Source organism: Mesorhizobium sp. M4B.F.Ca.ET.214.01.1.1, assembly GCF_004791545.1.
GTDB lineage: Bacteria > Pseudomonadota > Alphaproteobacteria > Rhizobiales > Rhizobiaceae > Mesorhizobium > Mesorhizobium abyssinicae.
In genome coordinates, this window is record NZ_SRUX01000004.1 from 57672 (window position 1) to 115342 (window position 57671).

38 protein-coding genes (2 of these 38 cut by a window edge) are annotated in these 57671 nt (G+C 61.3%); 20 read left to right on the top strand and 18 right to left on the bottom strand.

Features of this window, described 5'->3' with window-relative positions; genetic code table 11:
* Positions 1 to 396: the 5' portion of a nuclear transport factor 2 family protein gene (locus EN857_RS09610; RefSeq protein ID WP_187331229.1), read on the bottom strand. 228 nt of this gene lie to the left of the window's left edge; 396 of the gene's 624 nt are visible here — the first part of the coding sequence; the start codon lies at positions 394 to 396; the stop codon falls past the left edge of the window.
* A 274-nt stretch (positions 397 to 670) separates the two neighbouring features.
* Here EN857_RS09610 and EN857_RS09615 point away from each other — a divergent pair, with 274 nt between their 5' ends.
* Entirely contained in the window at positions 671 to 1738 is a 1068-nt protein-coding gene (locus EN857_RS09615) for a M35 family metallo-endopeptidase (RefSeq protein ID WP_127392099.1), read from the top strand.
* A 138-nt stretch (positions 1739 to 1876) separates the two neighbouring features.
* On the opposite strand, the gene EN857_RS09620 is transcribed toward EN857_RS09615, so the two are convergent.
* Positions 1877 to 4255, bottom strand: coding sequence for a mechanosensitive ion channel family protein (locus EN857_RS09620; RefSeq protein ID WP_245478222.1), 2379 nt, complete (start codon positions 4253 to 4255; stop codon positions 1877 to 1879).
* A 294-nt stretch (positions 4256 to 4549) separates the two neighbouring features.
* Between EN857_RS09620 and EN857_RS09625 the strand changes: the two genes are divergently transcribed.
* The 3 genes from EN857_RS09625 to EN857_RS09635 are packed head-to-tail and all read left to right on the top strand — an operon-like array spanning position 4550 to position 8158.
* Entirely contained in the window at positions 4550 to 5764 is a 1215-nt protein-coding gene (locus EN857_RS09625; protein ID WP_127283545.1) for a glycosyltransferase family protein, read from the top strand.
* 1 nt (position 5765) lies between these two features.
* Complete coding sequence (locus EN857_RS09630) at positions 5766 to 7010, top strand: glycosyltransferase family 4 protein (protein WP_127309846.1); 1245 nt, start codon at positions 5766 to 5768, stop codon at positions 7008 to 7010.
* Positions 7007 to 8158 carry a glycosyltransferase family protein gene (locus tag EN857_RS09635; protein WP_127309845.1) on the top strand — a complete coding sequence of 384 codons (1152 nt, stop codon included), beginning with the start codon at positions 7007 to 7009 and terminating at the stop codon, positions 8156 to 8158. Before EN857_RS09630 ends, EN857_RS09635 begins: the two co-directional genes overlap by 4 nt.
* 37 nt (positions 8159 to 8195) lie before the next feature.
* On the opposite strand, the gene EN857_RS09640 is transcribed toward EN857_RS09635, so the two are convergent.
* Positions 8196 to 8867, bottom strand: a complete 672-nt coding sequence (locus EN857_RS09640) for a class I SAM-dependent methyltransferase (RefSeq protein ID WP_127309847.1) — start codon at positions 8865 to 8867, stop codon at positions 8196 to 8198.
* A 264-nt stretch (positions 8868 to 9131) separates the two neighbouring features.
* Here EN857_RS09640 and EN857_RS09645 point away from each other — a divergent pair, with 264 nt between their 5' ends.
* From EN857_RS09645 to EN857_RS09655, 3 genes are all read left to right on the top strand, one after another.
* Entirely contained in the window at positions 9132 to 11846 is a 2715-nt protein-coding gene (locus EN857_RS09645; protein WP_128346031.1) for an ABC transporter ATP-binding protein, read from the top strand.
* A 191-nt stretch (positions 11847 to 12037) separates the two neighbouring features.
* The gene (locus EN857_RS09650; protein ID WP_127284751.1) at positions 12038 to 12493 is read left to right on the top strand and encodes a cyclic nucleotide-binding domain-containing protein; all 456 of its coding nucleotides are present in this window, start codon (positions 12038 to 12040) and stop codon (positions 12491 to 12493) included.
* A gap of 128 nt (positions 12494 to 12621) precedes the next feature.
* On the top strand, positions 12622 to 13476 hold the full coding sequence (locus tag EN857_RS09655) for an MBL fold metallo-hydrolase (RefSeq protein WP_127284752.1): 855 nt from the start codon (positions 12622 to 12624) through the stop codon (positions 13474 to 13476).
* Position 13477: 1 nt separating this feature from the next.
* Here the strand turns inward: EN857_RS09655 and EN857_RS09660 are convergent, their stop codons facing one another.
* A complete protein-coding gene (locus tag EN857_RS09660) occupies positions 13478 to 14242 on the bottom strand; it encodes a polysaccharide deacetylase family protein (protein WP_127309466.1) in 765 nt (254 codons plus the stop codon).
* A complete protein-coding gene (locus tag EN857_RS09665; RefSeq protein WP_127309467.1) occupies positions 14239 to 15327 on the bottom strand; it encodes a glycosyltransferase family 4 protein in 1089 nt (362 codons plus the stop codon). Before EN857_RS09665 ends, EN857_RS09660 begins: the two co-directional genes overlap by 4 nt.
* Positions 15328 to 15420: 93 nt before the next feature.
* On the opposite strand from EN857_RS09665, the gene EN857_RS09670 reads away from it, so the two are divergent.
* The 8 genes from EN857_RS09670 to EN857_RS09705 all read left to right on the top strand — a co-directional run bounded on the left by EN857_RS09670 (position 15421) and on the right by EN857_RS09705 (position 26421).
* Positions 15421 to 16584: a DUF3095 domain-containing protein gene (locus EN857_RS09670; protein WP_127391584.1), complete on the top strand. Its 1164-nt coding sequence runs from the start codon at positions 15421 to 15423 to the stop codon at positions 16582 to 16584.
* A 105-nt stretch (positions 16585 to 16689) separates the two neighbouring features.
* Complete coding sequence (locus EN857_RS09675; protein WP_127391581.1) at positions 16690 to 18033, top strand: nucleotide sugar dehydrogenase; 1344 nt, start codon at positions 16690 to 16692, stop codon at positions 18031 to 18033.
* A 259-nt stretch (positions 18034 to 18292) separates the two neighbouring features.
* A complete protein-coding gene (locus EN857_RS09680) occupies positions 18293 to 19633 on the top strand; it encodes an adenylate/guanylate cyclase domain-containing protein (RefSeq protein ID WP_127310538.1) in 1341 nt (446 codons plus the stop codon).
* Positions 19634 to 19778: 145 nt separating this feature from the next.
* The gene (locus EN857_RS09685; RefSeq protein WP_127310537.1) at positions 19779 to 21674 is read left to right on the top strand and encodes an ABC transporter ATP-binding protein; all 1896 of its coding nucleotides are present in this window, start codon (positions 19779 to 19781) and stop codon (positions 21672 to 21674) included.
* A complete protein-coding gene (locus EN857_RS09690) occupies positions 21671 to 23569 on the top strand; it encodes an ABC transporter substrate-binding protein (RefSeq protein WP_127310536.1) in 1899 nt (632 codons plus the stop codon). Before EN857_RS09685 ends, EN857_RS09690 begins: the two co-directional genes overlap by 4 nt.
* Before the next feature lie 2 nt (positions 23570 to 23571).
* The gene (locus tag EN857_RS09695; RefSeq protein WP_127285079.1) at positions 23572 to 24570 is read left to right on the top strand and encodes an ABC transporter permease; all 999 of its coding nucleotides are present in this window, start codon (positions 23572 to 23574) and stop codon (positions 24568 to 24570) included.
* The gene (locus EN857_RS09700) at positions 24567 to 25748 is read left to right on the top strand and encodes an ABC transporter permease (protein ID WP_127285078.1); all 1182 of its coding nucleotides are present in this window, start codon (positions 24567 to 24569) and stop codon (positions 25746 to 25748) included. The genes EN857_RS09695 and EN857_RS09700 overlap by 4 nt, the downstream gene beginning before the upstream one ends.
* A gap of 193 nt (positions 25749 to 25941) precedes the next feature.
* Positions 25942 to 26421 carry a class I SAM-dependent methyltransferase gene (locus tag EN857_RS09705; protein ID WP_127310535.1) on the top strand — a complete coding sequence of 160 codons (480 nt, stop codon included), beginning with the start codon at positions 25942 to 25944 and terminating at the stop codon, positions 26419 to 26421.
* A 147-nt stretch (positions 26422 to 26568) separates the two neighbouring features.
* Here the strand turns inward: EN857_RS09705 and EN857_RS09710 are convergent, their stop codons facing one another.
* Complete coding sequence (locus EN857_RS09710) at positions 26569 to 27984, bottom strand: adenylate/guanylate cyclase domain-containing protein (protein ID WP_127310534.1); 1416 nt, start codon at positions 27982 to 27984, stop codon at positions 26569 to 26571.
* A 195-nt stretch (positions 27985 to 28179) separates the two neighbouring features.
* Between EN857_RS09710 and EN857_RS09715 the strand changes: the two genes are divergently transcribed.
* The 3 genes from EN857_RS09715 (at position 28180) to EN857_RS09725 (ending at position 31161) form a co-directional block, all read left to right on the top strand.
* Positions 28180 to 29004 carry a hypothetical protein gene (locus EN857_RS09715; RefSeq protein WP_135858488.1) on the top strand — a complete coding sequence of 275 codons (825 nt, stop codon included), beginning with the start codon at positions 28180 to 28182 and terminating at the stop codon, positions 29002 to 29004.
* Between the two features lie 177 nt (positions 29005 to 29181).
* A complete protein-coding gene (locus EN857_RS09720) occupies positions 29182 to 29706 on the top strand; it encodes a GNAT family N-acetyltransferase (protein ID WP_127309703.1) in 525 nt (174 codons plus the stop codon).
* A gap of 69 nt (positions 29707 to 29775) precedes the next feature.
* Complete coding sequence (locus EN857_RS09725; RefSeq protein ID WP_127309702.1) at positions 29776 to 31161, top strand: hypothetical protein; 1386 nt, start codon at positions 29776 to 29778, stop codon at positions 31159 to 31161.
* 80 nt (positions 31162 to 31241) lie between these two features.
* Here EN857_RS09725 and EN857_RS09730 read toward each other — a convergent pair whose 3' ends face one another.
* Positions 31242 to 34103: a glycosyltransferase gene (locus EN857_RS09730; RefSeq protein WP_135858490.1), complete on the bottom strand. Its 2862-nt coding sequence runs from the start codon at positions 34101 to 34103 to the stop codon at positions 31242 to 31244.
* Positions 34104 to 34322: 219 nt separating this feature from the next.
* The gene (locus EN857_RS09735) at positions 34323 to 36095 is read right to left on the bottom strand and encodes an adenylate/guanylate cyclase domain-containing protein (protein WP_127309700.1); all 1773 of its coding nucleotides are present in this window, start codon (positions 36093 to 36095) and stop codon (positions 34323 to 34325) included.
* A 239-nt stretch (positions 36096 to 36334) separates the two neighbouring features.
* Between EN857_RS09735 and EN857_RS09740 the strand changes: the two genes are divergently transcribed.
* Positions 36335 to 39634 (top strand): adenylate/guanylate cyclase domain-containing protein, encoded by a 3300-nt coding sequence (locus tag EN857_RS09740; RefSeq protein ID WP_127309699.1) that lies wholly within the window; start codon positions 36335 to 36337, stop codon positions 39632 to 39634.
* A gap of 18 nt (positions 39635 to 39652) precedes the next feature.
* Complete coding sequence (locus EN857_RS09745) at positions 39653 to 40333, top strand: redoxin domain-containing protein (RefSeq protein ID WP_127309698.1); 681 nt, start codon at positions 39653 to 39655, stop codon at positions 40331 to 40333.
* A 596-nt stretch (positions 40334 to 40929) separates the two neighbouring features.
* On the opposite strand, the gene EN857_RS09750 is transcribed toward EN857_RS09745, so the two are convergent.
* The 10 genes from EN857_RS09750 to EN857_RS09795 form a co-directional block, all read right to left on the bottom strand.
* Entirely contained in the window at positions 40930 to 43230 is a 2301-nt protein-coding gene (locus EN857_RS09750) for an AGE family epimerase/isomerase (RefSeq protein ID WP_127309697.1), read from the bottom strand.
* 400 nt (positions 43231 to 43630) lie between these two features.
* The gene (locus EN857_RS09755) at positions 43631 to 45058 is read right to left on the bottom strand and encodes an HlyD family type I secretion periplasmic adaptor subunit (protein ID WP_127285033.1); all 1428 of its coding nucleotides are present in this window, start codon (positions 45056 to 45058) and stop codon (positions 43631 to 43633) included.
* Positions 45045 to 47696, bottom strand: coding sequence for a type I secretion system permease/ATPase (locus tag EN857_RS09760; RefSeq protein ID WP_189340381.1), 2652 nt, complete (start codon positions 47694 to 47696; stop codon positions 45045 to 45047). The genes EN857_RS09755 and EN857_RS09760 overlap by 14 nt, the downstream gene beginning before the upstream one ends.
* A gap of 101 nt (positions 47697 to 47797) precedes the next feature.
* Positions 47798 to 50155 carry a glycoside hydrolase family 16 protein gene (locus EN857_RS09765; RefSeq protein WP_135858495.1) on the bottom strand — a complete coding sequence of 786 codons (2358 nt, stop codon included), beginning with the start codon at positions 50153 to 50155 and terminating at the stop codon, positions 47798 to 47800.
* Positions 50156 to 51133: 978 nt separating this feature from the next.
* The gene (locus EN857_RS09770; protein ID WP_127285298.1) at positions 51134 to 51841 is read right to left on the bottom strand and encodes an SIS domain-containing protein; all 708 of its coding nucleotides are present in this window, start codon (positions 51839 to 51841) and stop codon (positions 51134 to 51136) included.
* Positions 51838 to 52839, bottom strand: a complete 1002-nt coding sequence (locus EN857_RS09775) for a GHMP kinase (RefSeq protein ID WP_127285299.1) — start codon at positions 52837 to 52839, stop codon at positions 51838 to 51840. The genes EN857_RS09770 and EN857_RS09775 overlap by 4 nt, the downstream gene beginning before the upstream one ends.
* A complete protein-coding gene (locus EN857_RS09780) occupies positions 52836 to 54758 on the bottom strand; it encodes an HAD-IIIA family hydrolase (RefSeq protein ID WP_127390825.1) in 1923 nt (640 codons plus the stop codon). Before EN857_RS09780 ends, EN857_RS09775 begins: the two co-directional genes overlap by 4 nt.
* On the bottom strand, positions 54758 to 55735 hold the full coding sequence (locus tag EN857_RS09785; protein ID WP_210212288.1) for an NAD-dependent epimerase/dehydratase family protein: 978 nt from the start codon (positions 55733 to 55735) through the stop codon (positions 54758 to 54760). The genes EN857_RS09780 and EN857_RS09785 overlap by 1 nt, the downstream gene beginning before the upstream one ends.
* A 348-nt stretch (positions 55736 to 56083) precedes the next feature.
* Positions 56084 to 56983: an NAD-dependent epimerase/dehydratase family protein gene (locus EN857_RS09790; protein WP_127390826.1), complete on the bottom strand. Its 900-nt coding sequence runs from the start codon at positions 56981 to 56983 to the stop codon at positions 56084 to 56086.
* Positions 56984 to 56990: 7 nt separating this feature from the next.
* Positions 56991 to 57671, bottom strand: the 3' portion of a protein-coding gene (locus tag EN857_RS09795; protein WP_127309823.1) for a GMC oxidoreductase. Its footprint extends 939 nt past the window's final position; only the last 681 of its 1620 coding nucleotides appear in the window; the start codon falls outside the window, past its right edge; it ends in the stop codon at positions 56991 to 56993.

A 57671-nucleotide genomic window follows, 5' to 3' on the forward strand; every position in this document is an offset into this window, starting at 1 on the left:
CCGAGTCTGGAGGCTATCGGTCTCCATCTTCTTAAGTATTATTGTCATCTGTCCGAGGAGATCGGTTGCCGACTCCGGACCCATGCCGAGTGTCAACTTGAGGATACTGTTGCCTGAACTGCAAATCTTATAGTAAGACGATCTCGGTTCCGCAAAGAGACCAGTGAACGCGGGTGCATTTCTTTCGTCGATCGTCCAGGCATAGCGGGACAAGAGATCTTGAATTGCTTGACGATCCTCGGCCGGAGGATTCTCGACATCCCAACCGGCAGTAGCATCTGTTCCGCAGGAATCAGCTGAAGCAGTGCCGCTTAAAGCAAAAAAGAACCCACAAACCAGGGCAAGATTTCTCAAACTCGCGCAGTTAGTGATTATGCCTTTCCAACGCTCGCTCATGATGGCCCCCTCTATGGAGCTTGATGGGAAAGTACCCATTCATCTTATACCACCCCGAAAGAGGTGTCAGTCGAAATCGCTGACATTCGCGGCAACGGACATGATTTCGCGTTCCTGTTTTTTTGAATCTGAGGTAAGTTGCAATGCCCAGCCCGCAGCAATTTCATTCCTAATTTGTAAGGTAGGCTGCGGGCGATTCAGGTATGTTATCGCAAACTAAAAACTCACGTAGACGCAGCAATTCCGTCTGATCGTGGTTATATGGGAGCGTAAAATGCCAAGTATTGTTCGGAGTGTGACGCTTGTACTTTTGTATTTTTTTAGCCTTGTGCCCTTGGCGTTTGCGCAGCAGAATCAGGAAATTGAGATAGTTCTGCAATCGCGCCTGACTTCTTATGGAAACGATACCCCCCTAACTATTGTTTTTACTCTCACGAACCGATCGGGCAGCCCGATCAGGGTGCTCAGATGGACCACGCCGATCGACGGCGTCTCGGGCCAAATTTTTTCAGTGACGAGAGGGTCGCAGCCAATTCAGTATATTGGCCCTTTGGTGAAGCGAGCAGAACCGACCGAGGCTGATTTTATCGATATCGAACCCGGACGATCGATTTCGGCGACCGTCGATCTGTCATTGTACTACGCCATCTATGAAGCAGGGAACTATGCGGTTACCTATGATACAGAGCGAGTGGGTCTGCTGGTTGGTCATCCAGCTGCCCTGAGACGCGCCCAGGTTCTGAGCAACGCCGCCACGTTCAGGCTTCTATCCGGTCGAATTCCTCCGGAACGGATACCGCTCTCGGCACCCAGATTCGACCATTGTGACAGCTCTCAACAGGCTGATATTGGCGCTGCGCTGGCGGAGGCAAACAACATAGCCTCGGCTGCCCTGCAGGTTTTGCAGGGCACGCCCTCTGCCCAGCAGCCGAATTCCCAACGATATCGGACATGGTTTGGGGCGCATACCGTAGGACTGTACGCAAAGACCACTGGAAATTTCTCGAAGATTGCGGATGCTCTTGCAAACAAGACAATAACGTTTGGATGCCACGGCAGCATCTGCGGACCGGATGTCTATGCGTATGTGTTCCGTGATCAACCTTATAATATTTTTGTTTGTCAAAAGTTCTGGTCGGCGGCTCTGAAAGGAACGGATTCAAGATCTGGAACGATTGTACACGAAATTAGTCACTTTGAGGTCGTCGCCTTCACGGACGACTATTCATCTGGCGGTCAAAATTTTGCCAAGATACTCGCGGTTGAAAACCCGCCGCAAGCTACAGAAAATGGCGATAGTCATGAATACTTTGCCGAAAATAGCCCCGAGCTTCCGATGTGAGGAACGCCACACCCAACTGAGCTAGCATGGATGCGGGTGCCGCATCGCCATCGGAAACGACAAGGATCACCGAGGGTTGCAGCCTCGTTGACGCAAATAATCAACATTCCGCTGCTACCAGCGGGCGTCACAGCTTTCCTACTCCGTTGTGCCGGCTTTTTTTCTGCGCCGATTGGTATGCGACTGCGCAACGGCCATTTTTAGCTCCGGTGTGATCTCCACAGGCGCATTCTCTGCCCCATGTGGGTTCTGCAGCCCCTCGACGTGGACGGTCGGGAATGGGAGTTCGATGCCCTGCTCCTTGAAGGCCTGGCGGAGGCGTAAAAAGAATCTGCCTTTCATAGCGAAGGCGCCTCCCGGTCTGGTTGTGACCTTGACCCTCAAGACGATGCCGTACTCACCGAACTCCTGTACGCCCTGCATCTTGATCGGTTCGATCACCCAGTTTTTGAATTCGGGGTCTTCCGCCAGTTCCAGGCCGATGCGCTTGATCAGCTTACGAGCGAAGTCGATGTCGGTGTCATAGCCGACGGTGATGTTGAATTTGTCGGTAACCCAGTCGCGGCTCTGGTTCTGGACGGCTCCGAGTTCACCGAACGGTATTGTGAACAGCGGGCCGCGATGGTGCCGCAGCTTCACCGAGCGCAGCGAAAAGCTCTCCACCGTACCCCTGTAGCTGCCCGATGAAATGTATTCGCCGACGCGAAACGCATCGTCGAGCAGATAAAACACGCCTGAGATCACGTCCTTGACGATGGTTTGCGCGCCAAAACCCACGGCGACGCCGACGACGCCGGCGCCGGCGATCAGCGGGCCGATCTGGATACCAATTGAGGCGAGCATCATCAGCACCGCCATAACGACGATCACTGCGAGCAGAATGTTCTGGATGATGGGCAACAGCGTGCGCAGCCGCGCCTGCTGCGGATCGAGGGTTGGGATGTCCTCCTCGCCGATCACCGCATGCGACGTTTCGATGCCCAGCTTTCGTTCGATCAAGGCCTTGATGATCGACCAGCCGAAATCGGCGGCAAGAGCAATGACAATGACATTGATCAGGCCGCGCAATATGAGCGTGGTCGTCGTATCGCCGTCTCGCATGGCCTGCATGTCCAGACCCCAGACACGCGCAAGAAGGTAAGCCGCCGCCAGGATCAGGATCATCCGGATTCCGCGATCGATCACAGCGATCGTCACCGCCGGGATCGTAGGCCGGCCGGCATCTTCCGAACCCGGCCGCAGAACGAAATTGACCCCGCGCTGCGTCAGCACGATTGCAAAAGGCAGGACGAATGCGGCCAAGGTAAACCAGAACCACGTGTACAGGCCGACGATGCGCTCCAGGAACAGAGCGACGAAATAGGCAGTCAACAGCCATGTCGCTGCCGTGTGGCCGTGCCCATCGCGCCGTGTCCTTGGCCGGCGCCAGACGGCAAGCAGCAGGAGCACCAGCAGCACGAAATCGGCGCCCACCGACAGCACCATCATGCCGTCACGGTCGATGCCGAGACCCGGCAGGAGGATAAACGCGGCGGCGAAGAAGGCGAAGACGCCGACGATCCGCGTCAGCCAATAGGACCAATGGTCGGCCGTCTCGTTGCTGACCGGCAAGGCACGAACCTCGACAGCGTTCTCGACCTGCATGAAGGAAGGGACGAGCAGGGCTATGAGGTACGTGCGCACCCCCCATGTAACGACTGCAGCCATCAGGAATGTCAGCACGATCTCACGGATGAGCATTGGCCAGTCGAACAGCATGAACGCGCCGGCGCTGCCCAGCGCGAACGAGACGATCAGCAGGCTGGAATAAAGCAGGCGGCCACCAATCTTCTTGGCCCGCCCGGTCGGCGTATCCTTCGATTGCGCGATGATCCAAAGGCGAAATGGACGCGTCAGCTTGTACGTTGCCCAGGTGAGCGCAAGGCCGGCAGCGATGAAAATCGCGATCAGCATCAATACGCCGGCAGGTCCCCTGCTGGACATATCCTCCATGGTCGCTTCCCGAACGCGCGCGAATTGGCCGGGCAGCGAGGGCAAGGTTCGCACGATCCGTTCGATGTGATGCTTGATCCGATCGAGCGTCGAGGATGCCATCGTGTTCATCTGGCCCGTTGCGGCCGCGGCGTCGGACGATGCGTCAGCCGGTGAAGCGCCTGCCGCGGCAGGGGCTGCCGTTGAACCGGCGTCCTGATTTCGTTGTTCGGCCACCCAGGCCTTCACCGACGGATCGTCGAGGAGTTCGAACAGCTGTTTGACCCTTTCGGGCGGGACGGTCGCCGGCGTCTGGGCCTGTGCCGGACCGGCCAGGAAGAGGGCTATCCCGACAACAAGGGACCCGGCAATCAGGGCAAACATCGCGGTTAGATATTGGAGACGTCGTGCCGGGCGCGCCGGATTCCTGGCTCCCAATCGTCGAATCATGAGCGGCATCGCGCTGTAGCCTTCCCTCAAATCGGCAAGCAAGACATCTATGCCCGTCGTTGCTCCTACCTTGAAGAAGCCCATGTTGTGGTGCAAGACGTCATCATTGCGAGCTAGACAATTGCGCGATATCGCCGCGCGTCCGTGCACACAACGAAGTGTGATTCTGGAGTGAATAGCGCCATCGGGCCTTTCGCGTTCGGCCCGGTCGGCGCAGTGTGCAGAGAAGTCGGTGGGTTCGCGGATTGCTAGGCGATCTGCGGCTTCTTGGGTGATTCAAATTGAAAATTGCGCCTTCATGTTTCAAAACAGGTCTGTAGACCAGGATGGTTTCGGAGCCTGCGGGTCGGTGACGGCCCTCAAGGCGAGAATTCGAAAAGACGTTCAACAATGACCCAGCACGCAGAAAACACTCGAATTCTCATGTACAGCCACGACACGTTCGGGCTCGGCCACCTGCAGCGCTGCCGGACTATCGCGCATTCGCTGGTCGAGGATTTCCGCGGACTTCAGGTGCTTATCATTTCGGGTGCGACCATCGCTGGCGCCTTTGATTACCGCGCCCGTGTCGACTTCGTGAAGATCCCCAGCGTCATCAAGTTGCGCAACGGCGAATACACCTCGCTGGAAAAGGATATCGATCTGCACGAGACGCTAAGGATGCGCCAGTCGATCATCCGCCACACGGCCGAGAGCTTTCGGCCGGATATCTTCATCGTCGACAAGGAACCGCTCGGCCTGCGCGGCGAGATCGAGGACACGCTGTCCTATCTCAAAACGCGAGGCACCACGCTCGTGCTGGGCCTGCGCGAGGTGATGGATGCGCCGCATCTGCTCGAAGCCGAGTGGGCACGCAGGGATGTGATGCGCAAGATTGGCATGTTTTACGACAAGGTCTGGGCCTATGGTCCGCCGGATTTCTACGATCCGTTGACCGGCCTGGATGTGCCGCCGGCTGTCAGGGCAAAGATGACCTTCGTCGGTTTCCTGCAACGGAGCCTGCCGCGGAACGAGTTGCCCGGCCATCGGCCCGAGGGCGACTATATCCTCGTTACCACCGGTGGCGGGGGTGACGGCGCCGAACTGATCCACGACGTTATCGATGCCTATCAGCAGGATCCGCAATTACAGCACAGGGCGCTGATCGTGCTTGGGCCTTACATGCCGGCGCGCAAGCGCAACAAGCTGCTCAGGAAGGGGTCCAAGATCCCCTACATCAAGATCATCGAGTTCGACAACCGCATGGAAGACCTGATTGCCGGCGCCAAGGCGGTTGTGGCGATGGGCGGTTACAACACCTATTGCGAGATCCTGTCTTTCGACAAGCCGGCGCTGATCGTGCCGCGCATCGAACCCCGCGAGGAACAGCTGATCCGCGCGCGGCGTGCAGCAGAACTCGGCCTCATCGAGATGCTTTTGCCGGAGGAGGCCAAGGATTCCCAGCGGTTTGCCGATGCACTGGTGGCGCTGCCGGACCGGCCTCGCCCGTCGCAGAGCAATCCGCATCTGACGCTGGAAGGGCTGCCTCATATTTCCGAAATCGTCGCAGAACTGCTCGACCGGCGGGCCGGCCATCACCTTTCGGTCATCGAAGGATCGAACTGAGTTGCAACGTCGCAAGATCGTCGTGGTTCTGAAGGGCTATCCGCGGCTGTCGGAAACCTTCATCGCGCAGGAACTGCTCGGTCTGGAGCGTGCGGGGTTCGACCTGGTACTCGTCGCGCTCAGGCGGCCGACCGACGCGAAACGCCACCCCGTGCATGACGAGATCAAGGCGCCGGTCCATTATCTGCCGGAATATCTGCATCAAGAGCCGCTACGCGTGGTTCGCTCGCTGTTTGCCTGTCTGCCGCGTCCGGGCTTCTGGCGCGCGCTCGGATCGCTGGCCACCGATATCCCCCGCGACTTTACGCGCAATCGCGTGCGCCGCTTCGGGCAGGCACTCGTGCTGGCCGCCGAATGGCCGCAAGACGCGGGATGGTTGCATGCGCACTTCGTGCACACGCCGGCATCGGTGACGCGCTATGCCAGCCTGCTTCTTGGTCTGCCCTGGAGTTGCTCGGCCCATGCCAAGGACATCTGGACTTCGGCGGACTGGGATCTGGCCGGCAAGCTGTCCTCGGCGCGTTGGACGGTCACCTGCACAAGAACAGGCTTCGACCGTCTGAAGGAACTCGCCAACGGCAACTCGTCCGTACATCTGAGCTATCATGGGCTCGATCTTGATCGCTTCGGCAGCTTCGGCGAGGCGCGAAAGCAGCATGACGGCTCGGCGCCGGGCGAACCGGTTGTCGTTCTCAGTGTCGGGCGCGCCGTCGAAAAGAAGGGTTACGATATCTTGCTGGAGGCCCTTGCCCTCCTGCCAGCCGATTTGGCGTGGCGTTTCGAGCACATCGGCGGCGGCGAGGAACTGGAACGGCTCAAGGCGCTGGCGCTAAAGCTCGGCCTGGATGGTCGCGTCGCTTGGAAAGGTGCGCTTGCGCAGGAGGAGGTGCTTGAGCACTATCGAAGCGCCGACATTTTCGCCCTGGCCTGCAGGATCACTGCAAATGGTGACCGGGACGGCCTGCCGAATGTTCTGGTCGAGGCGGCCAGCCAGCGGCTTGCCTGCGTGTCGACCGACATTTCCGGCGTGCCGGAGCTTTTATCGCCGGATGAAACCGGGCTGCTGGTTCCGACGGAAAACCCGATTGCCTTGGCACAGGCGCTGGAGCGCCTGATCCGTGATCCCGCGCTGCGCGCTCGCCTCGGCGACGCCGCCGAACGGCGCGTGCGAAGCAATTTCGACCATATGGCAAGCATTGGGCAGCTCAAACAGCTGTTCCAACAGGAGTGGCAGGCTGCCGAATGATGCGGCTGCGCGCCTTCTTGTATGTCCAGCACCTGCTCGGCATCGGTCATCTCGCGCGCACCAGCCGCATCGCGGCGGCTCTGGTCGATGATGGGTTTGACGTCACCGTCGTGACCGGCGGAGCGCCGGTCGCGGGATTTCCGGGACCGGGGGTAAAGTCGGTAATCCTGCCACCTGTCACCTCAAGTGATGAAGGATTTTCCGGCCTTGTCGACCTGCAAGGCAAACCCATCGACGATGATTTCAAGAAGCGGCGTTCAGAGATGCTGCTGCAGGCATTTCGGGATTGCAGGCCTGATATCGTCATGATCGAGGCGTTTCCATTTGGACGCCGGCAGATGCGTTTCGAACTCATGCCGCTGATCGAGGCCATCGACGCGACATCGCCCAGGCCGCTGTTGGCGACGTCTGTCCGTGATATCCTTCAGGAGCGCGTCAAGCCGGGCCGAAACGAGGAAACGGTCGATCTTATCAACAGGCATTTCGACGTTGTCATGGTTCACGGCGATCCGGCTTTCGCAACCATCGACAAGACATTTCCACTGGCCGGGGCGATCACAGCCGAGGTCACCTACACGGGGCTCGTTGCCGCGCCGCCACCGCCCGCGGCCTCCGAGCGCTTCGACGTTCTGGTGTCGGTTGGCGGCGGCGCTGCCGGAAAACACCTGGTCAGATCCGCCATCGCCGCCGCAAGGAATGCCAACAACGCTTGGAAATGGTGTTTGATCACCGGCCCAAACTTGCCGAAAGACGAATTTGACGCGATCGCGCGCGATGCCACGCCGGGGCTGTCCATCTTCCGGTTCCGCGAGGATTTCGCCAGCCTGCTGACCGGCGCCCGCCTGTCGGTCTCGCAGGCGGGTTACAACACGGTCTGCGATGTCCTGCGCGCCGGTTGCCGCTCCCTGCTGGTTCCATTTGCAGCCGGTGGGGAGACCGAACAAACGGTTCGCGCCCTGATGCTCGAAGAACTCGGTCTTGCAACGGTGCTGACGGAAAAGGACTTAACGCCTGAAGGTTTGGCGCAAGCGATCGAACAGGCGCTGGTGGCGCCGGCGCCATCCGCGCATCGCCTCGACCTGGAAGGCGCGCATCACGCGGCGCAAATCCTGCGCGAGCGGCATCGAGCCTGGTCCTTGAAATCCTAACGCGGGTCGCGTCCGTGTTAGAGACGCGCAAAGCGCTTCAAACAGTTCCAATCAGCATGAAGCGCGTATATTTCTTCGTCGGCAGCTCGCCGGAGAACCTGATCTCGCGCAGCGCCGCCATGGCTTCGAACGCTGCAAGTGAAGCCACGCAGTTGATGTGCGTCGGCTCGCTGAAATAGTCGTTCGATTGCAGCAGGACAGTCGTGCCGCGCGGAAGCAGAGCAAGCCAGGCGCCGAGATCGGCTATGTGTTCACAGCTTGTATTGACCACCAGGTCGGGTTGCCCGGCCGCATAGTCGAGTGCGTACATATCGTCCGTCAGCGCCCGGAACCGGTCGCCGGCTTCCCGGTTGAGGGTCAGGGCCACCGCGCCGACTTCGGGATCGATATCGATGCTATCGACCGCCGCTATGTCGAAACGGGCGTCGTTGAAAAGCATTGCCGGCAATACGCCGTACCATCCACCCAGCACCCATATGCGCTCGAACCGGCCGCCGCAGCTTTCGAAAAGCCTGTCGAGCGCCCACATCTTGCAGGCGACCTGTTTGTGGTTGAAGGCGTTGGCGATGTCGGCCCGCGGATGCTTGGCGATGACGCGCGCCAGCCCGCTCACGAGAGGGTGGTTGACATAGGCAGCAATTCCCCGCGTAAGGTCCAGGGCCTGCTCGTGCCCGTCCAAGGCGGCATTGCGTGGTTGCGTGACATCCATCATAGTCGTCTTGTATGGTGGGATTTCGGGCGACACAACGCAATCTTGCCCCCCGCAAGGCTGTTTGATCCGGGACGTGATTATGCTGTTAGCCGCTTCGCCATTGCCCGGAGAGGGCCGGTTGCATCTGTCCGGACCGAAGGCGTCCTGGGTGGGCTGCGGCTGCGAGCTTGTCTTTGGCGACGAAGACCTTGCCGATGCGCCCTTCGCCGGCAGGTGCTCTCACATCCTGCATCCTTCCAGCTGAAGGACCCACAGTCGCATATGGAACCCAGCCTAGCCCGCTATATCTGGAGGCACACCAGGAAGCAGCAGCTCTGGATATTGATGATCGTCCTGCTTTCGATGATCCCGTATTTCATGTCCTTCGACCTGCCGAAGCTGATCGTCAACGGCCCGATCCAAGGCAAAGGCTTCGAGCAACCGGGCGCCACCCAGCCATTCATGAGACTGCACTATGACCTGCCGTTCATTGGCGAGGTCCAGTTCTTCTCCGGCTTTCAGCTCGACCGCTCGGCAACGCTGCTTGCCCTAAGCGTCGTGTTCCTGTTGCTGGTCGTCATCAACGGCTTGTTTAAACTCTACATCAACACCTACAAGGGCCGCCTCGGCGAACGCATGCTGCGGCGTATCCGCTTCGATCTGGTTGATCGAGTGCTGCGGTTTCCGCCGTTTTACTTCAAACGGGTGAAATCCGCCGAAGTGGCGACCATGGTCAAGGACGAGGTGGAGCCGCTGGGCGGCTTCATCGGCGACGCCTTCCTGCAGCCGGTGCTGCTCGGCGGCCAGGCGCTGACGGCCATGCTGTTCATCATGGTCCAGAATTTCTGGCTCGGAACGATAGCGGTCGTGATCGTGGTGATCCAGATCGTGCTGATCCCGCGAATGCGGCGGCGGCTGATCGTCCTCGGTCGCGAACGGCAGCTGACGGCGCGCGCGCTTTCGGGCCGGGTTGGCGAAATCGTCGACGGCATCGGCGCGGTTCACGTCCACGACACCTCGAACTACGAGCGCGCCGACATAGCTGCCCGGCTAGGGCTCATCTTCAAGATCCGCTTCGATCTTTACCAATGGAAATTCATGGTAAAGTTCCTCAACAATTTTCTCGCGCAGCTGACGCCCTTCCTGTTCTACATGATCGGCGGGTATCTGGTCATCGAGGGGCGGCTGGACGTCGGCCAGCTCGTGGCCGTGATCGGCGCCTACAAGGACCTGCCCGGACCGATGAAGGAACTGATCGACTGGGATCAGGCGCGGCAGGATGTCCAGGTCAAATATCAGCAGGTCGTCGAACAGTTCACCGTCGACGGTGTCATTGCGCCGACAATCGGGGCATTGACGATCGACGCCCCCGGGCCGATGACCGGCCCGCTGTCGGCGATCGGTCTGTCGATAGCGGACGATGGCGGTGCATTGCTCCTCGACCGTATCTCCCTCCAGGTCAAGCCGGGTGAGACGGTGGCGCTGGTCAGTACCGCAACAGGTGGAGCGGAGGCGCTGGCGGAAGCCTTCGCGCGGCTGAACCGGCCGAAAGGCGGCAAGGTCGCTTCGGGCGCCCACGACCTGCTTGAACTCCCCGAAGCAGTGACCGGCCGGCGCATGTCCTATGCCTCGTCGGATGTTTTCCTGTTCCAGGCAAGCCTCCGCGACAACCTGCTCTACGGGTTGAAGCATGCGCCGCTGACATCGGTGACTTATGACGGCGCTGCGGCAGACCAGCGCCGATGGAACATCCACGAGGCGCGCCGGTCGGGCAATCCCGATCATGATATCCAAAGCGACTGGATCGACTACGCTTCCGCCGGCGCTACCGGCCCGCACGACCTCTTTGAAGCCGTGCGCCGGGTGCTCGACGCGGTTATTCTGTCGCGCGACATTCTGGATCTTGGCCTGCGCTCTTCGGCCGACCTGACGCGTCACACGGAGCTTGCCAGGCGAATCGTCGAACTGCGTGCGGCGCTGCGAACGCGGCTGGAACACGAAGGGCTGAGCGGACTGGTGGTTCCTTTCGAACCGGGCGCCTACAACAAGGAAGCAACGATCGGCCAGAACCTGCTCTTCGGCGCTGCCGCCGGCCCCGAACTGGCCGACAGGGCTCTGGCGGCCAATCCGTATTTTGCTTCTGTGCTGAGCCAGGCCGGCCTCGACCGCACGCTCTACGAAATGGGCATGGAGATCGCCGACCAGGCGATCGAGCTGTTTGCCGACCTGCCGCCCGATCACCAGTTCTTCCAGCAGCTCGCCTTCATGAGCGCCGAGGAGATACCCGCCTACGAAACCTTGCTGCAACGGCTCAAGAACCGTCCCTACGAGGCGGTCTCAGAGAACGATCGCGCCATGATCGTCACCTTGAGCTTTGCCTATATCGAGCCCCGGCATCGCTTCGGCCTGCTGAGCGACGAGCTGATGAGCAAGATCGTCGCTGCGCGCAACGGATTCTATGAAAACCTGCCGCCCGAGCTGCAGAATGCGGTCGAACGGTATGATCCCGCCAAATACATCGCCGCGGCTACCGTCATGGACAATGTCCTGTTCGGCCGCGTGGGCAACAACCATCCCGACGCGCCGGACCGCATACGCTCCATCGTCTATGACATTCTTGACGAGCTGGGGCTCTATGCCGAAGTTCTGGATGTCGGTCTGGACTTCAATGTCGGTTCCGGCGGTAGGCGGCTGACCGGTGGACAGCGCCAGAAGCTCGACGTCGCCCGGGCCTTGCTCAAGCGTCCCGATTTTCTCATTCTCAACCGGCCGCTGTCGGCGCTCGACCAGCGTATGCAGGACAAGGTGCTGCAAAACGTGCTCGAGGAGGCCAGACGCGACGGCCATTCGCCGGCAATTGTGTGGGTGGTGACGAATCCGGCAATGGGGATGATGTTCGATCGCGTTGTCGTCTTCGACTCGGGCCAATTGGTTGAAGACGGAACACACGAGACACTTTTGGCGGAGAGCGGTATCTTCAAGGAACTGCTATCATAGAGCATTGGACATTCAGATGGGATCATTCTGCCGGTGGGAACTTGTGGCAAGGTCAAGGGATTCGGGTTTCCGGCTGATCGGGCCCGCCACCTTTCGCGTGGTTCGTCCCGCTACCCGGAAACAGAATTGATCCTATCTGGGGGTCGGTTGTTCTAGTCTCGCAGACGTGAGTTTTGGGAAGGTTCGCGACAATGCTGCTCAAGGATGAGGTTGGAATGCTGCAACGCGTTCCCTTGTTCTCTGGCATAGAGCCGACAAAGCTCAAGCTGCTTGCGTTCACATCCGATCGCGTGAGCTACGCCGCCGGCCAGATCCTTTTCCGGCAGGGTGATGAGGGAGATGCGGCCTATGTCATCCTTTCAGGCAGGGCGGATATTCTGGTCGATTCCGACAGCGGACCGATAAAAGTTGCCGAACTGCTGCCAAATTCGATCGTTGGCGAGATCGCCATATTGTGCAACAGCTCCCGCACGGCCACCGTCAGAGCCGCAAGTCCGGTTGAAGCCTTGAGAATTCACAAGGATCATTTCCTAAGGCTTATGAAGGAGTTCCCGGAAATGACCATCGAGATGGTTCGGGTTCTTGCCGATCGCCTGAGCCATACGACCGCGGATCTGATCGACGCGCGAAGCGCCAATAACGAATGAATTGCGCTCGATCCTTGCCGTCGTGATGGCACGGGCCTCTCACGGACAAGGTCATCAGGAGGAAAACCTTTCTCGCCTAGCAGCAGTTGTTTGGCTACGATGGCCGAGGGGGACTACGAAGGGCTTGCATGGACGACGACGTTTTCCTGGTCAGGTTTTGGGGCGTGCGCGGCAGCATTTCGGTATCGGGGCCAGAATTCTCTCGTTATGGCGGCAACACAATCTGCATCGAGATGCGATGCGGCAAGCATACGCTTCTATTCGACGCGGGCTCTGGCCTGCGGCCTGCCGGCTGGGCGCTTCGTGCGTCGGGCGTGACCGATTTCGATCTGTTTTTCACGCATTGTCATTACGATCACATCATCGGGCTGCCGGCCTTTAAGCCGATGTATGACCGGAGCGTCAAACTCAGGCTTTGGTCCGGGCATCTTGCAGGACGCATGACGACCCGGCAGATGGTCGATGAGTTCATGCGGCCGCCCTGGTTTCCGGTGAGACTGGATGTCTGCAAGGCAAGCCTCGACTATCGCGATTTCGTATCCGGAGACGTGCTTCGGCCGCGCCAAGGGGTGGTGGTCCGAACCGGCAGTCTCACCCATCCCGGTGGCTGCATAGGCTACCGGGTCGAATGGGGTGGCCGCGTCGTGGCGGTGATCACGGACACCGAGCACGAGCCGGGCCAGCTCGATCAGGCGATCCTCGATCTCATCGAGGATGCCGACCTCGTCATTTACGATTGCACCTACACCGAGGAGGAAATGGAGCGCTACCGCGGCAACGGGCACTCGACATGGCAACAGGGAGTCAAGCTCTGTGAGGCTGCCGGCGCGCGGGGGCTTGCCCTGTTTCACCACGATCCGTCGCGCACCGACGATCAGTTGGACGAGATGGAGAAATTGGCCAAAGACCGGTTTGCAGGCGCTTTTGCCGCGCGGGATGGCCAGACGCTCGAATTTCCCGTCTCATCGCATAAAAAGCGCTGAGCTATTTTCCTTTGCCGGCGCTGCGCCCGATCAATGTCCTGATCGGAAGCCATGCGCAGCCTTCAGCCTGTGCGGTGACTGCGAACAGCCGTTCGAGGAAAAGCCAGGCCGATTCATCATGCACGAGATGGTGGGTGAGCAGGCCGACCGGTTCGCCGCCATCGAATGCCTGCTGCAGTTGCGCGACGATAGCCTGAACCAACAGGCCATGATCGCGGCAACCGCGCGTGCCATGCCAATCCATGATGTCGACATTGCTGTTGATGACCGCCAGCGAAGCCGGCTTCGGCGGCCCGTAGACCGACAATGCCGCAAATCCTATCGATCCAAGGTCGGAAACCAGGCCGGCGTCGATCCTGTTCCAGGGTGGCACCAGCATCGGAACGGCACGTGCGCCGTGCAGGCCGGTTACGTGCGACAGCCCGCGCGCCAGATCATCGAGCATCGCCTCGCGTGGCCGATGCGGGCCGAGCTCCTGCTTTTTCTGGTCCTCTGGCGCATGATTCCGGTGCGCCCAGCCATGGATTGCGACCGTGGCATGCGGCGCCTCGTCAAGCCGGGCGACAAGCTTCTCATCAGTCCGGGCCGGAATCACGGCCAGGGCGACCGGAACCGCGAATGCACCGGTGAGGCGGAGCAGCCGGTCAAGCGCGGGCGTCGGATCCACGGCGTCATCGTCGCGCAGCCAGAACTCTGCCTTGCGGCCCACCCGTTGCCGACGCGCCAGTTCTTCCACCAGGGGTTGCCAGATCCGATCGGGTGTCATGAAACCGGGATCTTCGCAAGAAGTTCGGTCAGACGCGCAGCCGCCGCACCGAGGGAACGCTCTTCGAGGGTGAAGCGTCTGGCTTCCGCGGCCATGATGGTTCTTTCGTCGTTCCGGGTCAGGAGCCTTTCAATGGCGGAAGCGAATGCCGCCACATCGCCCGGCGGGGTGAGAAACCCGGTCTGGCCATCCCGCACGACCTCCGGCACGCCGGCGATGTCCTGAGCTACCACCGGAAGGCCGGCGGCCTGTGCTTCAAGATAGGCAATGCCATAGGCTTCGCCGAAACCCGGCCAGACGTAAATTCCCCCACCGTAGAGGACATCCGGCACGGCGGTTGGCTCAATCGCGCCAAGCCATTCGATACGGTCGGCGGGCAGGCCCGCGAATTGCGCTTTGACCTCTTCACGGGCAGGCCCGTCCCCGACGACCGAAATGGTCCAGGGCAGGTGGCCGATCGAGCCGAGCGCTTGCGCCAGCATGCGATAGCTTTCGAGCTTGTCGCCCGGGCGCATCATGGCGACGGTAATGAGGCGCGTCGGACAGCCCCGTGTCGGGGTTTCCCGGAATGCCGATGTGTCGATGAAGGGCGAAAGCATGCCCAGAGCGGCATCGGGTATCGCCTCTGCCAGTCCCTGACGATCCCTTTGCGTGAAGCAGATGTTCAGCGCCGCCTGTTCGACGGCTCGCACCACCAACGCTTGCGCATCGGCCCACAAACCGGTGTTGCGCCGCCTCGAATAGGAGGCTTCCGCTGTCACATAAGGGACGGCAAAGGCCGATGCCAGCTCTGGCCCGATCGGGTCGGGCGCCTTGTAATAGGGATGATAGGTGAACCAGAGATCGGGTTTGCCGTCATGATCCCAAAGCCTTGCCAGCCGCGCCGCTTCCGCTCGGGCCTCGATCTTGAGCGCATCGAAACTTTTCGACTCCGGTTCGCGTAGATAGAAGCGCAATTCGGAAGCCAGTTCGACGCTATGCCCGCCGCGCTCCAGCGCCTTGACCAGCGCCCTTGCCATCTGGCGGTCGCCGGAGGCAACGGGATGATTGAGTGACTTCAGCGGCGCGTAGAAGGCAATTCGCATTTCCGGACCCTATCATCGCAAAGCCAGCGCAAGTCAATTTCGCAGCACGATCGACTTCACCTTCAAGCAGTGGAAATGTGCTATCTCATGCTCATGGAAACAGCCGCCGCGTCCGACCCGTTTGTCGCTTCTCTGCCGGTCTTCGCAAAGTTCGAAAGCGTCGCCGATATAGACAACTATCGGCCTCTCCCCGATGGCTGGGCGCTGGCCACGGCCGACATCGTCGGCTCGACCAAGGCGATCGAGGCTGGGCGCTACAAGACCGTCAACATGGCCGGCGCCAGCGTCATTTCGGCGCTGCTCAACGCGCTTGGCCGGCAAGACCTTCCCTTTGTCTTCGGCGGCGACGGCGCGCTGGTGGCGTTTCCCGGCTCGGCGCTGGAGGTTACCCGCAACGCGCTGGCGGCTGTCCAGAGATGGGTGGCGGACGAACTGGACCTGACCTTGCGTGCCGCAATCGTGCCGATAAAGGATATAAGAGCGCAAGGCCGCGACGTTCGCGTGGCGAGGTTTCAAGCCTCCGAAGCGGTCTTCTATGCCATGTTCGCCGGCGGCGGCGGCAGTTGGGCGGAAGCCGAGATGAAAGCGGGACGCTACCGCATCGATCCTGCGCCGGCCGGCGCGCGGCCGGATCTGACCGGCCTCTCCTGCCGCTGGAATCCGATCGAAGCCCGGCACGGCGAAATCGTCTCGATCATAGCCATACCGGGGGCGTCGCGCGATTTGCGCGGTTTTCAGTTTCTGGCGTCCGACATCATCGCCCTTGCCGGCAGGCAGGAACGCGATGGCCACCCGGTACCGGTGAACGGGCCGGACTACAGCCTGCTGCCTGCCGGCCTCGATATCGAGGCGCGCGCCACGGCCCCGGCAGGACGGCGCTGGCTAACGAAGCTGTGGGTCATGTTCCTGATGACGCTCACGGCCGTCACCGATAGATATGGCTGGACGATCGGCAGTTTCGATCCGAAGGTCTACAAACGTGACGTGGCCAGCAATTCGGATTTCCGCAAGTTCGACGACGGCTTGAAGATGACCATCGACGTCGACGCGGATGTGTTGCAACGGATCGAGAACCGGCTGAAGCAGGCGGAAGATGCGGGCATTTGCAACTATGGCCTGCACCGCCAGAAATCGGCCTTGATGACATGCCTCGTCGCCTCGCCGCTGCAGCGCGATCACCTTCATTTCATCGATGGCGCGGCCGGCGGCTACGCGATGGCTGCCGCCAGCCTAAAGGCGAAGGTGCCGGTTCGATGACGGGGTTGCGGAAATCGATCTTGGGCAATATGCCTCGGCCGTGGTTCCTAGTGAGCCTCGCCACGGGAACGGACCGCCTGTCCGAATTGACGGGAAAGCAGTTTTTTGGACGCCTCGCGATCGATATATGACCGTCTTCTAGACCGGATTTCGACCCGCGCCGCGCAAGTCGGCGTGATCGGACTGGGCTATGTCGGGTTGCCGCTGGCGGTTGCGATCGCACGCGCCGGCTTTCCGGTTTTCGGCTTCGATATCGAAGCCCAGAAGGTCGAGAGCCTGAACAACGGCCAATCCTACATCGAGGCAGTGACGTCGACTGCCCTTGCCGACCAGGTGGCGGGCGGACGGTTCCGCGCCACTGAGGATTTTGCCGAACTGGCCGTCTGCGATGTCATCATCATCTGCGTTCCGACACCGTTGACGAAACACCGTGAGCCGGATCTCTCCTTTGTCAGGAACACTGCAGGCACCATTGCGAAGCATCTGCGTGTCGGCCAGCTGATCGTGCTGGAATCGACCACCTATCCCGGCACCACTGACGACGTGATCAAGCCGATACTGGAAGAAACCGGCTTGCAGTCGAGGATAGACTTCTTCCTCGGCTTCTCGCCCGAGCGCGAGGATCCCGGCAACCGCAGCTTTGAAGTCGCGACGATCCCCAAGGTCGTGGCAGGCGATAGCATGGAAGCGGCGAGGCTGGTGCAGGCTTTCTACCAGGGCGTGGTCAAGACCGTCGTTCCGGTCTCCACCACCGCGACCGCCGAGGCGGTCAAGCTGACGGAAAACATCTTCCGATCGGTCAACATAGCGCTCGTCAACGAGTTGAAGGTCGTGTTCGACGCGATGGGCATTGATATCTGGGAGGTGATCGAGGCGGCAAAGAGCAAGCCCTTCGGCTACATGCCCTTCTATCCTGGCCCCGGACTTGGCGGGCACTGCGTTCCGATCGATCCCTTCTACCTGACGTGGAAGGCGCGCGAATACGAACTGCCGACCCGCTTCATTGAGCTGGCGGCAGAGATCAACACGGCCATGCCGCATCGCGTGGTCGATGAACTGGCGAAGGCGCTGGACAGGCGCTGCGGCAAGGCGCTCAGCCGCTCGCGCATTCTCATCATCGGGCTGGCCTACAAGAAGAATGTGCCCGACATCCGCGAAAGCCCCTCGCTGCGGCTCATTGAGCTTATTGAGGAATGGGGCGGCAAGGCGGAATTCCACGATCCGCACGTCACCGAGATTCCGGCCACGCGGGAGCATATGGCGATCAAGGGGCGCCGCTCGGTCGAATTGACCGAGGCGGCCTTGAAGGATTTCGATGCTGTCGTCGTTGCAACCGACCACGACGCGATCGACTATCGGGCGATCGCTGATCACGCCCTTGTGATCGTCGACACACGCAATGTTTTTGGCCGCCTCGGGCTGGCCCGCGAGAAAGTGATGAAGGCCTGACAGCGTCCAAGCCGGCGAATTTTCTGCCCGATGTCAGGATCGTGGTTGCACTCCGAAGGCAGCTTCGCCACATAACGCCCAGAACATAGATGCAGTTACGTCTGCTGCCGCAAGGACAGTCATCAGGGAAATTCTTCGCCGCTTTTGCCGCCGAAGCAGGTCTCGTTGACTTCGGGGGATTATCCTTGGGGTTGTTGGCGGACTGTTTTATGGCGGATCAAACGACAAGGGCTCCGTCTTCGACGGGTTGCGAGATAGCATGAGCACAGCGCAGGCAGAAATTTCCACCATTCTCATGGATAAGGTTGCAGATTGGCTGAACCAATCGGCGCTGGCGGGCAGCGACCTGGAAACATTGGTAAAAGGCTTTTGCGAGCGGCTGGCTGCTGCCGGCCTGCCGCTGAAGCGGGTGCATCTGAGCTTTTCGATGCTGCATCCGCTTTATGATGCGCTTGGCTTCACCTGGGTTCGCGGCCAGGGCATGGAAGTGGAAGGTTTCCGCGTTGAGCCGGGCGAGCCGTCCGACAGATTCCTGACCAGCCCGTACTACCATCTGCTCAGCAACAAGCTCGACCATCTGCGTCGCCGGATCGACCCGTCATTGCCGCCGGAGTTTCCGATTTTCGGTGAACTCGCGCTTATGGGCGTCACCGACTACATGGCTTTCGTCCATCCCTTCAGCGACGACACCAGTCAGGGCATGATCGGGTCGTGGTCCACCGACGGCACTGCAGGCTTCAGCGATAGCATGATTTCAGCGCTGCTTCGCATCCAGAGCCACCTCGCGATCGCAACCAAGATGGCGGTGCTCACCAAGCTCGCCGACAACATGATGACCACCTATCTCGGCGGCGACGCCGGCAGGCGCGTGCTTGACGGTCAGATCAGGCGCGGCGAGGGTGATACGATCCGGGCCGCACTGGTCATGGGCGACATGCGCGGGTCGACAAGGCTTGCCGCAACCTCGGGCCGCGAAATCTATATCGATACGCTGAACCAGTTTTTTGACGCAGTTGCCGCGCCTTTCAATCGCAAAGGCGGGCAGATCATGAGTTTTATCGGGGACGGCTTTATTGCCGTGTACCCCTGCGAAAGGCACCGCTCGCAGTCCGAGATCGCCTGCCAGGCTGCTCTTGCGGCAGCGCACCAGGCTAGCGCGCGGGTCATGGATCTCAATCTGCGCCGAAAGCAGCAGGGGTTGTCCGACATAAAATTTGGCATCGGCCTGCATGTCGGCAATGTGATGTTCGGCAATGTCGGGCTTACCGACCGGCTCACATTCTCTGTCTTCGGCTCGGCTGTAAACGAGGTCCAGCGCCTCCAGATCCTGACCAAGAAATATCCGCACAGCGTTCTCGCCAGCAAGGACTTCGCCAGCTATTGCGGCGCAAACAGCTGGCTGACGCTGGGCCATGAGGAGCTGACCGGCATCAAGCAGAAGCTGACGGTGCTTTCACCCGATCTGTCGGGTGCGCTCGCGCTCGATGAAGACGGTGCGATGGAGACGATTCACGATCGAAAATCGGAGGCCGAGCAGGTCATGCTGCTGCATCGCGATGCCGCCCGGCTGTCGGCGGGCGACCCGAGCAAGCTCCAGTAAGCGCCACGAACCAACCCGAACGCCCTTGCCAGGCGGTCCGGTCGCCGGCGCCGCCGCTGGCGACCGCTTCGAATCCAAGTTGCTCTAGGCTGGCAATACGCTAGTCTCGCTTTCTGGAAGTTGCCAGAGTGGGGCTGGTTTAAGAATGAATTCAGGTGTTGACCTGCTGCGGATCGAGGATGTTGGCATCTCTTTTGCCATTATCGGCGGGCCGTTGCATGCCGTCAGGCGCGCAAACCTTCGCGTCCTGCCGGGCAAGGTTACCGCGCTTGTGGGCGAGTCGGGTTCCGGAAAATCGGTTCTCAGCCAGGCGGTGATGGGCATTTTGCCGAACACAGCCCATGTTCGTGGCCGCATCCTGTTTTCCGATCCTGAAAAGCCCGGCACGACGCAGGATATCCTGCAGATGTCGCGCGACGGACCTGAAATCCGGGCGTTGAGAGGCAGCCGCATCGGCAAGATATTTCAGGAGCCGATGACATCGCTGTCGCCGTTGCACACGATCGGCAACCAGGTCAGCGAATCCCTGCAGATTCATACGCCCATCGCTCGGGCGGAGCGCAAGGCGCGGACCGAGGAAATGCTCAGCCTTGTCGGCTTTCCCAATCCCAAGCGCGCCTATGACATGTATCCGTTCGAACTTTCGGGAGGACTGCGTCAGCGCGCCATGATCGCCATGGCGCTTGTCTGCCGGCCCGCTCTGTTGATCGCCGACGAGCCGACGACGGCGTTGGACGTCACCATCCAGGCGCAAATCCTGCAATTGCTGCGCGAGCTTCAGAGCAAGCTGAACATGGCGATGCTGCTGATCACGCACGACCTTGGCGTGGTCGCCAATGTCGCCGACGAGGTGGTGGTCATGTACCATGGCGAGATCATGGAAGCGGGACCTGTCGAGGCGATATTCCGCCGGCCGGGCCACCCCTACCTGAAGGGCCTGATGGCTGCCGTTCCGCATTTCGACCTGAAGCCCGGCGAAAGGCTGAAGGCGCTGCGCGAGGTGCCGGTGAATGTCGGGAACCTGCTCGGCAAGCAGACGGCGCCGGCGTCCAAGGGGCCGGACGACATCCTGCTGTCGGTCAGGGATCTGACGAAGACCTTCACCATCCGCAAATCCGGATGGTTCGGCGGGGATCATCAAACCTCCATTCGCGCCGTGGACGGCGTGAGCTTCGATATCAGGCGGGGTGAGTGCCTGGGTCTGGTCGGCGAAAGCGGCTCCGGCAAAACCACTGTCAGCAAGATCCTCATGCGGGCCGTCACCCCCAGCGGCGGCTCTGTGATCTTCAATGGCCGCGATGGACCGATCGACGTCTTGGGAGGCGAGGGAGACGCGCTGCGCCTGCTGCGCGCGAAAATCCAGATGGTTTTCCAGGATCCGGTTTCGTCGCTCTCACCTCGCATGACGGTGGAGAACATCTTGAGCGAGCCGCTGGAGATCCATCAACGTGGCAATGCCGCGTCCCGCCTCGCAACGGTCAAGAGCCTGATGCAGGCGATCGGGCTCGATCCGCGCTTCATCAAGCGTTATCCGCACAGTTTCTCCGGCGGGCAGCGTCAGCGTATCGGCATCGCGCGGGCCTTGGCGCTGGGGCCTGAACTCCTGATCTGCGACGAGCCGGTTTCGGCGCTCGACGTCTCTGTCCAGGCGCAGATCCTGAACCTTCTGAAGGACCTGCAGAAGGAACTGGGCCTGACCTACCTGTTCATATCCCACAACCTCGCGGTGGTGGACTACATGGCAGACCGCATCGCGGTGATGTGCGGCGGGCGTATTGTCGAGCTTGCGCCGCGCGAAATCCTGCTCAGGAAGCCGATCCACCCTTACACGCGCTCACTGGTCGCCGCGGTGCCTTTTCCCGATCTCGACAGGCCGATGGATTTCAGGACGCTGAAGCTCAGCGGCGCTTCCGACACCAGCGCATGGGGACCGCAATTCCGCGACGAGGGCGACGAGAATATGCTGTCGCCGCTCGATCTTGGCGGCGGCCACCTCGTGCTGGCCCGACGTTCGGCCGATGTCAGCGAGCTACGCCATTGATCAGCCGGCGCACAGTCCTTGGGCTCATGGCTTCGGCAATTCTGCCGGGCACGGTGCGCGCCGGCGATCTGGAGCCGGATTTTCTTCAGCCACGGCTGAAGGCCAGGTCGCTGCCGGCACTCGCCGAACGCCTGCCCAAGCGCCCGCGCGCGTTGAATCTCGCTGCGATGGGCCGGCAGCCCGGCCAGTATGGCGGCACGCTGCGTACGATCATCGGCAGCCAAAAAGATATCCGGATGATGACCATCTACGGATACGCTCGCCTGGTCGGCTATGACGAGAAGCTTAACTTGCAAGCCGATATTCTCGAAAGTTTCGACGTGGCGGATGATCGCGTCTTCACTTTCAAGATACGGGAAGGACACAAATGGTCTGACGGCAGCCTGCTGACGCCGGAGGATTTTCGCTATTGCTGGGAAGATGTCTGGCTCAACGATGAGCTTTCGCAAGGCGGGCTCGCCCCGGTGCTGCTGGCGGACGGCAAGCCGCCACGCTTCGAGATCGTCGACCCGTTGACGGTCCGCTACAGTTGGGATGCCCCCAATCCCGACTTCCTGCCTAAGCTCGCTGCGGCTTCGCCGCTGTCGCTTGTTCTGCCGGCCACCTATCTCAAGCAGTTCCACAAGAAATACCAGGATCCATTCCGGCTCGCCGGCCTGATGAAGGAGAACCGGGCCCAGAAATGGACGCTCCTGCATATCCGCATGTCGCGGCAGTATCGCCCGGAGAACCCGGATCTGCCGACCCTCGATCCCTGGCAGAACCGAACCAAGCCGCCGGCCGAGCAGTTCGTCTTCGAACGGAACCCGTTCTTTCATCGAATAGATGAGAATGGCCGGCAACTGCCCTATGTCGACCGGATTGTCATGAATGTCAGCTCGTCGGCGATCATTTCCGCCAAGACCGGCGCGGGCGAGAGCGACCTGCAATGCATGGGAATTGACTTCGCCGACTACGCGTTCCTGAAGGACGCGGAGAAGCGTTACCCGGTGAAGATGCGTCTGTGGAAACGCACACAGGGCTCGCGGCTGGCGTTGCTGCCCAATCTGAACTGTGCCGACCAGGTGTGGCGCGGCCTTCTTCGTGACGTGCGCGTGCGCCGCGCGCTTTCGCTCGCTGTCGACAGGCGCGAGATCAATATGGCCGTGTTCTACGGATTGGCGCAGGAGAGTGCCGATACGATCCTGCCGGAGAGCCCGCTCTACCGGCCGGAATTCGCGAAAGCCTGGATCGCCCATGATCCCGACCGGGCCAATGCCCTGCTCGACGAGGCCGGGCTTCAGGCGCGTGACGATGACGGCCTGCGGGTACTTCCCGATGGACGCCCGGCGCAGATCATCGTGGAAACGGCCGGCGAAAGCACGCTGGAAACCGACGCGCTCGAACTCATCACCGATCACTGGCGCCAGATCGGCATCGCCCTGTTCATCCGGACCTCACAGCGCGACATCTTCCGCAGCCGCGCGCTTGGCGGCCAGATCATGATGTCGATCTGGTCGGGCATCGACAATGGCGTGCCGACCGCCGACATGAACCCCTACCAGCTGGCCCCCACCATCGACGACCAGCTGCAATGGCCGCTCTGGGGTGCCCACTACTTGTCTCACGGCACGCTGGGTGAGGCGCCCGACCTTCCGCCTGTGGTCGAGCTGATGGCTTTGCTCAAGCGCTGGAACGCATCGACCGAAGCCACGGAGCGAGCCGAAATCTGGAATTCGATGCTGTCGATCTACACCGATCAGGTGTTTTCGATCGGCACGGTGAACGGAACGCATCAGCCAATTCTGGCGTCCTCGCGGCTGCGCAATCTGCCTGACAAGGCGCTCTACGGCTACGACCCGACCTCCTACTTCGGTGTCTACATGCCGGATACATTCTGGCTTGGAGAGTCCTGAGCGTGCTTCGATACATTGTCTGGCGCATTGCCGTGATGGTTCCAACGCTGCTGATCATATCGGCGCTTGTGTTCACGATCATCGAACTTCCCCCAGGCGACTATTTCGACAGCTATGTCGCCGAGCTTCGGGCTCAGGGCGAAGCGGTGGATTCCGATCGCATCGAGATGATGCGGAAGGACTATGGTTTCGACAAGCCGCCGGTCATTCGCTATTTCTACTGGGTCGGCGGGATGCTGCACGGCGATTTCGGCTATTCCTTCGAATATGAGCTGCCGGTTCGCGACGTCGTCGGGGACCGAATGTGGCTGACCGTGTTGGTGTCCTTCGTCACGATCATCTTCACCTGGCTCATCGCCTTTCCGATCGGCATTTACTCCGCCACGCATCAATATAGCTGGGGCGATTACGGCCTGACTTTCTTCGGCCTTCTCGGCCTTGCCATCCCGAATTTCATGCTGGCACTGATCCTGATGTATTTCGCCAACATCTGGTTCGGCACGTCCATCGGCCATCTCATGGACCAGCAATATCTCAGCGAGCCGATGAGTTGGGCCAAGGCGAAGTCTATCCTCGCCCATCTCTGGATCCCGGTCTTGATCATCGGCACCGGGGGCACGGCAAGCATGATCCGGCGGCTGCGCGCCAATCTGCTCGATGAGCTTCACAAGCAATATGTCGTGACCGCGCGCGCCAAAGGCCTTCATCCCTTCAAGGCGCTGATCAAATATCCGCTGCGCATGGCGCTCAATTTCTTCATTTCAGACATCGGCTCTATCCTGCCGGCCATCATCTCCGGCGCCGAAATTACCGCGATCGTGCTGTCTTTGGAAACGACCGGGCCGATGCTGATCAAGGCGCTGCAAAGCCAGGACATGTATCTGGCAGGGTCGTTCCTGATGTTCCTCGCCTTCCTCACGGTCATCGGCGTCCTGATTTCCGACCTGGCGCTTGCGCTGCTTGATCCACGAATTCGTTTGCAGGGCGGCAGCACCAAATGAACACGCAAACGCCGCTGCCAGCTCCGGGTGCCCCACTGCAACACTACGTTTCCATCGCGCCCTTCGACCTGCAGTCGGTCGAGGCGATGACGCCGGAGCAGTCGAAGGTCTTTCAGGCGTCGCAGTTGCGGCTGATGTGGTGGAAATTCCGACGGCACCGGCTTGCCCTTGTATCCGGCCTGTTCCTGGCAGTGCTCTATTTCGGGATACTGATCTGCGAGTTCCTGGCGCCCTACAATCTCCATACGCGCAACATGGACTACATCTATTCGCCGCCGCAGCGGGTTCACCTGTTCCACGACGGCCAGTTCGTCGGGCCGTTCGTCTATGGCCGCCGGATGACGCTGGATATGGACACGCTCAAGCGGAACTACGTCGATAAGCAGGACGATGTTCAGCGTATTCGCTTCTTCTGCAAGGGCGACAGTTACCGGTTCTGGGGCCTGTTCGAAGGTGACAGGCATTTTGTCTGCCCTGCCGAAAACGGCCAGCTCTTCCTGGCCGGCACTGACAGGCTGGGGCGCGATGTGTTCTCGCGCATCATCTATGGCGCACGCATTTCAATGACGATCGGCCTCGTCGGCATCAGTTTCAGCTTCCTGCTCGGCATAGTCATCGGAGGATTGGCCGGCTATCACGGCGGCATCTTCGACCTGATCGTTCAACGGATAATCGAAGTTCTGCAATCGATCCCCAGCATCCCGCTATGGCTGGCTCTGGCGGCGATCATGCCGATAACCTGGAGTCCGATCCTGATCTATTTCGGCATCACGGTCATCCTCGGGCTGCTCGACTGGACCGGACTGGCGCGGGCGGTGCGCTCGAAGCTTCTGGCCTTGCGCGAGGAGGATTATGTACTGGCCGCGCAATTGATGGGCGCCAGCAGCAGCCGCATCATCCGGCGGCACCTCATTCCCGGCTTCATGTCGCACCTGATCGCGACGGCGACGATCTCCATACCCGGTATGATCCTGGGCGAGACGGCGCTTAGCTTCCTCGGGCTCGGCCTCAGGGCGCCGATAACCAGTTGGGGCATCCTGCTCACCGAGGCGCGCAGCGTCAGCGTGATCGCGTTCTATCCATGGCTGCTTTTGCCGATGCTCCCCGTCATTCTCGTCATCCTGGCCTTCAACTTCCTCGGCGACGGCTTGCGCGACGCCGCAGACCCCTACAAGTGACATTGCTGTTCCGCGGCGCGCCGGGCCGCCGGCTCCGCCCGGTAAGATCCTTGTTGGCAGCCTGTTCGGTTGTTGCGGTGCTGATCGTTGGCCTCTATATGCGGCGAGGCTCGATCGGGGGTTCCACCCGCGAACCGATCTGTTCGCTGGCAATTGCCGATCTCTTGAGCTGGTTCAGGACACAAAAACGCATATGTCTCGCCTCGAGAGCTTCATCCGCAGGCTGACCGCACAACGCGACATTCTCGATCAAGTCTGCGCGGAAGTGGCGAAGATCGAGGGCCCCGTGCTCGAGCTCGGCCTCGGCAATGGCCGGACGTTCCACCATCTGCGCGAGCGCCTGCCCGGACGCCGGATCGTGGCGTTCGATCGCGCACTGGCCGCGCACGCCAGCTCAATTCCCGAGGCTGAAAACCTCGTGCTCGGCGAAATACGCGAGACGGCGAGCAGGTTCATCGGCATCGACGCCGCTCTCGTTCATGCCGACATCGGCACCGGCTATGAAGATCGCGATGCAGTGACCGCTACCTGGCTTCCCGATCTGATCGCGCGCCTGCTCCGCGTCGGCGGCATCGCGGTCAGCGGCACGCCGCTCGATCACCCGCAATTGGAGCGCCTCGCGCCGCCACCTTCGGTGCCCGCCGATCGCTATTATATCTGTAGGCGCGTGTGAGGGCCGGGACGATCTAAGAGCGTTTCACCGTTTCAAAGGAACGGCGAACCGCTCTATCTCTTTGTTTTGACGCAAATTCCGGACGGAAGGCTACGGCGAAGTCGCCGAGCCTAACCGCTCACGCCTTTCCTGGAATTGCTCTCGTCTTCAAGGGATCGTGTACACTGCTATCTCTCGCTCAATGCCGCGCAGCGAGACCTCGTGGGGTACGGGTGTGAGGGCGTTCCTGTGCAACAGATCGGCGGTGAGATTGTCGTCGACCACCGCGCGAGTGGCGAAGATCGCCTGTGTGTTTGCAAGGTTCTGCACCCGTGAAGCAATGTTGACCGTCTGGCCGAAATAGTCCTGTCGCTCGTTCAAAGACACGGCGATGCAGGGGCCGGCATGGACGCCGATCTTGAGCAGCAGATCCTCGCGCCCGCTCGTGTCGTTGAGCTCACGCATGGCATCGCGCATCCTGAGGGCCGCGGCAATCGCTCGGTCAGGCGTCGCGAAGGTTGCCATCACCGCATCACCGATCGTCTTCACCACCGCGCCGGCCTCCGCCGCGACGATCTCGTGCAGAACCTGGAAATGCGCGCGCACGAGATCGAAGGCCGCAAGGTCGCCCACCCGCTCGTAAAGCGCGGTCGATCCGCGCAGGTCGGTGAACAGGAAGGTCAGGCTGGTGATCTTCAGGCGCTGGTCGATGTCGAGCGTATCCGCGCGGTAGAGATCGCGGAACGTCTGGTTGGTGAGCAGGCGCTTGGCGGTGAGGAATGGCCGACGCTTGCCCAGGAAATCATGCAATGCCTCGCCGGCGATGAAGACCGCCGGCAGCACGCGGGTGTCGGTCCGGTTTTCCAGCGAAATGCGCAACGGCCCAGGCTGCATCTCCAGTGTCTGGTTCTGGACATGGTCGCGGTCGAAGACCAGAGAGAGGCTTCGGCGCTCCTTTGTTGGTTCGCCCTTCACGTCGATGAATTGCGCTGAATGGGTGACCGGCTCGAAGACGATGATGAATTCGGAGGGAAGCTGTATGGGCAGAACCGCCTTCTCACCGGGCGCAAGCTCGATATCCTCCAGCGAGAACGATTCCAGCTTTTTCGCGAAATCCTCATCCGGTACATCGACGCCGGACGCCCAGTAGATCTGGCGGAAATATTCCACCATCGGCAGGTCGTGTGGATTATGGGCGGCAATCCTGCGTATGCGGGGACTGACGGTAAATGTCACCTCGACCATCTCGTCGAGGGTCGGCGAATAGCCCTGAGAGCACAGCGCGCAGGTGTATTCGTCCTTCTGCAGGGTTTTCAGCGTGGCGTTGGTGTCGAGCACGCCGCCGCAGCCGGGGCACAGGACATTCCAGGAAACATCGAAGATTCCCACCCGCGCCGCATGCAGAAAGGCGCTGATGGTGCGCTCCTCGTCCAGGCCATGCTTGCTGGCGAAGGCTGGCGCGTTGATGCGGCAAAGTTCGCGGTCCTTGCCCTCCGCGATGGTTCGCTTGATCGCGTCGATTGCCAGTGGGTCGACATCGGTAGATTGCCGCAGAAGCGAGAACAGATCCTGAGCTTCGTTCATCGTGCAGGCTCCGGAAAATGCAACCCGAGGCGTGTTGGCCGGACCGTCTTTGGTCCGACTGCTCCCTTTTACGTCGAAACGTACAGTACGGCCATTCGAATAGACAAGCGACAGTCCAATCTTCATTCGGCCGATTTTCACCGGCCGCATGCGGCACTATGATGGTCCATGGGCATTCATCTTTGGGGCTCTCCCATGCCGACATCCGACAACCCGCCGTTTCCCGCGGGCCTGCGCCTCTTCTCCGCGATGGTCATTATCGTCCTGATCGTCGGCGCCGGCCTGTTTTTCGCGCCTGTGCTGGTCAAGCCGCGCTGGCCCTGGGCCGTCACGCCGTTCAATGCCCGCTTCCTCGGCGGCTTCTACACCTCCGAAATGGTCGTGATGGCGGCGCTGCTGTTGTGGAATCGATGGTCGCCCGGCAGGCTCGTATTGGTCATGGCCTTCATCTTCACCGTCATCGTGTCGGCGGCTTCGTTCATCAATCTCGGCTATTTCAACTTCGAGCGCAAAGCGCCCTGGCTCTGGTTCTTGGTCTATCTTGCCTCGGTCGTGGTATCCGGGCTGTTCCTGTGGCGGGCCAGGACCCGTCCCCCTGCAAAAGGGGTGACCTTGAATCCCGCATGGCGCCGCTACCTGCCTGTGGAATCGGCGATCCTCGGGCTCTATGGCCTCGGCCTGTTGCTGTTTCCCCTGACATTCAGCAGCATCTGGCCATGGCCGGTCGATGCCTTCCATGCTCAAGTCTACAGCGCCATCTTCCTCGCCGGCGCGGGCGGCACATGTCTCGTCTGGAGGAGCGCGCCGCGCGAGGAACTGCTGGTGCTAGGCTTGGCGCAGTTTCTCGTTGGCCTGCTTGCCATCCTTGGCCTCGTCATCACCGACGCTGCGGTGCACCGGATCGACTGGACGGCGACCGGCACATTGTGCTGGCTCGCTCTTTTCGCCTGGATCGGCATCAGCGGCGCCTTCAAACTCTACGCCGCCTCGCGATATTTTGACTCGCAATCGGCGTCATAGGTTGCGAAGACGGCTGGATTTTCAGGTCGTGTCCGGTGCATCGTGCCGTGCCGATTGCCTTGGAGCATTTCACCGTTTCAAAGGAAACGGCGAACTGCTCTATCTCTTTGTTCTGACGCAATTCCAGGCGGAAAACCGCTTTACACTTTTCCTGGAATTGCTCTAGCCAGGAACGCCATGAGCAGCACGACTTCGCCATCCTCCGAGAAAATCCAGCCGCAGCTCCGACCCGTCCGGCCAAGCGATGCGGAGGCGCTTTGCGCGATCTTCAACATGCCGGGCTTTCGCTGGGGCACGTTCAGGATGCCCTTCGAGCGGGTGGAGCAGGTGGAGCGGCGCATCGCCAAGTCCGGTCAGGAAACCACCTGGATCGTTGCGGAGTTGGACGGCAAGGTCGTCGGCCATGGCAACTTGGTGGTGCAGGGTTCGCCGCGCCGTTCGCATATCGGCCAGATCAACATCGGCGTCGACGATGCCCTTGTCGGCAAGGGCATCGGCTCTGCCATACTTGGCGCGCTACTCGACGTGGCCGACAACTGGCGGGCCCTGAAACGGGTCGAATTGACCGTCTATGCCGACAACGAACCGGCCATCCGTCTCTACTCTGGCCACGGCTTCGAGGTCGAAGGTCGGCATGTGAAGGCCGGTTTCACCGACGGGCAGTACCATGACCTCCTCAGCATGGCCCGGCTGCGATTCTAAGATCGGCTGCATGGTTTTGGCTGTCTGGTCTCCCTTGGCGTTTTCACCGCAAGCGGCTAGACGGGGCCAATGACCGCCGTCTTTGATCCAACCCCTGCGCCTCCGGCGGAAATTCTGGCGGTGCTGTCGCTGCTCTGCCCGGAAGTCGTGCGTGACATCGAGCAGAACTGGAATGCACCGGTTTCCGATTACGCCCGCCATCTGTGGCGGCCCGTGGCAAGGCCTGCATCGGGCCCGGCGATCACTGCCCGCTCGATCCTGCGCGAAGTCCTGCAGCAGCGCCTCAGTGTCGTCATCCAGCCTGAGGAGATCGGCAAGGCTCTCGAAGAGTTCGAGCACAGACCGGTGATCCAGTCCGGCCTGCATTGCCTGCTTCTGATGGACCGGATCACCTTTGACGCCCTCCTGCTTGCCTGGTTCGGCGCGATCGAAAACGGGCTGTCGGCCTTCGTTGCTTTCATGGGAACGACGATGACCATGGAGACAATTGGCCGGGAGGGGCCTGGATGGCTCGATGTCGGCGACGACAAGGTCAACCTGTTTGGCATGGGCCGCCACAAACTGTGCCGCAAAAGCGCCTGCGCGGCGGGTCCCGTTTCCCTCAACAAGCGCGCGCTCGAAGCGGTGGGCGATGAAACCGATGCCAGCCGCTGGCTTGGTACGCTGCTTGCCAGCCAGGACAAGGTGTTCGGAACCGCCGCCGATGCGCTGACAGCGCTCAACGAGGATCTGGTCGCAGATTGGGATCGTTCCGGCATGGCCCGGCCGGTTTTCATCGATGACCGGCTCGCCGCTTCTGCCATGGCGCGGCATCTGGAACATGACGGCAGCCTTCTTTCCAGGCTACTCATCGAGCCCGCAAGACGCCAGCGTCTCGAACATGCCCTGCAAGAGGCCGCATCGGGACCATTCGGCAGATTCCTGCCCAATGCCACGGACTATTTCTGGGGTATCCGCGAGCAGCGCGTACGCAAGCTCGTGCTGAAGGACGGGCACCTGATCGAGCCTGACAGGCCGCAAGGTCTTTCCATCCCGTTCGAGCGGGTGCAGCTGAGGCAGGCGCTGCTGGACGGCGTGCTGCTGCCGAACCTGTTCCTGATGTTCCTCGTCCTTGCAATATTGCCGCGGGTGCGGGTAGTGGGCGGCCTGAGACAGATTGGCTATGTAGCGCTTTTCCACTCGATCCTGTTGGCTGTGCTAGATGAAAACGTGCCGGAAGAGCGCGATCTGGCAGCGGAGCTGCAGGTTCGGGAAAATGCCTGGGGGATGCGGGTCATCGATGAAAAGACCTCGGTCCGTGAGCAGCTCGCAGGCTTGCCGGAAGGGGCGCTCTTCCCGGACCTGCTTCGGCAGTATCGATTGCGGACATTTGCCCAGACGACCGACGACCTGAAACTGGTTCGCGAAAACGCCCGATGGCGCAAGATCGGCAAGGCAGCGATCAAGGCGACCTGAGCCCCTCAGGCTTTATTTCAAGCTGATTTTCCAGTGCGTAACCGCAAGCGATGGCGACCATCGGTGAACTTCCGGCCACTTCATTCGAGCACCGCCTCAAGAATGGCAACAAAGTCATCGAGCGAACGATCGCCGCGAATCTCGATGCGCGGAAGGTCGATGGGATCGCCATCGAGGCCCGCCGGCCCATGTCTGCCGCCGAAGCCGATCCGATAGCCGCACTCCCTGAGCAGCCGGCCAAGTCGCCGGTCGGTGACTGAGAAGGGTGCCGCGAACGCCGTGGTTGGCCGACCGGTCCACCGTTCGATGAACATACGCGAGCGCAAGAGCTCGGCGGCCAGGTCAGCGGTCGACAGGCCATCGATTGCACGATGCGTCGCCATATGGCTGCCGAAGAACGCACCTTCGCCGGCGAGGCGTCGCACCGTCCCGGCATCCATAAGCTGCGCCGGCGGACCGTTGTGGGCGTCCCACTCTGCACTCTTGCCAACCAGGTCCGTCACCAGGAACACTTCCGCGGTCAGGTCGCTCGCACGCAAGATCGGCCAGGCATGGTCGGCAAAGTTCTGAAAACCGTCATCGAAGGTGATGAGCACCGGGCGGCCAACGAAAGGCTGACGGTTGGCGATGGACCATTCCAGCTGCTCGGGCGCAATCGCGTGAAAACCGTTGGCGCGCAGCCATGCCATCTGGCTGCCGAATAGGGCGGGCGTGCACCGAAAACGGGCGAGCGCGGCCGGACCGTCTTCGGCAACGGAATGATACATAAGGACCGGCATACGCTCCCGCCGCTCGCTGCGTGCGACGTCGCGGCGCAAGGCCTGCGCCCCGCCCCAGACGATTTTTCGCGCGACCCCCATCTCGATGCGCGCGCGGATCGGCACACAATCAATCTTTGGTTCCGCCGCCACGTCGCCAGGCGACAGGCGGCGAAAGCGGTCTATGCGATAGAGCTCCGTCTGGATCGATTGCTCGAGGACGAGGCCTTCGGTCCCTGCCAGCGTCTCCGAGATCGCTTGTGCACCGAATGTGTTCCAATCGAAGCCCGTTCTCTCAGGATTGTCGCGCAGCACGAATGCGTGTGCGGTGATGAGCCTGCCGCCAGGCGCCAACGCCTCGACGACCTTGTTGGCGAAGCGTTGCAACTCGGCGAGATCATCCAGGTAGTAGAGCACTTCCGAACAGAAGATCAGATCCATTTCATCCGGCAGCGTATCCGCCATGAAATCCAACACGCCGTACTCGACATTCGGCTGATCGCCGCCGCGCGCGCGTGCCCGCTCGATGGCTACGGCGGAGATATCAGTTGCGGTCAGATGGGCCACTCGCGGCGCCAGCTGCCGCGTGAAGTGACCCTCCGCGCAGGCCAGCTCAAGCGCCCGTCCGATGCGACCGGCAGGCAGAATTTCGAGCTGCCGCTCATATTTCTCCTGCTCATAGGACGAACTGTAGTTCCAGGGATCCTCGGTCGCGAAATGGCGATTCCAGAACGACGTGCGATCCTTGTCGCGACCATCGGCTGCCCGTGCGCGGCGCGACGCTGGAAGAGCCTCCGTAGCGTCGGCGCTCGAGGCAGCCAGCTCCCGCGCCTGCGCGGTCAATTGCGCGAGTTTGCCGAAGTGGCTGTCCCGACCCGTCCGGCGTACTGGCCGCTCAGGGGGCACGAAATTCGGCGCCAATTCAATCCAATGACGTCTTGTCACGGTCCCGAGTGCGCCGAACTGCACGCGCGCCTCGATCTGGCCGTCCATCATCAGACAGGCGTAGATCTGATCGATTCCTTCCGGAAGTTCGACAGAGGCCGGGTTTCGAACGTCGACGCGAATTCCAAGTGTCCGCGCCAGTCGGCGCGGCGCGGCAAGGTCGTCGATGTCGAGAAGCATTTGCTCAAGCTGATACTGGGCGCGGCGCGCCGCTGCGGGATCGCCCCAGACCTTGCCGAGTTCGACGATCAACTCGGTGACGGCGCCGCCGAACCTGGCCCACCTGGCAGCCAATTGCTCTGGCGTCGACAGGCTTCCAACCATCAGGCCATCAAAGACCACCCTAACGGCCTTGCGCACCCACTTGCGCGCTACCGGGAGCGCGCGCAGGGACTGTAGGTTGATCGGGCGCGAGCCGCGGCCGCAATCCGACGCGGCGTTCCACAACGCGAACCACGCGAGGGCTTCGGCAGCGGTGCCGCCGTTGGCCTCGATCGCTCCATTGGCGTGAGCCGATGCCGGGTGTTTGACCCTGGGATCGCGAGAAAAGCCGCGGGCGATCACGATTTCCGCATCTGCCACCATCTGCGTCGAATTGCGATAAAGCGCGTTGGGGCTGATCCGATGGAAGGCGAGCGGCTCGTCGACCATCACCCAATTCTTGCCCAGGCGTGCCAGACGCTGCCACAGATCCCAGTCCTCGCAAGTGCGCAGCGAGACATCGAAACCGCCCAGCCCGACAATCGTCTCCCGGTCGACCAGCAGCGCGTGCGTGCGGACGGCGCACTGGCGGGCGAATGTTTCGAAGGGCTGGATCGCAACCTCCGGCGAGATGGTCGACGGGGTGAGCGCGCCGTCGGGCATCACGCGCCGGGAACCGCAATAGGCGGCCACCGCATCGGGAGCGGTTTCTAGTGCGGCCAGCACTTTGGCGAGGAAGCTGGCATCCACCCAATCGTCGGCATCCAGAAACATCAGCCACTGGCCGCGCGCTGTCGAAATCCCGCTGTTGCGCGCGCCGGCGGGGCCATTGGCGGAAGAGTTCAGCGTTCGAAATCGGGCATCGCGCTCCATTTGAGCGGCGATGATAGCGGGGGTGCGATCGGTGGAGGCGTCGTCGACGATGATCGCTTCCCAATCCGCTATTTCCTGATCGAGCAAGCAATCGAGCGCGCGCGCCAGCGTCGCCTCCGCGTTGTGCGCGGGCACGACGATTGAAACCAGGGGATTATGTGCCACGCCGTCTTACCCGCGCCTGGTTCGAAGGGAGAACGAGGGTCCCGAAACATAGCCGGCGATTTCCTGCATCATCGAGCTTTGGTTTTCTTCGGCAAGAGTCGGCGAATGTGAAAAACGGATGATGGCATCGGATGGCAGCACTGCCCTGTCAAGATCGGGGCGGACTGGAGGCAGGCAAAAAGGATCGGCTGCAGTTCAAGGCCTGACCTCACTCACCTGTCATTGCACAATGCCGGCTTTGCGGAGCCCGTCCACCATGCGCTCGAAATCGGCAGGGTTCTTGTAGGGCATGACTTTGCGACGGTATTCCAGCGAATAATCTGGATTGACGCGAAGCACTTCCTCCCATGCCGCGCGGGCCTCGGCGAAACGGCCCAGCTGGCCGTAGCAGGCGGCTAGAAGCGCGCGCGAGACGTCGGTGACGGCATTGCGCGCCAGCCGTTGCATCAAAAGGTCAATGGCCTCTTCGTACCTTCCAAGTTGAAACTGCGCCAAGGCCTGGAAGTGCAGAAGCACGTCCGGAAAGTATGGATTCAAGGTCTTCCCTCGGGCGAAACTCTCGAGGGCCTCCTCGGATCTGCCCGAATAGTGCAGCGCCTCGCCGAGGATGACGTGCCCTTCGGCGAAGTTCGGATTGAGGGCTAACGCGCGCTCGGCCTCGTTGATGGCGCCATCGTGCCGTCGTGTGTACAGCTTGGTTATAGCCAGCGCCCAGTGCGCCCAGGGATCGCTGTCATCCAGCGTTACCGCTCGCATTGCTGCCTCTTCCGCTTGCGCCATCGATTCCGGCGGCGACGCGCTCCATCTGTTCAGGTAATCGAGCCCGTGCGTGAGCGCGAGGAAAGCGTGGGCAGAGGCAAACGCCGGGTCCAGTTCGATGGCACGTTGCAAGAGGTTGCGGGCTGCGAGGTTCGTCTCCTTCGTCAGCTGGTGCCAGAGTTCCCGGCCCCGCATGAAATAGTCATACGCCTCAGTGTTGCGCGAGTGCTCGGGCGCCAGCCGCTGACGGTCACCCTCGGTCAGATTGAGCGCCAGCGCTCCGACGATCTGCTGCGTCACGTCGTCCTGCACGGCGAATATGTCGGTCAGGTCGCGGTCGAACCGCTCCGCCCAAAGATGGCCGCCCGTGGTTGCATCGATGAGCTGCGCGGTGATGCGCACCCTGTTCCCCGACTTGCGTACGCTGCCCTCAAGCACATGCCGCACGCCGAGCTTCGCACCCACGTCCTGCACATGGACGTTCTGGCCCTTGAACGTGAACGACGAATTGCGGGCGATGACGAAGAGCTGCGACAGTTTGGACAGCGCCGTGATGATGTCCTCGGAGATGCCGTCGGCGAAGTAGTCCTGTTCGGTGTCCCCGCTCATGTTGGCGAAGGGCAGGACGGCGATCGACAGCTTCGGCGGCGCTGCCGTCGCCGGCCGGCCCGTCGCGGTTTCCGGGGCCGCGGCCGCCTTGGTCGCGGCGCTGCCGACTTGCAGCGAATAGACCCGGATCGGCTCGGCGATGTTCTTGAGCTGCGTGCTCCCGAGATCGCTGACTGAGAGGTCGAGCCTCGCCTTGACCTGGCGATAGGCATCCTCGGACAGGCAGATGGCGCCGGGCGACGCGACGCCTTCCAAACGCGAAGCGATGTTGACGCCGTCGCCCATCAGGTCGCCGTCGCTTTCTTCCACCACATCCCCCAGATGGATGCCGATCCTGAACTCGATGCGGCGGTCCTGCGGCACGCCGGCATTGCGCTCGACCATGCCATTCTGAACCTCGACGGCGCAGCGCACGGCATCCACCACGCTGCGGAACTCAACCAGCGCCCCATCCCCGGTGCGCTTGATCACCCGCCCGTTGTGCACCGCGATGGTGGGATCGATCAGGTCGCTGCGCAGTGTCCGCAATCTCGCCAAGGTAAGATCTTCGTCAGCGCTCGCGAGCCGGCTATATCCGACCACATCTGCCGCCAGGATTGCCGCTAGCTTACGATTCTCGCTCATGGTCCGTCTCCTCGTCTCCACGATAGCAGGAAGACGCAGGGCAAGAGGGAACTTTCGCAAAAGACGGCGACACAGCTGCCGGAGTCGGCAGCGCTCTGCCGCCGGACGCACGGGTCGTTCGATGCCCATTTGCGCTGCCGCTTGCTGGTCGGCTTCTATCGGTTCATGCTTGTGAATACCGTGGCCGTGAAGCGCTTGGCGAGATCACGCCGCCACGGCCGCGAGTGAGGTCTTGCTCCATGGACTGCTCAGGCTGCGGTTTCGAGGTTGAAAGCGGTTTCGCTTTCTGTCCGAAGTGTGGCAGGCGCCAGCCCGTGCCATGCGGCAGTTGCGGCTACCTCTGCGCACCGGATTTCGAGTTCTGTCCGAAATGCGGGACAAGCCTCGGCGCGCCGGCAAAGCCGGTCGAACGGCCTGCTCCGACACCAAGCCGAACCCTTGAGCCGCCTTCTCGACCTGCGTCGCAGCCTGCGAAGGTCGAGAGCGAAGAACAGCTGCATCCCGTCTCTGACGCCGATCGCCGGACGGTAACGGTCCTGTTCGCCGACCTTTGCGGCTTCACGACACTCAGCGAGCAGCTCGACCCCGAGGTCATGCAGACGCTGCAGAACGAACTGTTCAAGGAATTGACGGCGGCCGTGCGAAGCTTCGGTGGTTTCGTCGACAAATTCATCGGCGATGCACTGCTGGCTTTGTTCGGCGCACCGGTCGCGCATGAGGACGATCCGGAACGCGCGCTTCGCGCCGCTCTCGACATGATCGCCAGGACGGCGCGGCTCGGCGAAAGCGCCCCCCGTTCCGGCTCGCCTCTGCTGCTCCACATCGGCATAAACACTGGTCCGGTCGTTACCGGAGGATTGGGCATCGGCGCCGCCAAATCCTATTCGGTGACCGGCGACACAGTGAATACGGCGCAACGGCTGCAATCGCTGGCCGCACCGGGCGAGGTGCTGGTAGGCGAGCTCACCCACAGGCTGACCCGGCATGCCTTCTCTTACGAGTCGCTGGGCGACGTCGTGCTTCGCGGCAAGGCTGGCAGTGTGCTCGTCCATCGACTGGACGCACCGCTTGCGGCGCCGCGTGCAGCGCGTGGGCTCGAGGCGCTCGGCCTCGGTGCGCCTCTAATAGGTCGCGGTGCCGAGCTCAATAGAATGCTGGCGAGCCTTGACCAGGCGTGCGGCGGCTCGGCCCAGCTTGTCCGCCTCGTCGGAGAAGCCGGTATCGGGAAATCGCGGCTGGTGAAGGAGTTCGTCGCCCGCGTCGGCGACGAGGATCGTTTTCGCAACGTCGCCGTGCGGCAGGCCACGTGCTCACCGCTGGGCGAACAATCATTCGGCGCCTTGGGCGCAGTGGTGCGCAGCGCTGCCGGGATGATGCAAAACGACAATGGCGACGAAATGCGGGAGAAGCTCGCAGCCTTGCTTACCGATCTCGGCCTGCAGGGCGAGGAGGCGAAGCGGCTGATGCCTTTGCTCTACCATGTGCTTGGCCTTGGCGACCCCGATGCCACCCTGCAGCATGTCGAGCCCGAGCAGCTGCGGCGGCAAATTCTCTACGCAGTCCGCACAATCATCGAACGGCGGCTTGCCTTGTCGCCGCTGCTGATTGTCGTTGAAGACCTGCACTGGGCCGACGCCGCTTCGCTCGAGGCACTGCGTTTCGTGATGGATAAGTTGGAACGCACGCGGTTGATGTTGCTGGTCACGCATCGTCCGGCGCCGGACAACGACCAGCTCGACTCAAGTCGGGTCAGTCACACAGCGCTCCGGCTTTCGCCGCTCAACAGCGATGACGGACGCGGATTGCTGGCGGCGCTTTTCGGCGAGAGCTGGGTGAGCTCGGCAGGCGGACTTCTCGACCAGATCCTCGAGCGTGCGGGCGGCAACCCCCTGTTTGTAGAGGAGATCGTTCGCGGTCTTATCGATCGCGGTGTCCTGGTGCGCGAGGGCCAGCGATGGCGGACTGTGGCAGGCGAAGTCGCAACCGGCATTCCCGCCACTATCCAGGCAATGCTGCTTGCCCGCGTCGACCGGCTGCCCCCGGAGGTGCGCCGGTTGGCCCAGGAAGCCGCGGTGATCGGCCCGCGCTTCGATGCCACACTTCTGAAAGCCGTGACAGCCGACCCCGGCCGCCTGGAAGCGGGCTGCGAACTGCTTTGCGATGCGGAAATCATCGAGGAAGTTGTCGGATCAGGATCGGTCTCGTCGCAAAGCTATCGCTTTACGCAAACATTGCTGCAGGACGTGATCTACCAGAACCTGCTCCTGCAACGCCGGACCGATATCCACGGGCGGGTCGGTACAGCCTTGGAGCAACTGTGCGGCGACAAGCCGGAACGGCTCGAGGATCTGACCGCGCTCGGTCATCATTTCGCACAGAGCGCCGAGCGGGAGAGGGGCGCGCATTACCTGCAGGCGGCGGGGGATCGCGCTCGCACGATATACGCCAACGACGACGCCCTTCGTTTCTACGAGCGAGCACTGACTGCATTGGGCGAAATAGGGCAAACACCGCTCAAACTGGCAATCGCAGAGCGCGTCGCCGATCTGAGCGGCCCGTTAGGCCGTCGCGACGTCGCGCACCAGCACTACGAGACGGTGCTGCAGGCATATCGCGCGTCCGCCGATCGTGTCGCTTCGGCGCGGGTTTTGCGTAAGATCGGTCGGCTGCTCTGGGACGTCGGCAAGCGGGACAACGCAGTATCCCGCTATGCCGAAGCGGCAGCGCTCCTCGATGGCGCGGATGCTCCGGTCGAGCAGGCGCATCTCTGGCAAGAACGTGGCCGACAGGCGTTCCGTAGCGGAGATCACGCCCTCGCGGCGAAATGGGCAGACGCGGCGCTGGATTGCGTCGGAACTCTGACAACCGAGCATGTCTCCGAGGTAGGGCGCGATGCCACCCTTGTGACCGCCGAGGCACTCAACACCAAGGCTGTCGCCTTGGCTCGTCTTGGGCGAGACCGCGAAGCCGTTAGCCAGGTAGAGCGTAGCATTGAATTGGCCGAAGCCGCCGGCCTGCTGGGCACGGCTTGCCGCGGCTACACCAATCTCGGCGTGCTTTACACAACCATCGATCCGACAAAGGCGATGGAGGTCTGTCGGCGTGGCCTCGAAGTGGCGCGCCATATTGGTGATTTGGGCTTCCAGGCGCGCCTCCTCGCCAATCTGGCGGTCGCTTGCTGTACTTTCACGGATCGCTGTCCAACGGAGGGCGTGCCTGCCGCCGAGAAGGCCATCGAGATCGACCGGGCGCTCGACCAGCGCGAGCACCTGTCGGTGCCGTTAATCGTGCTAGGGCAGATCCACCAGTGCAACGGCCGTCCGGAACTGGCGGTTGGCTTGTTCCACGAAGCACTGGGGGTAGCCCGCGAAACGGGCGAACCGCAACTGCTGTTTCCGTGCTATGATGGTCTCGCAACGCTTAATCTCGACCTCGACAATCTGGCCGAGGCCGAACGCTACTTTTCCCTGGCGCAGGGTATATGCGCCCAGCACGGGCTCGACCCGGAAGGGCTTGTGGTGCTGCCTTTTCTCGACTAGCCGGGGTGGGAGGTTGGAATGTCAGCGCGCATTGACTTGATACCGCTTCAGCCGGGCGACCGTGCGCCGAACGTGATACTCGACGCCATCACCCACGAGGGCAAGATTGCGCTTGACGACTTTCGCGGCCAAAAACCGGTGCTGGTCGGCCTGTTTCGAGGTCTGCACTGCGCGTTTTGCCGGCGCCATATCGCCGCCCAGGCGCGGCTCGATCCGGAACTGCGCGAAAAGGGCGTGGGGAGCCTGACGGTGGTCAACACGCCCATCGAACGGGCGCGTCTCTATTTCCGCTACCACCCGATGCCGAACCTGCTTGCGGCCTCCGACCCTGAACGTGCTTCACATCGCGCTTTTGGCCTGCCCAATCTCGAATTCACCGAAGACGAGACGAATTGGCCCTACAAGGTCTCGATCGCAGCGGCAAAGGATATGCGGGTCAACGTACCGGGCGAGTTGCCCGGTCCAATGGATCCTTTTTCGGCCAGCGAAATCCTCAACAACAAGGACCAGTACGAAGTGACCGAAGCCGACGAGCAGATGATGGCGACCGGACACGGACAACTGATAGGTCAGTTCCTGCTGGACCGGCAGGGCATTGTCCGCTGGAGCTTCACCGAGGTTCCAGAGGGTGGGCGACACATGTTTGGGGCGCCAAGCCCGCAGGAACTGATGTCAGCCGTGTCGCAAGTCGCCCAATAGACTTGCGAACGAGGTAATGCTCGCTTTCGCCCTAGCGATGTCGTCGGTGCATCGGCCTGGTGTCCGGTGGGTTTGCGCAAAGATTTTGCATTTTGTGCGCGTGCCAACCCAAGCCTCCCGAAATACCAGATATTTGTAGTCTTGGAGAATCGAGATCAACTCGTCGGCCTGTGGCGGACGGCCCGAACACTGTTCGTCCTGATTCCGATTGTCGAATAGGCTGGCGGAGTTGTCGCAGACACGGCGGCGGCTGCGGGTTTAAGGCGGCCCAGCAGACGCGGGTACGAGTTGGGTGGCCGCTGGGCCTAACCAGCGTCTTTTGGGGGGCGCCGGCTAAGCCCGCATCTTATTCATTTTCCTGCAATTGCTAATTTAGCAAAAAGGCGGATGCTCGTCGTACTACCCATCGGAACGGCCCGATCTCGACCGGAATTCGTGCTTGGCGAACGCGTGCCGGCAGCCAGCCGGAGCTCGTCCCTTTGGATGATGCCTGTTTGGAAGCCGAGCTGTCGCTGCATCCGCCTGGGCTCGCGGAATGAAGGCCGCGTCTCCCCGGCAATCGCCTCGGCTCGGCAATGCATGCCGGGCCGTTCGGGTCAGGCGTTGACCTGCCTGAGCGAGGCCTTGCCCGTATCCGAAACTGGCATTGGGAAGGGCTCGACCTGTCCTCCGGTCTTGTCCAGATACTGCATCAGCGCGGTGACCAGATGGTAGAAGATGCTGGCCGGGACCTCCGTCGCCGCTGACCTGCCGCGCTCGTCGATCCTGTCGACCCACAGCCCGAGCGGCGCCGGATCGATATGCCATCTGAAGAGGCGGGCGACACGCGCTTCGATCTCGGGTTTCAGGTCGGGTCCGCCAATGCCGTCCAGGGCGACTGCCGCCTTGACCGCCTCGCATTGCGGCCAGCTTCGAGAGAGCCGGTCGAGGGGGATCCCGTGCCGCGACACGGCAGCATAGGCCAGACCCGTGGCCCGGTTCAGTCCGCTGGCGACCGCCGACGAATAGAGCTTCCTCGCATAGGCGACCAGGTCCTTCTGCCCGCTCGCCCGGGAGAACTCGACGAGCAGCGAGGCCCATTCGAAATGATGCCCTGGTTCGGTCCACTGTCCGTCGTCGCCCGGCAGAGGCAGCCAGTCGACGTCGAAACGCTCCCCGAGCGTCCAGCTCTCCTGGTCGAAGAAATGGCACCGGAAGAGATCGATGACGCGCGCCGCCCGGCGCAGATAGGCGCGGTCGCCGGTGACGTCATGCCAGGCAAGGAAGGATTCCAGCATGTGCATATGCGGGTTCGAGAACCGCACTCCGTTCCAGCCGGGGCTCTCGAGGAAGCCATTCAGGCTGCCGTCCTCGAGATGGTTGTCGATGAAACCAAATGTCTCCTGGGCAAGCCGCAAGGCGTCGCCATGGCCGCATCGATGAGCGTGGGCAAGCGCCAGCAGCACGCAGGAATGGTCGTAGGCGTCCTCCGCCGGATCGGCCACGCTGCCGTTGCAATTGAGGGTGCGCACCCAGCCGCCGCGGTCGCTGCGGCCGTGTTTGGCGATGAAGCCGATGCCATGGTCGATGAGCCTGTCGGCCGGTCCGTCCCAGCCGCGTTCCTTGGCCACCGCGAACGCATAGATCTGGCGCGCCATCGTGCGCATGCGCTTGGGTTTTCCGAGCGCCCTTGCATCGAAACCGAGCGCCTCGTGGAAGCCGCCATGCACATCGTCGACACCTGCCGTCGACCACAGCGGCAGGGTTTCCTCGAAGAGCCAGTGCTCGACGCGCTTGCGCCATGATCCGCTGACAATGACGCGGTCTTCCGACGCCGTGAATTTTGTCTCGAGGCGTCCGCTCTTCTCCAGCTGTTCGACGACCTTCTTCACGTTCTGGCTGTGGCTTACGGGCGCGACGAACACCGCGTCAGGCGTGGCCACCACCGCCACATCCTTCATTCCGATGACGGTCAGCAGCCTGCCCTGGCTGCGCAGGTAGGAACTGTCGCAATCCATGGCGACGACATCGCCCATCACGACGTTGCCGTCGCGGTCGGTCGGGCTGGCTTCCAGCAGCGATTGCCACGATCCAAGGTCATTCCAGCGGAAGGAGGCCGTGACCATCGCGATGCCGTGGGCATGCTCCATGACAGCGTAGTCGATCGATGTCGACGGGACAGCCGAGTAGAAGCCCTGCGGCAGATAGATGCCGGAAATATCGGCCCGTGCGGTCTTATACGCCCGCTCGGCGCCGTCCCAGATGTCGGGCCGGAAGTCGAGAAACGCTTGCCGCATCGTGTCGGCGCGAAACAGGAAGATGCCGGCGTTCCAGTAGAAGTGTCCCGAAGACACATAGTGGCGGGCGGTCTCGGCGTCGGGTTTCTCGACGAAACGCGAGACGGCGGCCACCCCGTCGCCATTCGCCGACACCTCGACGTAACCGTACCCGGTTTCGGGATGTGTCGGCTTGATGCCGAATACGACGATCCGTCCCGACGCGGCCGCCGGCCTGCCCGTCTCGACGGTTTCCCAGAATTGCCTTTCGGTGGATATCTCATGATCGGAGGGGACCACGAGCACAAGCGCATCGCCGCCATGCTCGGATATCGTCTGCAGCGTGGCGATCGCGACCGCCGCGGCGGTGTTGCGGCCTACGGGTTCGAAAATCGGTCTGCCGCCATTGAGGCCGAGCGGACCGATGTCCGACACAAGGCGGTCGGCATGCCGCTCGGACGCTATGAGGTAGATGGGCGTCTCGCCATCCGGCCGCGCCTTGAGGCGCCGGACCGTCTTCGCTAGCATGGAGCCGTCGCCCGAAAGATCGTGGAACTGCTTGGGGTTGTCTTCGCGCGACAGCGGCCACAGCCGTGAGCCGACGCCGCCGCTCATGACAAAACTTACGATCCGGTCCGGCATGTCCAGTCCCTCTCGGGCTCCTTTTCGGGGCCTAGGTGCCCGAACCACCAACCCGCGTCGTGTTCCCGAAAGCCGGTGGCCCTGGTGGGCGCACTGGTCTCGAAAGCGAGCGTGTTCAACCTAGCCTGGCCGACTATGTTCAGGGCCACGGTTTCCCCTCCGCACTTCTGGGCGGAATCCTAGCACGCTGCCGAACCCAAGGCCTCTTCATGAATTGGGGGTAGCCCTTGGTCCGCACCCACTCATCCAATAGGAGCATGCCTGCCGACAGCCGAGAGGATACGTCGCGCATCCTGCTCGGGCGCCGACGGGAAGGGTGGGCTACAAGGATGGCGGACCGCGCCGCGTTCTCTTCGGAGCGTGACGGGCCCGACGGAGGTTCGTCGTCTGGAAGCCGGCTTTACCGCTCGCGTAGCGATTCCTGCTGATATTTCGCCAGAGGCGAGAGGAAGTAGCCGATGATACTGCGCGTGCCGGTCTTGATCTCAACCGTCACCGCCATGCCCGGACCGAGCTTGACGAGCTTGTCATCCACCTGCATGTCCGTACGGTCAAGTGAAACGCGTGCGGCATATTGGAGTTCCTGATCTCTCGGCTCGCTGTCGCTCTGCGCTGCGCCCGACGCACGGTCGTTCGACCCGGTCGGTTGCCGGTCGCGAACTATGGCATCGGATGACACGCTGACCACTTCACCATGAAGAAGCCCGTAGCGGGTGAAGTTGAATGTGTCGACCTTGATTTCCGCCATCTGTCCCGGATGGACAAATCCGATGTCTCGGTTGGAGAGCATGGCCTCGATCTCGAGATGGCTCTCACTGGGCACCACCACGGCCAGTGGCTGAGCGGGCGTCACCACGCCTCCCACCGTATGAACGGCCAGTTGTTGTACGACGCCATCGACCGGCGCGGTCAATTGTTGGAGCTTCGTGCGCCGCTCAGCCTTGATCACTTCTTGCCCAGTGCTCGCAGCTCTCTGCTCGGCTTTCGCGAGCGCCTCATAGGTCGCGCGCCGGTACTCCGCGGTCGTCTTTTCCCTCGTTTCCCTTAGCAACGCGATGGCTGCGTCGGCTTCGCGCAGCCGGCTCTGCTGCAGGTTGAGATCCTGTTGAAGGCCGACCAACTCCTGATACTCGGAGAGATAGAGGACCTTCGAGGCAAGTGCCTTGTCGACGAGCTGCTTTTGAATGTCGACCCGCTCCTGCAGCAGCGGTATCGTCGCCTCGAGCTTCGCCCCGCTCGCCAAAGTGGTCGATCGTTCCGCTTCTTTCTGGGATTGCTCGCGATCTATCTCGGCGAGCTTGGTGTTCTGTTCGGCGAGCTGACTGACCAGATACTGGCGGTGCATCTCGATCTCCGCTGCGCTCGCGCCCTGCGGCGGCCGGAAGGCCGCAAGAGGATCCTCCGCGAGCGCCGCGCGCAGCCGCGCGACGTCGAGTTCGGCCGAAAGGAGATCGCTTTTCTGGCGCTCCTGGTCGGCGTCCGCCATGGTCGGGTCGAGCTCGATCAGGACGTCGCCAGCCTTTACGCTCTGTCCATCGCGTACGTTGATGGCGCGGACGACGCCCGTGTCGAACGGCTGGATCAGCTTGGTGCGCCCGCCTGGCACGATCTTGCCCGTCGCGGTTGCGACGATATCGACTGTGCCCAACCACGCCCACGCCAGCGCGAAGCAGAAGACCGCGATGATACTCGCCCCGATCGCGCGCCCGATCGGCGACGGCGGCGACTCGGTGATTTCGAGCGCCGCTGGCAGGAACGCAACTTCGTGCTCGTGGCGACGAAGTTTGACTCCCGGAAATTCGACGATGTTTTGACTAGCGGACTTCATGGATGCCAGCCTGCAGATAGTGGAGGTTTGCGTAACGCCCGTTCGAGCGGATCAGGTCTTCATGGGTACCGTCCTCGACGATGCGGCCATGCTCGATCGTGATGATCCGGTTCGCGTGACGCACAGTCGAGAGCCGATGAGCGATGACAAAGACGGTCCGGCCGGCAGAAATTCGCTTCATGTTCTGCTGAATGGCGCGCTCGCTTTCGTAATCCAGGGCGCTGGTCGCCTCGTCGAGGATGAGGATGCGCGGGTCCGTAATGAGTGCCCGAGCGATTGCCACACGCTGGCGCTGCCCGCCGGAAAGACTGCTACCGCGTTCGCCGACGACGGTGTCATAGCCCTCTGGCAGCTCCAGGATGAAATCGTGAGCACCGGCGAGCGATGCCGCAGCAATGACGCGCTCCATGGGCATGGCCGGATCAGAGAGCGCGATGTTCTCGCGAATGGATCGGTTGAAGAGCACGTTCTCTTGCAGGACGACTCCGATCTGGCGTCGAAGCCAGGTCAGGTCTACCATCGCCAGATCGACGCCATCGACCAGCACGCGTCCACTCTCCGGCACATAGAGCCGCTGTATCAGCTTAGCAATGGTGCTCTTGCCGGAGCCCGAGGAGCCCACGATGCCGATGACCTGACCGGGCTCGACGCTGAACGACACGTCGTGCAGCACCTCGGGGCCGTCGATCCGGTAGCGGAAAGTCGCGTGCTCGAATGTCACCCGCCCGCGGATCGCCGGCAGCGCGGCGCGGCCAGGATTGAAGCTTGGCTCGGGAATGGTGTTGAGGATATCGCCCAGACGATCGATCGACAGGCGAGCCTGATGGAAATCCTGCCAAATCTGCGCGAGCCGCAGCACCGGCATGCTCACGCGTGATGCCAGCATATTGAATGCGACGAGTTCGCCGACGGTCAGGTCGCCGCCGATCACGAGCTTGGCACCGAAGTACAGGATTGCGGCGACGACCAGCTTGTTGATCAGCTGCACCGCCTGGCTCGCAGTATTGTTCAGGCTCAGCACGCGAAAGCTTGCGGTCACATAGGCGGCGAGTTGCTCCTCCCAGCGGCGCTGCATCTGCGGCTCGACCGCCATGGCCTTCAGCGTCTCGACGCCCGTGACGGTCTCGACGAGGAAAGCTTGATTCTCCGAGCCGCGATCGAATTTCTCATCGAGGCGCCGGCGAAACAGTGGCGCAGCCCCCGCGGAAATGCCGATGTAGAATGGGAACGACGCCAGAACGATCAGCGTCAACGAGGTCGTGTAATAGAACATCACGGCAAGGAAAACGACGGTGAAGACGAGATCGATGACAAGCGTGAGCGCCGAACTCGTCAGGAACTGGCGGATATTTTCGAGCTCGCGGACGCGTGCAACCGAATCCCCCACGCGGCGTGTCTGGAAATATGCGATCGGCAACGCCATCAGGTGACGAAACAGCCGGGCGCCGAGCTCGACGTCGATGCGGTTCGTCGTATGCGCGAACAGATAGACGCGCAGCGTGCCGAGAACAGTTTCGAAAACGGTCAGCGCGACGAGACCAGTGACCAGAACATCGAGCGTGCTCATGCTTCGATGCACGAGCACCTTGTCGATGATCACTTGGAAGAACAGCGGTGAGAGAAGGGCGAAAACCTGAAGGAAGAACGACGCGACAAGCACTTCGCTGAGAAGATAGCGGTACTTGTGGACCGCGCCGAGGAACCAGCCGATATCAAACCGTCGAGAGAGATCCGTCAGGGCCGCGCGCCGGGTCATCAGGATGATGCCGCCGTCCCAGATGGCCTCGAACTCGGCCTGGGTCATTGTGATGGGTTGCGGCGACGATGGGCGCTGAACGAGGAGCTTGTCGTCGACAACTTTGCCGAGGATCAGGTATCCACCGTCCCGAAGCACGGCGATTCCAGGCAGCGGAGTAACCGCAAGCCGATTCCAGTTTGTCCTCTGTGCCTGAGCCTTGAGTCCAAAATCTTTTGCACAGCGCAGGATTTCGGTAACGCCCACTGGCGCCGCGCCCATCCGATGCCGGATCTGGTCTGGGTCGGCCGCGATGCCATGGCAACGCATCAATATCGCCAAGGCAATAAGCCCTGAATCATCGCCGCCTTCGGGTGCGGTGCTCGCCGCCTCGACGGCCGTATCGCGTCGATCGGCGAACCGCGCAGGCAACACGGTATCGCGGGCGCGGCGTACCAGATCACGCCCGCGGGTAGCCATGCCGGCAAGGGCATGAAGCGCCCGTTGCGCAAGGTTCTGTGATCCGGCCAGGATCAAACGGCCGTCCCAGATTGCCTCGAATTCCTCGCGCGTGAGCCGCTTCGGCCCTGACAAGGGCGGATGCAGCACAACCGCTCCGTTGTCGTCGACCTTCCCGAGAAGCAGAAACCCGCCGTCATGCAACGAAGCGATGCCAGGCAGTCGGACGCTCGCAAGTTGTTTCCAATGTGTCTTGCGCGAACCGACCTCAAGCCCGAGCGAGCGGGCGCAGCGAAGCATCGCGCGGATGCCGATTGCACTGCCGCCGCCACAGCGCTCGCGGATCTGGTTGAGTTTGGCGTCTACGCCATGAGAGCGCAGGAACAGAGCCAAAGATCGAAGTCCCAGGTCTACGGCATGGGTATTCTCGTTCTGCATCGCCATCTTGGCACAACCCTTCGCGGATACGTCCGCGTTCCATCCCCCTTGCATTCACAAACTTGACGGCGCCGCACCCAGGGCCGAACCCCCGGGTGCGGCGGCGATCAATGTTGCGGTCTGGTCAGGTACGAGTCGTGATTCCAATTGCCTCCATTATTCGACAAGGAAGCCACGATCTGGCCGGGATCGACCGGGCCGGAATTACCGGCCAAGTACTGGCTCAGCAGCGCAAAGCTCTGGCTTGCCAGCGACGCTCTGGCTGTGCCGGTCGCAAATGGGTGATCCGCCATGGCGGTGTTTTGGGGCGCCAAGGTTCTGGTGGCGCCGGCGACCAGGTCCCTGTGCTCGTTCAGCAGCGCAGAGCCCTGGGCTGCCAAGGACCGTTGCCAATTGGCGGGAGCAAGCTTGCGATCCGTATGGGTGACCGCCAGCGACGACGTTGTGATGGTCGCAGGCCGAGGATCCGTTACGGCGATGGTCTGCGGCGAGGCTGTTGCGACGGCGCCGGTGACCGGGTCCTTCGCCGTTGCCGTCAGCGTCAGCGTCGCCACCGGATGAGCCGCGCCCCTGTAGTTCGATTGCAGCGTCAATCCGCTGTCGACCTGCGCTGCCGTCAAGGTGATGTTCTTGCCACTAAACGTCTTACCATCGAGTTTGTCGGTGATCGTCTCGTACCTCGGCAAGCCCGTCACCTTCACGGTCACGAGGTCGTTGGGGTCGGTCGTTGTCACCTTGACCCCGAGGTCGACCGTACCGCCCAGCCCGCTCACGTCGAGCGTTTTGTCAGCGATGGTGAGGACCGGCGCGATCACTGACGGGGTCGTTGGGGTTGTTGGGATGGTGGGGGTTGTAGGGACGGTGGGGGTCGTTGGGGTGGTTGGGGTTGTTGGGGCTGCCGATGACGTCGCGATCTGGAGACCGGAGAACGTCTTCACCGCGGCCGCAAGGTTCGCAGCGACACCGCCGGCGTCCTTGATGCTCGCACCGTTCGGAAGATTGACCCCGGTGATGGCAAGTGCCGAGGTACTCGTGTGGGTCGACGCGACCGTGATGCGGAAGTTGAGCGCGCTCGTTCCGGAGCCGCCCACATAGGTGGCGGTCGCGCCATTGTTGAGCGACAGCGTCGGCGTGCCCGATACCGCCACGGCCTCGTTGAAGCCGAGTGTCAGCGTGACCGTGTCTCCGACGTGCTCGGTGCCGGTTCCCGGCGAGGCTGTGGCCTGCGTCACCGCCGGCAAGATCGGATCGATCTGGAGCCCGGAGAACGTCTTCACCGCGCCCGAGAGGTTCGCCGCAACACCGGACGCATCCTTGATGCTCGCGCCGCTCGGAAGATTGACCCCGGTGATGGCGAGCGCCGAGGTATCCTTGTCGGTCGAAGCGACCGTGGTGCGGAAGGTGAGCGCGCTGGTGCCAGAGCCACTGAGATAGCTGGCCTTTCCGCCGTCATTGAGCGACAGTGTAGGCGTGCCCGTGACGGTCACGGCCTTGTTGAAGGCGACCGTCAATGTGATGGCATCGCCGGCATGCTCGTTTCCCGTTCCCGGCGAAGCGGCGACCTGAGTCACCGCCGGCTGGACCGTCGGCGTCGTCGGGGTCTGGGTCGATGACGTCGTCGAGGGAGTGACGTTGGCGCCCGTGACGGTGTCGCCGCTGCCCGCCTTCTGATAAAGCTGAACCCCGTCGATCAGCATTTGCATCGACGATGGGGTCGAACCATCCAGAGCCGTATGCCACCCGCTCGCGTTGTCATTCGCGACCCCCAGGTTCATCATCAATTGCATCGGCTCATCCGGGATCGCGACCTGGGCGCTGGTCACTTGCGCCATCTGTTTGCCGTCCAGATACCAGGTGATCGATTCACCGGGCACCCAGTTGATGCCGTAAGTGTGGAAGCCGCCCGTGAGGTCGATGCCGCTGTCGATAGTGTCGCCGACCCACCCTGATGGCCCGTGGAGGTGCCAGGAGAAGTTGTTGTCAGCCGACCCCGAACCGGTAAATCCACCCTCCTGTATGTCGAGCTCGAAATTGTCGCCGCTGCTGCCCGCGCCATCGCCGGGCATCAGCCAGAGGCCTGGCCATGCGCCGTCGCCGCTCGGCGCCTTCATGCTGATCTGAAGGTAGCCGCCGTTGAATTCAAAGTTGCCATAGCTGCTGACGGCGCCGGACGTGATCGGGAATGTCTGTGACACCCCACCCTGATTTACGCCGTTGATGGCCTGTTTGATCGCCGTGAGATCCAGGTACCCGTTGCTCACCGACACCTGGCTCGGCATATCGTAGTCGGCATTATATGGGCCGCCCGGCGTGCTTCCTCCCGACCCATTGCTATTCCATGCCCAGCCGTCGGCGGCATTGCTGGTGATGTAGGTATTCCAATCGCTGCCGAGCGTCGTGCCGGAGAAGTTTTCCTCGTAGACGAGGTCGCTGGAAGTATAGCCTGCGGGGGCGGAAAGAGTCATTCCGAGATCCTTCTTTGGCGCTGAAAAAAATAGAGAACTCCACTGCCGCGCATCGCCAAGCTGCGCGACATGTCGCCTGCTCGCAGTCAGGCACTGCGAATGGATTTCAAAGTAACTGAGGTTTGGAAGGCCTCGCACTAGACATATTGTCGAGCGAGCCTAACGTCGAACGCATCATCGGTGGCGGGTTTTGTCGACGGGAATGCTCACATCTCGCCCGGCGGGAGCACAGCCAAGCATGCCTTGTAGTATAAGCACGGTAGATCCTTGGTTCATTGCGTCTTTTTTGTTTTAATTCGACCCGCGCACCCAAGCAAAACGCAGGCATTTCCGCTTCTTAACTTATTCACTCACATCGTTTTGTACCTGCATGAATTGATCATTAAGGATGATGTACGTGACGTCGGCGACCCTACCACGATTTGCGGCGAGAATGAGGCTGGCAGAATGCCTGTTAACAAATTACTAACATAACTTATTAACACATTCTAATATGGAAAGTGATCGAACGGCCGCACTGGAACCGCCTTCCCGACGTCCTGCCAAACCGTGTCCGTTGGCTGAAAATGTTGCGCAGCTTGGGTTCGAGCGGTCGTTCGCATAGTGGAAGGCTGGCGTCATCGGGCGCCGCGCCGACGGCACCAGACAGGCCGTTCACTCGCGACCCCAACGTGCCTGCATAGCGATCATGGCGTTCAAGATCTGGGTGGCACCAGGATGCGTTTGGGCGGCTTGTTGAAATGGCTGAAACGTGGCCCTGGTGCGCGAAGGGGTTTCGTCGCCGCGGGACGGCCCCGTGGATTGTCAGATCTGAGCCGCGCAACCAGTCGCCAAAGCTCCACCTCGTGGCCGTCTGCTAACTGCCTGGCGTGCTCTTGCGCCGCGCCGTCGTCCGTGCAGGCAAGGTTGACCCCGCCCATGAACTGGCCGCGTTCGTCCAGAACGTAGAGCCGATAATGGGGCATCGCCTGTTCTCGATCAGGATTGCCAGCCCGTCTCGGCGCTAGCTGGATTTGCATTGAAGCCTCCAGCAGCGCTGCGCCGCTGTCGCCGATCGCTCCACTTTTGTGTACTCGCAAGACAAAGACGCTGCATGACGACATGCCCGAACATGGAATGTATATCCTCCGCAATTTGCATGTCATTCACATTGACCCAGACCACATGTTGGGCGATCTGCCGGAGCGTGCCTCCGCCGAATCCGCAAAGGCCTAACGTAACTGCGCCATGATCATTGGCGTATCGAACGGCGCGCAGAACGTTTTCCGAGTTTCCGCTTCCCGATATTGCGATGACCAAGTCGCCCTCGTTCAGGATGTTCTTCAGCTGCTCGACGAACACATCCTGGAAAGAAACATCGTTCGCGTATGCAAACGTAAGGCCCACATTGTCGACCAGCGTCCGGCCACGAAACGGGCGCTTCGTGGAAAGATAGATGCTCTTGTTCCAGTCCGTGATGAAATGCAGCGCCGTGAGCGAACTGCCACCATTTCCAAGCGTGATTATCTGCTTGCCATCCTCCTGTGCCTGCGCGACCAAGGCCACTGCATCATCGATGCTTTGGTGGTCCAATGAAGCCAGGACGATCTCGAGTTTCTTGAAATAGCCTTGAGCACTGCCGCCAACATTTTTTATTGAGCGGGCTCCGATGTCGGTTGATTGATTACTGCCGCCAAAATGTTTCATTGGGTGGACTCCGATGTCGGTTGATAGTGAACGATGCGGCTCCCGGCGAAGTCGAACTTGACAGGGAAGTGCTTTAGGTCCCCTAGGGCCGCTTTGATGGCGTCGTGGCGATCGAGAGGTGCGAAGAACATGAGAAAACCTCCTGCACCTGCTCCCAGCAGCTTGCCGCCCGTGGCACCCGCCCGCATTGCGGTCTGGTACCAGTGATCGATTGCATCGTTCGTGATTTCCTCAGAGAGGCTCTTTTTTAAGAGCCAGTTCTCGTGGAGGATTTCGCCGAAGGCGTCGAGGTTGCATCGATGTAGTTCATCACGAAGCTGATAGGTGAGCCCGACCATCCGCCTCAGCGCTTTGCGCTTGTCCGGCGCTTTTGCGATCCCCTCCGACTGGCGTACGAGAATGTCCGAAGCACTGCGAGTAATGCCGGTGTAGAACATGAGAACTTGCTTCTCGATCGAAGCGATGAAATTACGCGGGCATATGAGCGGTGACACCGAAACGCTGTCATCGCAGTGAAACTCGATGAGATTCAATCCGCCGAAGGCGGCGGCGTATTGATCCTGCCTTCCAATGGGCGCGCCACAAAGTTCGATCTCGATGCAACAACTATCGGCACCGAGCTTTGCCTTGGAGACATATTGCCCTCGGAACGCGTTCAGCGCGTGCAGAAGGCCAACCGTAAAAGCGCTCGATGATCCAAGTCCGGTTCCCTTGGATGGAATATCGGCAATAGTCGTTATTTCAACGCCCCCGCATATCCCAAGGTATCCCATCGTCGCCCTGACAATCGGATGCTGGATATCCTCAACGCTATCGACCTCTTCCGTTTTGGAATAAGCGATTCGAGTGCCGTTATCGAACTTGCGGTTCACATTCACGTAGACGTACTTGTCGATAGCAACACTTAGGACGGCGCCGCCTTCCTCCCGATAGAAGGCAGGCAGATCGCTGCCACCTCCCACGAAGCTCACTCGAAGCGGCGTCTGGCTGATAATCATCCCACGGCCTCAATCAGCTCGATCGCCCGCAATCGGACACAATGGTTGGCGCGCGCCCGCGATGCCAGAACGATTGGTGTCTCGTCCTCCTGGCGGGAGCTGTAGATACGCGCTGCAGCCTCCCGATCCACGCCTCGACGCGAGTATTCCCGCGTTACTCGGTACCTCCTCAGCTCCTCATCGATATCAACGAAGAATGTGTGTGCACGACCGGGCAAAACCACATCGGACAGCGAAAGAGCGACGGATCCTTCCACGACCAGGACGGTTTCCGGAGAAATGCTTATCTTTTCCGATCTTGGATGCGATATGCGGCTCAGCTTTTCGTAGTAGGGCAGATCGAGCGTCTCGCGAGAACGAACGCCGACCAGGCGGCTTAGAACCTTCCTGATCTCGTTCATGTCGTAGCGACCCATCACCGTTGCCTTGCGATCGGCGGCGGACCGTATCCAGCGATCAAGGGCAACGACTTGTGCATCAATGCCGCGGCCGCGAAGCACCTCGGCGATAGCGCTGGAAAGGACACTCTTTCCGCTCCGGGAGAGCCCTGCCACGAAACACACATCACCCGGCTTCACATGCGCGATCAGATCAGATGCCGTGTCGACCAAGGTCGGGTGAACGGTGAGAATGAACTTGGCAGCCTCGAACAAGTCTGGGACGGTATAGTCGGGCATGACATGATACTTGCTGTCCAGCCCGCCCGCGCCCGTCTCGACCAGAATCGATCTGATGCCGGACCGTTTTGCGAGTGCGACGTCGGCAGAGGAATCGCCGATGACCCAGGATTGTCTGCGATCGATATTGAACGCCTCGACCGCCTGGTCGACCAACCCGGTGGCGGGCTTGCGGCATTCACAGTGGACCTTTAGCGCTTCAACCTCGCCGGCAAAGCCGCGGTCTGGATGGTGCGGGCAGTAGTAGATGGCATCGACAAAAGCCCCGTGGCGGCCAAGCTCGGTCTCCATCTTGTTATGGATCATCCGCAAGTCTCGTACAGAGCATCCTCCTCTCGCCACAACGGGTTGGTTGGTGACGACGATTGCCCGGTATTCGGCCTGGTTGAAACAGGCGATCGCGGCCGCGGCCCCCTCGATCAGTTCGAAGCGTTCGGGACGATCGATGTGCCCATAGTCGACATTGATGCACCCATCCCTGTCCAAAAATACTGCTTTCTGCGGAGAAGCGAGTGAAGCTCGGGCTATGCGGCCGGAGGCAAGGTCGGCGCAGGCCTTGTCAAGTCTCGCCGGGGTTCCCGCGTCTTTTATGTACTCAGGGCTGCTATAGCTTCTGATCTCCGCGCCGGCCCGAAGCATTTCAGGAAAGAGATCTTTGCCAAAATCCAGCGGAGTTGCCGCGGCGCGCCACGGGTACAGGGCTTGTCTTCGAATGTAGTAAAGAGCCGCGCTGACTTTGTTGGGATAAAAGCAACCGGGATCGTGTGGATAAGGATGGAACGCGGCAACCACGCCATCTTCCGACGTTTCGATCAGATCGGAATCTTGCGGGTGATCATTCGGATGGGTGAAAACAGTTGCGGCTGCTGCCTTGTGTTTTTCATGGAAGCACTTGAAGCGGGTGAGATCGACGTCGAGCATCGTGTCGCCGTAGATGGTGAGGAAGTCGTCGTCGAGCAGATGCAAAACAGACAGAACCGCTCCGGCAGTCCCGCGAGGTGCACCGTCATCTACACAACGAACGTCAATCCCCCAATTCCCGCGCTGAGTGCAAAATTCCACGATCTGCTCGGCTGCATGGTTCACCAGGATCAAGATCCTCTCGATCCCGTGTTGCTTGGCGAGGAGGATTTGATGCTCGAGAAGCGGCGTGCCACCAATGTTGGCCAGCGACTTGGGCAAATCACCGATCCGGCCCCTGAGCCGTGTCCCCAGACCACCCGCAAGTACCACGGCTTGCATCACGGGTGTCCTTCCTGCCGCACGATTTCCACGACGGCTTTTCGGACAGCGTCGGCCGATCCAAGCTGGGGCCGCCAACCGAGTGCACGGAGCTTTGCTACGTCATAGGAAAACCGGGGAACATCCCCCGTCCAACCGCGATCTTCAAATCCGTATTCGATCCCCGCGCCCGGTGCGACGGCCTCGACGGTCGTTTCCGCTATGAAGCTGACGGTTACCCCTTTGTCCTCGGGGCCGATATTGTAGCAGCCAAGCCGCTCGGATGCGTTTGCACGCAGGTAGACGATCGCATCGATCAGGTCATTGACGTGAAGATAGGCCTTCCGTTGCCGGCCCGATCCCAAGACATTCAGCTTGTTTGGTGTGATCTTCAGCTTTCTGACGAAATCCAGAATGACGCCATGTGTTGCCGGAACGCCGATCACGTTCGGAAAGCGAAAAATCAAGGCCCGCGCCAACCAATTCTCGACGGCTGCGCTGATTAGCGCTTCCGATGCGAGCTTCATGGCGCCGTAGTTGGAAATCGGCAGCAGCGGCCCGACATCCTCTCTGATCGGAGCCTCCCCCAAATCGCCGTACACGGCTGAGCTGGAAGCGAAAGCAAGGAACGGAACCTCTGCCGCCTTCATTGCGTCCAACACGTTGAACGTCGTCAGAAAGGTATCGCGCAGATCGACAGAGGCATCGGCGATTCCTGCGGGAATGTCTGAATTGGCAGCCATGTGCCAGACTTCGGAAATCGGAATGCGACCGTGACAATTCAAAAATCGGGTTCTCACCGCAGCCGCGTCTGAGAGATCCACTTTCTCGAAAAAGAACCTCTCATGCGAGAGAAGTCCGTTCAGGTTTTCCCGAGAGCCTCGCGACAGATTGTCAAAGCCGAAGACCGGATATCCGCGGTCAACAAAGATCCTTGCAAGCCTGCTTCCTACAAAGCCGGCCACTCCCGATACGAAGATGGCGCGCGGTTCACCCAATCGGATTGCCCCTTACCTCTTGTGCGCAAGCTTTCGCGCCACAAGTCCTCCGGATTCTGCAATGACTTCCGTTTGCAAGCCTTCACCGCCGGACAAACAGGGAATTCGACGGGGGCTCGGCGTTAACCTCTGCGCTCGTCTTTGAGGTCATGCGTCTCTTGCGTCTTTGTGAATCATTGCATGGTTTTCTTCGATCCGCGATTATTCCTCGGGGGTAGCCCCATTTTGCTGATCCGGACTGAATCGCATCGCGCCCGCCTGTGCGGCGACGCTGCCGCGGATCCTTGCGATCGTGCCGGCCGCAAAGTTTCGCCGTTTGCGTCTCTGGCGGATCGAACCGGCCTTCGACTAAGAATACCGACGCAATGCCCCGGATGAGGGGCGGTCGCCATCCAGCGAGAAGCTCCGAAACTCGATACCGAGTTGCCTGAGCCGCTCTACGCCGGGAACCGCACGCGCCGGGCGCACGAGCCCGAGGATGGAGTCGGATCGGAAGGGCAGGGGGACATGCAGGGCCTCAACTGCCTTGAGCGCGCCACTGACAAACTGCCAGGGCACGGGGACGGCGTGCAGTGCTCTGCCTTGCGATGCGGCGATCTCGTTCATGAGCTGTCGGAACGGCACCGGTTCGGGGTTGGCCAGCCCTACCGGTTCCAGCAGCGGCATGTCCGACTCGGCAATTCGCACCATGGCGGTTGCCATGTCCGCCTCATGCACCATGAACTGATGGGAGCGCGCCCCGATCAGGGGTGTGACCGGCAGCGTGGTGAGCTTGCGGAGCGCGCCTGCCATCCCGCCCCAACCAGGGCCGTACACCAGGCCGAGCCGGGTGGAGACAGCTCCCAGACTGCCGGCGGTGCGTTCGCAGGCCAGCTTCGCCTGACCGTACAACTGTTGGGTTCCCTCCCAGGCGGACATCGAAGAGATGAAAATGACCCGGCGAACCCCCGCGTCGACCGCATTGCGGAGGAGGTGCTGCGAGCCGGACACATTGGTGCCCCACACATCGCCGGCGCTGACGAGGGTCAGGTCCCATGCGCCGTGGATGAGCACATCCAGGTCGCTGAATGCTGCCCCCGACAGTGGGCTTTTGATCTCGTACGGGCGCCACTCAGTGACGCCGGCGGCAGGCCCGGAGGTCACCCGGTTCGAACGGGCGAACGCGATGACCTCATGCCCTTGTTCGGCGAAGGCGGCACGCAGGATGGTCCCGACATATCCGTTCGCTCCGGTGATACCGACCCGCATCGAACGCTCAAGCCATCAGCTGCATCGCTTCGCGAGCGATGCGATGCGAATTAGCCATCACCGTCAGGGTAAAGGTGGTTGCCGGAACACTTGGGAAAACCGACCCGTCGATGAGATGGATCCGGTCCCAGCGCGCCAGCCGCCCGAGGCGGTCTGTCGTCGCACTCCCGGAGTCCGGCTCATTGGCGTGAGGAAAGCTGCCGCCAAAGTGGTAGCTCTTGGCTCCGCCCGACCATAGCATCTGCGGCGTGACTGGCCACAAGTCCAGGTAAGGTGCCGCTTTGCGGATCCGCCTTATTACGTCAGGCAGCATCGGAGGCACACATTTGCCCCTGACCCTGGCCTTGCTGAAGCCCTCCGAAGTGAGGGTAATCTGGGGAAGCTCGTCAGGAGCTGCTGCGGACAGCTGGGCGCTCACCCGGATCTTAGGTGATGCCCAGGACGGCAAGTAGCCCAGGCCTACCGTCAACCGGCTGAGCAGCCGATCGGTCGCGAAGGCGGCGGCGCGGTGTTTGAGGAACCCGGGAAGCGCATCGTAATATGCCTGGTTGAACGGGTAGAAGTGAATCTGTGAAACATCCAAGCCTTCGTCGTCCCGGGCGATGACCATGGTGAACTGGTTGAGTGTGAACTCGCGCCTTGCACGTGGGTCGGGTGTTGGCTTCATGGAAATCATTGGAAGAACGAA

Coding starts and splice junctions, on each gene's coding strand:
- EN857_RS09740 (WP_127309699.1), top strand. CDS start 36,335: ATGGACTGCTCAGGCTGCGGTTTCGAGGTTGAAAGCGGTTTCGCTTTC.
- EN857_RS09775 (WP_127285299.1), bottom strand. CDS start 52,839: ATGATTATCAGCCAGACGCCGCTTCGAGTGAGCTTCGTGGGAGGTGGC.
- EN857_RS09685 (WP_127310537.1), top strand. CDS start 19,779: ATGAATTCAGGTGTTGACCTGCTGCGGATCGAGGATGTTGGCATCTCT.
- EN857_RS09705 (WP_127310535.1), top strand. CDS start 25,942: ATGTCTCGCCTCGAGAGCTTCATCCGCAGGCTGACCGCACAACGCGAC.
- EN857_RS09790 (WP_127390826.1), bottom strand. CDS start 56,983: ATGCGGGTCGGTATCACCGGAGCGAACGGATATGTCGGGACCATCCTG.
- EN857_RS09755 (WP_127285033.1), bottom strand. CDS start 45,058: ATGAAGTCCGCTAGTCAAAACATCGTCGAATTTCCGGGAGTCAAACTT.
- EN857_RS09640 (WP_127309847.1), bottom strand. CDS start 8,867: ATGGATGTCACGCAACCACGCAATGCCGCCTTGGACGGGCACGAGCAG.
- EN857_RS09700 (WP_127285078.1), top strand. CDS start 24,567: ATGAACACGCAAACGCCGCTGCCAGCTCCGGGTGCCCCACTGCAACAC.
- EN857_RS09720 (WP_127309703.1), top strand. CDS start 29,182: ATGAGCAGCACGACTTCGCCATCCTCCGAGAAAATCCAGCCGCAGCTC.
- EN857_RS09760 (WP_189340381.1), bottom strand. CDS start 47,696: ATGGCGATGCAGAACGAGAATACCCATGCCGTAGACCTGGGACTTCGA.
- EN857_RS09765 (WP_135858495.1), bottom strand. CDS start 50,155: ATGACTCTTTCCGCCCCCGCAGGCTATACTTCCAGCGACCTCGTCTAC.
- EN857_RS09645 (WP_128346031.1), top strand. CDS start 9,132: ATGGAACCCAGCCTAGCCCGCTATATCTGGAGGCACACCAGGAAGCAG.
- EN857_RS09655 (WP_127284752.1), top strand. CDS start 12,622: ATGGACGACGACGTTTTCCTGGTCAGGTTTTGGGGCGTGCGCGGCAGC.
- EN857_RS09770 (WP_127285298.1), bottom strand. CDS start 51,841: ATGAAACATTTTGGCGGCAGTAATCAATCAACCGACATCGGAGCCCGC.
- EN857_RS09670 (WP_127391584.1), top strand. CDS start 15,421: ATGGAAACAGCCGCCGCGTCCGACCCGTTTGTCGCTTCTCTGCCGGTC.
- EN857_RS09650 (WP_127284751.1), top strand. CDS start 12,038: ATGCTGCTCAAGGATGAGGTTGGAATGCTGCAACGCGTTCCCTTGTTC.
- EN857_RS09625 (WP_127283545.1), top strand. CDS start 4,550: ATGACCCAGCACGCAGAAAACACTCGAATTCTCATGTACAGCCACGAC.
- EN857_RS09715 (WP_135858488.1), top strand. CDS start 28,180: ATGCCGACATCCGACAACCCGCCGTTTCCCGCGGGCCTGCGCCTCTTC.
- EN857_RS09735 (WP_127309700.1), bottom strand. CDS start 36,095: ATGAGCGAGAATCGTAAGCTAGCGGCAATCCTGGCGGCAGATGTGGTC.
- EN857_RS09660 (WP_127309466.1), bottom strand. CDS start 14,242: ATGACACCCGATCGGATCTGGCAACCCCTGGTGGAAGAACTGGCGCGT.
- EN857_RS09745 (WP_127309698.1), top strand. CDS start 39,653: ATGTCAGCGCGCATTGACTTGATACCGCTTCAGCCGGGCGACCGTGCG.
- EN857_RS09635 (WP_127309845.1), top strand. CDS start 7,007: ATGATGCGGCTGCGCGCCTTCTTGTATGTCCAGCACCTGCTCGGCATC.
- EN857_RS09780 (WP_127390825.1), bottom strand. CDS start 54,758: ATGCAAGCCGTGGTACTTGCGGGTGGTCTGGGGACACGGCTCAGGGGC.
- EN857_RS09750 (WP_127309697.1), bottom strand. CDS start 43,230: ATGCCGGACCGGATCGTAAGTTTTGTCATGAGCGGCGGCGTCGGCTCA.
- EN857_RS09710 (WP_127310534.1), bottom strand. CDS start 27,984: ATGAACGAAGCTCAGGATCTGTTCTCGCTTCTGCGGCAATCTACCGAT.
- EN857_RS09615 (WP_127392099.1), top strand. CDS start 671: ATGCCAAGTATTGTTCGGAGTGTGACGCTTGTACTTTTGTATTTTTTT.
- EN857_RS09680 (WP_127310538.1), top strand. CDS start 18,293: ATGAGCACAGCGCAGGCAGAAATTTCCACCATTCTCATGGATAAGGTT.
- EN857_RS09665 (WP_127309467.1), bottom strand. CDS start 15,327: ATGCGAATTGCCTTCTACGCGCCGCTGAAGTCACTCAATCATCCCGTT.
- EN857_RS09725 (WP_127309702.1), top strand. CDS start 29,776: ATGACCGCCGTCTTTGATCCAACCCCTGCGCCTCCGGCGGAAATTCTG.